At 62.7% G+C, this 56572-nt stretch carries 51 protein-coding genes (2 of these 51 only partly in view); 33 read left to right on the top strand and 18 right to left on the bottom strand.

The features are described 5' to 3' along the window. Window positions 1-771 carry the 3' portion of a mannitol dehydrogenase family protein gene (locus HNQ39_RS11735; RefSeq protein ID WP_184195799.1) on the top strand. It extends 303 nt beyond the left edge of the window, so the window shows 771 of its 1074 coding nt (coding positions 304-1074); its start codon lies off the left edge, out of view; it ends in the stop codon at window positions 769-771. Here HNQ39_RS11735 and HNQ39_RS11740 read toward each other — a convergent pair. Then, window positions 768-1670, bottom strand: coding sequence for a YegS/Rv2252/BmrU family lipid kinase (locus HNQ39_RS11740; protein ID WP_184195802.1), 903 nt, complete (start codon window positions 1668-1670; stop codon window positions 768-770). The genes HNQ39_RS11735 and HNQ39_RS11740 overlap by 4 nt on opposite strands. 82 nt (window positions 1671-1752) lie before the next feature. On the opposite strand from HNQ39_RS11740, the gene HNQ39_RS11745 reads away from it, so the two are divergent. Then, entirely contained in the window at window positions 1753-2733 is a 981-nt protein-coding gene (locus HNQ39_RS11745) for an endonuclease/exonuclease/phosphatase family protein (RefSeq protein WP_184195805.1), read from the top strand. A gap of 7 nt (window positions 2734-2740) precedes the next feature. Here HNQ39_RS11745 and HNQ39_RS11750 read toward each other — a convergent pair whose 3' ends face one another. Beyond that, window positions 2741-4624: a glycoside hydrolase family 43 protein gene (locus tag HNQ39_RS11750; RefSeq protein WP_221289953.1), complete on the bottom strand. Its 1884-nt coding sequence runs from the start codon at window positions 4622-4624 to the stop codon at window positions 2741-2743. Window positions 4625-4734: 110 nt separating this feature from the next. Between HNQ39_RS11750 and HNQ39_RS11755 the strand changes: the two genes are divergently transcribed. Both HNQ39_RS11755 and HNQ39_RS11760 read left to right on the top strand, forming a co-directional pair. Beyond that, entirely contained in the window at window positions 4735-5574 is an 840-nt protein-coding gene (locus HNQ39_RS11755; RefSeq protein ID WP_184195811.1) for an alpha/beta hydrolase, read from the top strand. 41 nt (window positions 5575-5615) lie between these two features. After that, window positions 5616-6539 carry an alpha/beta hydrolase gene (locus tag HNQ39_RS11760; protein WP_184195814.1) on the top strand — a complete coding sequence of 308 codons (924 nt, stop codon included), beginning with the start codon at window positions 5616-5618 and terminating at the stop codon, window positions 6537-6539. 170 nt (window positions 6540-6709) lie between these two features. On the opposite strand, the gene HNQ39_RS11765 is transcribed toward HNQ39_RS11760, so the two are convergent. From HNQ39_RS11765 to HNQ39_RS11785, 5 genes are read right to left on the bottom strand one after another with little or no spacing between them, the layout of a single operon-like run. Beyond that, window positions 6710-7486 (bottom strand): sialate O-acetylesterase, encoded by a 777-nt coding sequence (locus HNQ39_RS11765; RefSeq protein WP_184195817.1) that lies wholly within the window; start codon window positions 7484-7486, stop codon window positions 6710-6712. A gap of 4 nt (window positions 7487-7490) precedes the next feature. Next, complete coding sequence (locus tag HNQ39_RS11770; RefSeq protein ID WP_184195820.1) at window positions 7491-9353, bottom strand: alpha-L-arabinofuranosidase C-terminal domain-containing protein; 1863 nt, start codon at window positions 9351-9353, stop codon at window positions 7491-7493. Between the two features lie 6 nt (window positions 9354-9359). Continuing rightward, a complete protein-coding gene (locus tag HNQ39_RS11775; RefSeq protein WP_184195823.1) occupies window positions 9360-10388 on the bottom strand; it encodes a LacI family DNA-binding transcriptional regulator in 1029 nt (342 codons plus the stop codon). Between the two features lie 10 nt (window positions 10389-10398). Continuing rightward, the gene (locus tag HNQ39_RS29615) at window positions 10399-12447 is read right to left on the bottom strand and encodes an alpha/beta hydrolase-fold protein (protein WP_221289954.1); all 2049 of its coding nucleotides are present in this window, start codon (window positions 12445-12447) and stop codon (window positions 10399-10401) included. A gap of 13 nt (window positions 12448-12460) precedes the next feature. Then, window positions 12461-13546 (bottom strand): endo-1,4-beta-xylanase, encoded by a 1086-nt coding sequence (locus tag HNQ39_RS11785; RefSeq protein ID WP_184195825.1) that lies wholly within the window; start codon window positions 13544-13546, stop codon window positions 12461-12463. Window positions 13547-13670: 124 nt separating this feature from the next. Here HNQ39_RS11785 and HNQ39_RS11790 point away from each other — a divergent pair, with 124 nt between their 5' ends. The 3 genes from HNQ39_RS11790 to HNQ39_RS11800 are packed head-to-tail and all read left to right on the top strand — an operon-like array spanning window position 13671 to window position 17295. Then, window positions 13671-15698 (top strand): PDZ domain-containing protein, encoded by a 2028-nt coding sequence (locus tag HNQ39_RS11790; protein ID WP_184195828.1) that lies wholly within the window; start codon window positions 13671-13673, stop codon window positions 15696-15698. Between the two features lie 4 nt (window positions 15699-15702). Next, window positions 15703-16554 carry a S1 family peptidase gene (locus tag HNQ39_RS11795; RefSeq protein ID WP_184195831.1) on the top strand — a complete coding sequence of 284 codons (852 nt, stop codon included), beginning with the start codon at window positions 15703-15705 and terminating at the stop codon, window positions 16552-16554. A gap of 18 nt (window positions 16555-16572) precedes the next feature. Continuing rightward, window positions 16573-17295, top strand: coding sequence for a hypothetical protein (locus HNQ39_RS11800; RefSeq protein WP_184195833.1), 723 nt, complete (start codon window positions 16573-16575; stop codon window positions 17293-17295). On the opposite strand, the gene HNQ39_RS11805 is transcribed toward HNQ39_RS11800, so the two are convergent. The 5 genes from HNQ39_RS11805 to HNQ39_RS11825 all read right to left on the bottom strand — a co-directional run bounded on the left by HNQ39_RS11805 (window position 17290) and on the right by HNQ39_RS11825 (window position 25606). Further along, window positions 17290-18207, bottom strand: coding sequence for a sugar phosphate isomerase/epimerase family protein (locus HNQ39_RS11805; RefSeq protein ID WP_184195836.1), 918 nt, complete (start codon window positions 18205-18207; stop codon window positions 17290-17292). The genes HNQ39_RS11800 and HNQ39_RS11805 overlap by 6 nt on opposite strands. A gap of 147 nt (window positions 18208-18354) precedes the next feature. Beyond that, window positions 18355-19695, bottom strand: a complete 1341-nt coding sequence (locus HNQ39_RS11810) for a Gfo/Idh/MocA family oxidoreductase (RefSeq protein WP_184195839.1) — start codon at window positions 19693-19695, stop codon at window positions 18355-18357. A 54-nt stretch (window positions 19696-19749) separates the two neighbouring features. After that, a complete protein-coding gene (locus HNQ39_RS11815) occupies window positions 19750-22371 on the bottom strand; it encodes a sensor domain-containing protein (RefSeq protein WP_184195842.1) in 2622 nt (873 codons plus the stop codon). A 59-nt stretch (window positions 22372-22430) separates the two neighbouring features. After that, entirely contained in the window at window positions 22431-23357 is a 927-nt protein-coding gene (locus HNQ39_RS11820; protein WP_184195844.1) for a carbohydrate kinase family protein, read from the bottom strand. A 155-nt stretch (window positions 23358-23512) separates the two neighbouring features. Beyond that, complete coding sequence (locus tag HNQ39_RS11825) at window positions 23513-25606, bottom strand: beta-L-arabinofuranosidase domain-containing protein (protein ID WP_184195847.1); 2094 nt, start codon at window positions 25604-25606, stop codon at window positions 23513-23515. 79 nt (window positions 25607-25685) lie between these two features. Here HNQ39_RS11825 and HNQ39_RS11830 point away from each other — a divergent pair, with 79 nt between their 5' ends. The 4 genes from HNQ39_RS11830 (at window position 25686) to pyrE (ending at window position 32086) form a co-directional block, all read left to right on the top strand. Beyond that, complete coding sequence (locus tag HNQ39_RS11830) at window positions 25686-27698, top strand: SUMF1/EgtB/PvdO family nonheme iron enzyme (protein ID WP_184195850.1); 2013 nt, start codon at window positions 25686-25688, stop codon at window positions 27696-27698. A 247-nt stretch (window positions 27699-27945) separates the two neighbouring features. Continuing rightward, window positions 27946-29652, top strand: coding sequence for a hypothetical protein (locus HNQ39_RS11835; protein WP_184195854.1), 1707 nt, complete (start codon window positions 27946-27948; stop codon window positions 29650-29652). 27 nt (window positions 29653-29679) lie between these two features. Beyond that, window positions 29680-31491 carry an SUMF1/EgtB/PvdO family nonheme iron enzyme gene (locus HNQ39_RS11840; protein ID WP_184195857.1) on the top strand — a complete coding sequence of 604 codons (1812 nt, stop codon included), beginning with the start codon at window positions 29680-29682 and terminating at the stop codon, window positions 31489-31491. A gap of 16 nt (window positions 31492-31507) precedes the next feature. Then, window positions 31508-32086 (top strand): orotate phosphoribosyltransferase, encoded by a 579-nt coding sequence (gene pyrE / locus HNQ39_RS11845; protein WP_184195860.1) that lies wholly within the window; start codon window positions 31508-31510, stop codon window positions 32084-32086. Here pyrE and HNQ39_RS11850 read toward each other — a convergent pair. Continuing rightward, window positions 32069-33061 carry a Gfo/Idh/MocA family protein gene (locus HNQ39_RS11850; RefSeq protein ID WP_184195863.1) on the bottom strand — a complete coding sequence of 331 codons (993 nt, stop codon included), beginning with the start codon at window positions 33059-33061 and terminating at the stop codon, window positions 32069-32071. The genes pyrE and HNQ39_RS11850 overlap by 18 nt on opposite strands. Window positions 33062-33148: 87 nt before the next feature. Between HNQ39_RS11850 and HNQ39_RS11855 the strand changes: the two genes are divergently transcribed. From HNQ39_RS11855 to HNQ39_RS11900, 10 genes are all read left to right on the top strand, one after another. Further along, window positions 33149-33691, top strand: a complete 543-nt coding sequence (locus HNQ39_RS11855) for a YceI family protein (protein ID WP_184195866.1) — start codon at window positions 33149-33151, stop codon at window positions 33689-33691. A 105-nt stretch (window positions 33692-33796) separates the two neighbouring features. Continuing rightward, window positions 33797-34183, top strand: coding sequence for a response regulator (locus HNQ39_RS11860; RefSeq protein ID WP_184195869.1), 387 nt, complete (start codon window positions 33797-33799; stop codon window positions 34181-34183). 79 nt (window positions 34184-34262) lie between these two features. Beyond that, a complete protein-coding gene (gene lepA, locus HNQ39_RS11865; RefSeq protein ID WP_184195872.1) occupies window positions 34263-36074 on the top strand; it encodes a translation elongation factor 4 in 1812 nt (603 codons plus the stop codon). An 86-nt stretch (window positions 36075-36160) separates the two neighbouring features. After that, a complete protein-coding gene (locus HNQ39_RS11870; RefSeq protein ID WP_184195876.1) occupies window positions 36161-36493 on the top strand; it encodes a hypothetical protein in 333 nt (110 codons plus the stop codon). Between the two features lie 17 nt (window positions 36494-36510). Beyond that, entirely contained in the window at window positions 36511-36807 is a 297-nt protein-coding gene (locus tag HNQ39_RS11875; protein WP_184195879.1) for a hypothetical protein, read from the top strand. A gap of 1 nt (window position 36808) precedes the next feature. Then, window positions 36809-37021 (top strand): hypothetical protein, encoded by a 213-nt coding sequence (locus HNQ39_RS11880; RefSeq protein ID WP_184195882.1) that lies wholly within the window; start codon window positions 36809-36811, stop codon window positions 37019-37021. Further along, entirely contained in the window at window positions 37018-37206 is a 189-nt protein-coding gene (locus HNQ39_RS11885; RefSeq protein ID WP_184195885.1) for a hypothetical protein, read from the top strand. Before HNQ39_RS11880 ends, HNQ39_RS11885 begins: the two co-directional genes overlap by 4 nt. Before the next feature lie 29 nt (window positions 37207-37235). After that, window positions 37236-38549 carry a glycoside hydrolase family 30 protein gene (locus HNQ39_RS11890; RefSeq protein WP_184195888.1) on the top strand — a complete coding sequence of 438 codons (1314 nt, stop codon included), beginning with the start codon at window positions 37236-37238 and terminating at the stop codon, window positions 38547-38549. Between the two features lie 38 nt (window positions 38550-38587). Next, complete coding sequence (locus HNQ39_RS11895) at window positions 38588-39184, top strand: Uma2 family endonuclease (protein WP_184195891.1); 597 nt, start codon at window positions 38588-38590, stop codon at window positions 39182-39184. Continuing rightward, complete coding sequence (locus HNQ39_RS11900; RefSeq protein ID WP_184195894.1) at window positions 39177-39725, top strand: hypothetical protein; 549 nt, start codon at window positions 39177-39179, stop codon at window positions 39723-39725. The genes HNQ39_RS11895 and HNQ39_RS11900 overlap by 8 nt, the downstream gene beginning before the upstream one ends. Here HNQ39_RS11900 and HNQ39_RS11905 read toward each other — a convergent pair. Further along, on the bottom strand, window positions 39722-40558 hold the full coding sequence (locus tag HNQ39_RS11905) for a helix-turn-helix transcriptional regulator (RefSeq protein WP_184195897.1): 837 nt from the start codon (window positions 40556-40558) through the stop codon (window positions 39722-39724). The genes HNQ39_RS11900 and HNQ39_RS11905 overlap by 4 nt on opposite strands. A 263-nt stretch (window positions 40559-40821) precedes the next feature. Between HNQ39_RS11905 and HNQ39_RS11910 the strand changes: the two genes are divergently transcribed. The 12 genes from HNQ39_RS11910 (at window position 40822) to HNQ39_RS11965 (ending at window position 54157) form a co-directional block, all read left to right on the top strand. Further along, complete coding sequence (locus HNQ39_RS11910) at window positions 40822-41838, top strand: Gfo/Idh/MocA family protein (RefSeq protein WP_221289955.1); 1017 nt, start codon at window positions 40822-40824, stop codon at window positions 41836-41838. Between the two features lie 115 nt (window positions 41839-41953). After that, the gene (locus tag HNQ39_RS11915; RefSeq protein ID WP_184195903.1) at window positions 41954-42412 is read left to right on the top strand and encodes a DUF4303 domain-containing protein; all 459 of its coding nucleotides are present in this window, start codon (window positions 41954-41956) and stop codon (window positions 42410-42412) included. Window positions 42413-42496: 84 nt separating this feature from the next. Next, window positions 42497-43876: a sulfatase family protein gene (locus tag HNQ39_RS11920; RefSeq protein WP_184195906.1), complete on the top strand. Its 1380-nt coding sequence runs from the start codon at window positions 42497-42499 to the stop codon at window positions 43874-43876. 94 nt (window positions 43877-43970) lie between these two features. Further along, on the top strand, window positions 43971-44981 hold the full coding sequence (locus tag HNQ39_RS11925) for a Gfo/Idh/MocA family protein (protein ID WP_184195909.1): 1011 nt from the start codon (window positions 43971-43973) through the stop codon (window positions 44979-44981). 159 nt (window positions 44982-45140) lie between these two features. Next, the gene (locus HNQ39_RS11930) at window positions 45141-46130 is read left to right on the top strand and encodes a Gfo/Idh/MocA family protein (RefSeq protein WP_184195912.1); all 990 of its coding nucleotides are present in this window, start codon (window positions 45141-45143) and stop codon (window positions 46128-46130) included. A gap of 95 nt (window positions 46131-46225) precedes the next feature. Beyond that, the gene (locus HNQ39_RS11935; RefSeq protein WP_184195915.1) at window positions 46226-47023 is read left to right on the top strand and encodes a sugar phosphate isomerase/epimerase family protein; all 798 of its coding nucleotides are present in this window, start codon (window positions 46226-46228) and stop codon (window positions 47021-47023) included. A gap of 205 nt (window positions 47024-47228) precedes the next feature. Continuing rightward, window positions 47229-48674 carry a sulfatase family protein gene (locus HNQ39_RS11940; RefSeq protein WP_221289957.1) on the top strand — a complete coding sequence of 482 codons (1446 nt, stop codon included), beginning with the start codon at window positions 47229-47231 and terminating at the stop codon, window positions 48672-48674. A gap of 74 nt (window positions 48675-48748) precedes the next feature. Next, entirely contained in the window at window positions 48749-50101 is a 1353-nt protein-coding gene (locus tag HNQ39_RS11945; protein ID WP_184195921.1) for a sulfatase family protein, read from the top strand. A gap of 122 nt (window positions 50102-50223) precedes the next feature. Continuing rightward, window positions 50224-50766: an adenylyl-sulfate kinase gene (gene cysC / locus HNQ39_RS11950; protein ID WP_221289959.1), complete on the top strand. Its 543-nt coding sequence runs from the start codon at window positions 50224-50226 to the stop codon at window positions 50764-50766. Further along, on the top strand, window positions 50763-51653 hold the full coding sequence (cysD, locus tag HNQ39_RS11955) for a sulfate adenylyltransferase subunit CysD (protein ID WP_184195928.1): 891 nt from the start codon (window positions 50763-50765) through the stop codon (window positions 51651-51653). Before cysC ends, cysD begins: the two co-directional genes overlap by 4 nt. A gap of 3 nt (window positions 51654-51656) precedes the next feature. Continuing rightward, the gene (locus HNQ39_RS11960; RefSeq protein ID WP_184195931.1) at window positions 51657-52901 is read left to right on the top strand and encodes a sulfate adenylyltransferase subunit 1; all 1245 of its coding nucleotides are present in this window, start codon (window positions 51657-51659) and stop codon (window positions 52899-52901) included. Continuing rightward, the gene (locus HNQ39_RS11965) at window positions 52898-54157 is read left to right on the top strand and encodes a lactate racemase domain-containing protein (RefSeq protein ID WP_184195934.1); all 1260 of its coding nucleotides are present in this window, start codon (window positions 52898-52900) and stop codon (window positions 54155-54157) included. Before HNQ39_RS11960 ends, HNQ39_RS11965 begins: the two co-directional genes overlap by 4 nt. Before the next feature lie 132 nt (window positions 54158-54289). On the opposite strand, the gene HNQ39_RS11970 is transcribed toward HNQ39_RS11965, so the two are convergent. The 4 genes in view from HNQ39_RS11970 to HNQ39_RS11985 are tightly spaced (at most 32 nt apart) and all read right to left on the bottom strand, a layout consistent with a single transcriptional unit that may run on beyond the window. Then, window positions 54290-55126, bottom strand: a complete 837-nt coding sequence (locus tag HNQ39_RS11970) for an ADP-ribosylglycohydrolase family protein (RefSeq protein ID WP_184195937.1) — start codon at window positions 55124-55126, stop codon at window positions 54290-54292. Between the two features lie 30 nt (window positions 55127-55156). Then, a complete protein-coding gene (locus tag HNQ39_RS11975; protein ID WP_184197737.1) occupies window positions 55157-56074 on the bottom strand; it encodes an aldo/keto reductase in 918 nt (305 codons plus the stop codon). A gap of 32 nt (window positions 56075-56106) precedes the next feature. Beyond that, window positions 56107-56523: a type II toxin-antitoxin system RelE/ParE family toxin gene (locus HNQ39_RS11980; protein WP_184195940.1), complete on the bottom strand. Its 417-nt coding sequence runs from the start codon at window positions 56521-56523 to the stop codon at window positions 56107-56109. Continuing rightward, window positions 56523-56572, bottom strand: the 3' portion of a protein-coding gene (locus tag HNQ39_RS11985; RefSeq protein ID WP_184195942.1) for a hypothetical protein. 199 nt of this gene lie beyond the right edge of the window; the window shows 50 of its 249 coding nt (coding positions 200-249); its start codon lies beyond the right edge, outside the window; it ends in the stop codon at window positions 56523-56525. Before HNQ39_RS11985 ends, HNQ39_RS11980 begins: the two co-directional genes overlap by 1 nt.

The following is a 56572-nucleotide window of genomic DNA, read 5'->3' on the forward strand; positions in this document are numbered from 1 at the left end:
GTCAGCGAGTCCGGGTTTAAGATCACCGAGCCCAAGGAGTTCTCGTTTCCGGGGCGGCTGGCGGCGTGGCTGAAGGCGCGCATGGAGTCGGGTGCGCCCGGCGTGACCATCCTACCGTCGGAGCTGATCGCGGAGAATGGGAAGAAGCTGCGTGCCATGGTCGCCGAGTGCAACCCCGACCCGGTGTTCCTGGCTTGGCTAGACAGTGCGTGTGTCTTCTGCGACACGCTGGTGGACCGCATTTGCACGCAAGATGAGAGCGATCCCCTTGCGGCGATTGTCGAGCCCTACACCTTCTGGGCGATTCAAGGTGAGCCCACGGGGGCACTGGGGGAGCTGGCCGCGGCCAATCCTGGCGGGATCATTGTCGCCGAGAGTATCGAACGCTACCAGCTGCGAAAGGTGCGGATTCTCAACGGCCTGCACACGTCGATGGCGAGCATTGGCCCCAGCAAGTACGGGGTCGAGACCGTGCGCGAGGCGCTGGAGCACCCCGAGCTTGGCCCGTGGCTGGAGTCGCTGCTCTGGGACGAGATCGTCCCGGCGATCTGCCCGCCACTGGAGCGCACCGACGCCGACGAGTTCGCGCGGCTGACCTTGCTGCGCATGAAGAACCCGTTTCTGGTGCACAAGCTCGCCATGATCGCGGTTGGGGCCGCGGTCAAGTGGGAGGCGCGCCTGCTGCCCACCCTGGCCGCCTACGAAGCGCGCTTCGGCAAACAGCCCGAGAAGCTCACCGCCTGCCGCGAGGCGTTTCTGGCATCGGCTTAGTAGCGCACGGGGGTCTTGACCCGCAGGGCGTGGGGGGTAATCGTAAAGGTGGCGGGAGTGCAGCTGCCTAGGTCACCGTCGCGCTGGAGCTGGAGAGGCGTTTCGGCCTCCAGGGTGATGTGCTTGCCCTGGTAGATCCAGACACTATCGCTCTGTGGGTGGCGGCCCAGTGCCATGTCGGCCAGCTGGGGCAGAAACGCGGCGTTGCGCACGGGTGCTGGGAGGTTGGGGGCGGTAAAGAGGATAATATCCAGCAGACCGTCATCGAGGCTCGCATCGGGCAGGAGCTTGAGATCGCCGCCGTACAGCGATGTGTTCCCCACCGCGACCAGGAAGACATCGGTCTCCGGGAGCGTGTTACCGTCGATCGTGACCCGGACACGGTGCGGCGTAAAGGTCGCCAGCGCTCCGACCGCCGCGAGGGCGTAGGCGGTCGCGCCCACCGCACTCTTGAGCCCCTCGTTGACCTGCCCGATAGTCGCGCTATCGACGCCCCCGGAGCACATCAGCAAAAACGACTCGCCGTTGCAGCTGCCGATATCGATCCAGCGCTCGGCGCTTCCCAGCCCGATATCGACCGCAAGGGCGGGGTCACTCAGGGGAATGCCCAGCTCCCGCGCCAGGACATTGACCGTCCCCGTGGGCAGGATTCCCAGCGCGACATCGGTGCCCGCAAGCGCCTGTGCCGCCGCCCGGACGGTTCCGTCGCCGCCCGCCACAAAGAGCGTGCTCACCTCGGGGAGAAGCTCCTCGACCAGCTGCGTGATGTTCTCTCCGGGACGAACCATCACCTCGGTCCAGCGCCCCTGGCGCTCCCCGAGCCGTCGGCGTGCCTGCTCTAGCAGGATATTAGTGCTGGTCCCACCTGAGGTGGGATTGGAGAGAAGAAAGATGCTCACTGCGTTAGGGTACGCTGGTGAGCTGCGCTTGGTTCCGGTGAAGTTTTCGGTGTGATGTGGAATAGACCTCTAGGTCTGTCCAATGTCGAAGAACCCTCCTACCCGTGCCAAGCGGCGAAAGAAAAAGCTGATTGCTCGCCTAGACCGTGTGCTACGGCTGGTGGCGGTCTTTCTCTGCGCAGCGACCTACCTGGGCTATCTGGGAATCTGGTGGTGGGTGCTGGACCTCTTCTCTCACTTTCGTCCCGTGCTGGCGCTGGTGCTCGTCCCCGCTGTGGCACTGCTTCTCTGGCGCAGACACCTTTGGCTGGGGGGAGTGGCGCTCAGTGCACTGGTCCTAAATTTTGGTGCCATCGCCCCGTATCTGATCACGGCCCCTCAGGAGAGGCCTTCGGCCAGTGCCCAGCAATTCAAGATCTTTCATGCCAATGTGCTCGCTCCCAATACCTGCTATGAAGAGCTACTGACACAGATTATCCAAGAAAATCCGGATGTGGTTACACTGACGGAGCTGACCTCTGGCTGGATGACGGGCTTGGGAGCGCTCAAGACGCAGTATCCGTACATGGTCCACAACGAGACACAGGATCGCTTCGGGCTGACGATCTGGAGTCGGTTTCCGATCGTCCGGCAGGAGCCGCAGTACCTGGGGGTACAACAGCGCTGTGCGATCTTGGCGCAGCTCCAGCTCAATAAGCGCTGTGTGAGTATTGTCGCGGCCCACCCGTGGTCTCCCCGCAACGCCGACTGGGCCGCGAGTCGGGACCAGCAGCTAGAGCTCCTGGGCCAGCATATCGCGGCGGAGTCTGGGCCACTGGTGCTGATTGGCGATCTCAATGTGACTCCCTGGAGCCATGGGTTCCAGTACCTCCAGGCGCTCTCCTCGCTCCGCGACTCGCAGCTGGACTACGGCCTCACCCCCACCTGGCCCGCGCACTTGCCGATCCGCATCCCGATCGACCACTGCCTGGTCTCGGAGAAGGTCCATGTCCTCAGTCGGCACACCGGCGAGGACTTCGGCTCGGACCACCTTCCCCTGGTTGTCACAGTCGCGGTAGAGTAGGGGATCGCTAGCCCTCGCAACGGAACCGGGAGCCGTCGGGGCGGCTCCGGTTGCCTCCCGTGCCGTCGGCCAGGGGCTTTCCGCTCTCGGGGGCGAGCCGGAGGTAGCGCTGGGTGCTGAGGGAGAGCAGGGTAAGCTCGCCTTGAGGCGTCTCGATCCACTGAAAGGTCTCGGGCTCCCCCGGCTTCTCCCGCATCAAGACAACCGACTCACCGCTGGCGACCGAGACAAACCCTAGGGCAGACTCCAGCGCGACACGGCCTTGACCACGGTCAAGGACCTTGAACTGTGTCGCTGTGTCCAGGGTCAGGGCCCGCTGGCTTCCCACTTCTCGGAGCGTGATGCGTTTTCCGTAGGGGATGGGCTTGGTCAGCCCATGGCAGAGCGGCTCGTCTACCGTGAAGCGCGTAAAGTCGGCGTGGCCCCCCGCGGCTCCCGATGTGCTGTAGTGGAAGAGGGAGTAGCGGATGCCCTGGAAGGTCTTGAGCTGGAAGACCATCTTGAAGCTCTCGCCCAGGGGCTGGAAGCTCTTGCCGTTGGTGCTGAAGCTAAATCTTGCCTTCTCCGTGAAGAAGTCACACTCCGCCCGTAGCCAGACACGCGTCCCGCGGAGCGGCGCTTGGGTGGTCTTGTTGGTGGTTTTATCAAACTGCTCCAGCGTAAAGCCACTCCCCTCGCAGCGCACCCCGATCCAGGCATAGGGCGAGTTGAGCAGGCCCAGCCCGGCGAGGTCGCCCGGCTTCATGCCCGCCAGTTCTAACTCCACGGTGGGGATGGAGACCGGGCCGACCGCGCGCTGAGTGAGGGTGTTGCGCGCCTGCCAAAAATCGGGGGCGGGGAGGGCGTGCAGGCGCAGGAAGCCCGGGCGCTCGGTGAGGGACCATGTTGTGTTGTCCGGCGCGTGGTTCCACTGCCAGATCGGCTTGAGGGTCTTGCCCGAGAAGTCATCGCTACGCTCATAGGGAGCCGACAGCTTGGAGCTTGCCCCGGTCTTGGGCTTGACCCAGGTGCGCGGCGAGCGCCCGAGGTTGCCTGGGAGCCCAAAGTAGGGCCAGCCGTCCTTCCAGGTCACCGGCGAGAGCCCCGTCAGGCGCCCCAGCGAGTTGAAGTCCATCATCGAGAAGCCCCACCACTCGCCCGCGGGGGTCTCGACAATCCCGCCCTGGTGCATCGCGCCTTTTGCGATTCCGAAGTCCTCGCCCTCAGAAATGACCTTGACTTCGTAGGGCCCCTCGGGACGGTCCGCGCGGGCGCAGGGCATCTTCATCGTCCCCAGGTACCAGGCGCTGGTGATGACGTACTTGCCGTTGATCTTGTAGAAATGCGCCCCCTCGCCCATGCCATCGCTCTGTTTGAAGAGAGTGCGCTCCGTGCCGGGAATGGCATCGGTGAGCTCGCTATTGAGCTGGACCAGGCGCAGGTCCCGGTAGCCGTAGACCACATAGATCTTGCCGTCGTCGTCGAAGAGCACCGACGGGTCATGAAAGCCGGTCTTCATCGCCCAGTGCTTCCAGGGACCGGCGGGGTTGGTGGCGGCATAGACCTGCATCGGCTGGCCCCGGACATTGGTGAAGATATAGAAGGTTCCCTTGTGCCAGCGGAAGCTTGGGGCCCAGATTCCCTGGCCATAGATCGCCTTGCCGTCTTCGAGCCGGTACTCCGGGCCGAAGTCCAGACGCTCGCAGGCGTAGCTCAGAAAGCGCCAGTTCACGAGGTCTTTGGAGTGGAGCACGGGCAGGCCGGGCATCGTGTGCATGGTCGTGCCGGTGAGATAGAAATCGCTGCCCACCCGGATCAGATCGGGGTCGGAGAACTCTTCGTAGAACAGGGGATTGGAGAACGTGCCGTTGCCGTTATCGGCGTGCCAAGTTTGGGTCGGTGGTGTCTTCATGACTTTTTCGGAGAAAAACGCCCTTGCTATTTCGTCGTAGCTGGAGTATACCATAGTGTCTTTAAAAAAGAACCACTCCCAAAGTAGGGGAAATAACAAGGAAATTCGTTATGCCACAAGGAAGACTGGCCACTCCCAAGCCCGGCCCCACCCCGCTCCCGATACTCGCCGCGCTTCCCACCCTGACCGAGACGAGCTTCTACGCCCATGCCAATGTGCCGCACGGGACCCTGGAGCAAGTGCGCTACACCAACCACGCGGGCAAGGAGAAGCGGCTCCATGTCTACCTGCCGCCGGGCTATGCTGCGAACAAGGACACTCGCTACCCCGTGCTCTACCTCAACCACGGCGGCGGGGAGGACGATGCGCGCTGGTCCAGCCCGACAGGCGGCTGCGCCCCCGATATCCTCGACAATCTCATTGCGGCGGGCAAGGCGCGCCCGATGATTATCGTCATGCCCAACACCGGCGGGCTCGCCTCGTTCACGCCCCCGGAGCCCGGGAAAGACGACCTCTGCACACAGGAGTACCTCAAGGACATTCTTCCGCTGGTCGATACGCGCTACCGGACCCAGGCAAGCCGAGAAGGGCGCGCGATCGCGGGCCTCTCGATGGGGGGCTTTGTGGTGACTAATACCGGGCTGGCCCACTTAGAGACCTTCTCCGAGCTCTATATCTTTAGCTCAGGCTACATCGGGGAGAGCCAGAAGCTCGCCGAGGAGCGGTTCGCCGCGATCCTGACCGATCCCAAGATCAACGAGAAGCTACGCGTCCCGCTCTACATGGGCCAGGGCGAGACCGATATCGCGCTCCACAACGGCCAGCACTTTATGTCGCTGCTCTTTAAAAACCACATCCGCGCCTTCTGGGTGCTGAGCACCGGCGGTCACGAGTGGGGCAACTGGCGGCGCTACCTCTGGCAGACCGCCCAGCTCATGTTCCCTAACTGATCTTACGTTTCCCAACTAACACCTATGAAGGAGTTTTCGAAATGACACTAAAAGCACTAGGACTATTTGCAGCTCTCTTGCTGATTCAACCCGCTATGGCACAGAACGACAAAATGATCGCGATTCCCATCCCGGAGCAGCCGGATGCCATCACACTCAGCACGGGGCCGCTTCCCAACGCGCCCACGCCCGAGTCTTGGCACCAGCAGTACGGCAGCATGTTCGCCCGCAATGTCACGGTTGCCACCCTGCGTCCCTTCCTCCCCGCCCCGGGGAAGGCGACGGGCGCTGCGGTGATTGTCGCGCCCGGTGGTGGCTTCCGCACGCTGTCGATGGAGAACGAGGGCTGGCAGGTCGCCCGTGCGCTTGCGGCCCAAGGGGTGGCGGCGTTCGTGCTGAAGTACCGCCTCAACCAAACCCCCGCCGACCTTGAGGAGTTCGCGCGTCCGCCCGCCCCGCGCCCTGGCGGTGCGCCTCCTGCGGGCGCTCCGCCGCCTCGGACGGTCGGTGGCGACATGGCCGCCCGAATCGCGCCCATGCTCGCCGATGCCAACGCGGCCTTTGCGCTGGTGCGTGCCAACGCGGCCAAGTGGCATGTCGATCCCGATCGTATCGGGATGATCGGCTTCTCGGCGGGCGCGGCGCTGACCATGACCACGGGGCTGAATAGCAAGGAGGCCAAGCCGGCGTTTCTGGGCAATATCTACGGTCCCCTCGGAGCTGTAGAAGTCCCTGCCGATGCGCCGCCGCTCTTTGCCGCAATCGCCGCCGATGATCCGCTTTTTGGCTTCAATGTGGGCCTGATCGAGAACTGGCGCAAGGCCAAGCGCCCGGTCGAGTTTCACTACTACGAGCAGGGCGGGCATGGCTTTGGGATGTACCCCAAGGAGACCACGAGCACCGGCTGGTTCGACGCCTTCTCTAGCTGGCTGAAGATGCACGGCTACATGAAGCCTAAACCCTAACCGTCGGACCCGTGAGCCCGAGGAACGAGTCCTCGGGCTTAAGAGGGCTACGGGCACCTTCGTGCCCACTGGATTCGGTTGGCTGCGTTTCGTATTTGTTGGCTGCGAAGGCAGCCGTAGCCCTTTCAAGCCCGGACACTCGTTGTCCGGGCATGTTTACCGTGAGGGCATTAGCCCCCCAGTAGCGAGAGCATTTTTTGCGCGTAGCGCTTGCCAAGCTCGCGGTAGCCTGTGGGCGTGAAGTGCAGGTGGTCCGGGCGGGAGGGGCAGCCCGCCGACGAGATCACATGGGCGGTGGGAATGAGCTTGGGAAGCTCGCCGATAATCGGGTTCATGCTGGCGCAGGCACCGCCCTGGTCTTTGTGGACCAGCTCTCCGGCCAGGAGCGGAACGTCCTCGGGCTTGAGGCTGAGGTCTTTGAGCAGGCTCTCGTAGAGGGCCTTGACATTTTTGGGCCAGTCTTTGTCGCCAGTGTTGGACTCGCCCTGGTGGAGCAGAATGCCCTTGATCACACCGTCTTTTTGGGCCAGCTTTCCCAGCTCGACTAGCCGGAGGTACGGGTTGCCGCCGTAGGCCGCGATAATGCCCTTCATCCAGCCTGGCGCGGTCGTGGCGTACTCGGCGGCGTGGTCTTTGTCGAAGAGCTCCAGCTTGCAGCCCGCCACCGAGACATTGACGATCCCGACCTTGATCTGTGCGGGGAGCTTCTCGACCAGGGTTCGCCCAAAGTAGTCCGACGGCCCAATGCCGGCGTTGGGACGGCAGAGTGGTGGTGTGGCTGTGTACCAGCGACCTTTCTCGCGCTTTTGGCTCGGGAAGTCCACAGCGGCGAGCACCTGGAAGCGCTCGCTGACGGGGCCTTTGTCTTGCTCCTCGATCCCGGGGAAGCCCTCCATGTTGGACTGCCCGAGGGAGAGGAAAACATAGAAGTTCTTGTCTTGTCGCATGGGGTTAGCGTGCCTCCAGGGTCAGCAGGGTGATGGAAAAGGGCGGGAAGGTGTAGGCGAACTCGGGCTTCACGCCGCTGAGTTTTGTGGTCTTCGGGGCCACATGGGTCGGTTTTTCCATGGAGTTGGTCTCGTCGGGCGGGGCGGCGAGGGTGATGACGGTCGCATCGGGCTTGATGGAGCGCACTCCCGGGAGCTGGATCGTGACTGCTTGGGGGGTGTCGCCGGGGTTGACGTACTTAACAAGTATCTTGCCCGTCTTGCTCTGGCGCGTCACCGACGCCAGGAGCGGTGCACCGGCGAGGCTGACCTTGAGGAGCTCGTCGCCGACACTCGTGCTAAAGAGCTTGAGGGCGTAGTAGCTAGGTGCCCCGTAAGCTTTGAGCGCGTCGTAGCCGATCAGGTCAGGGCGCCACTGCCGCCCACCGGGGTTGATATTGACAAAGAGCGGCGCGTAGCACTGCATCGTCACGAAGTCCGCGTGGCGCTCCATCGCGGTCATGAACGCCGCATCGCCGAGGGCTGCCTTCATGCTCGGGGTGGCGGGGAGGTTGCGCGACGGTGGGAGCCACGGGGCGACCTCCTCGTGTGCGGCCCACTCGCCCACAAAGATCTCGGGGCCAGTTCTATCGTAGCGGTCGAAGTGGGTGGGGGAGTCGCGGATAAAGTCGGCGGCCTTGCGGTAGTAGTGCTCATCCAGGGCATCGGGCTTGCGGCTCTTGACCCGCTTGCTGGCAGGCTGCTCATTGCCGACCGTCGAGACCACCTTCAGGTGCGGGTACTTGGCCTTGATGGCATCGTAGAACTGCGCAAAGCGGCCGTCGTAGCTGCCCGAGCGGTCGAAGAAGTCCTCGTTGCCGACCTCGACATACTGTAGCTTGAAGGGCTTCGGGTGGCCGTCTTTGGCGCGCTGCGCCCCCCACTTTGTCGAGACAGAGCCCGTGACATACTCAATCTCATCGAGCGCGTCTTGGATGTAGGGCTCCAGCTCGGGGCCGGGCTTGATAAACTCGCCTCGCAGGGAGTAGCCCGCGTAGACCCCCAGCACCGGCTCGGCACCCATGTCCTCGCACCAGAGCAGGAACTCCAAGAGCCCCATGCCGTCGGTGGAGCGGTAGCCCCAGGGACACGGGTGGCCGGGGCGCGTCTCGATTGGCCCGATCGTCTTCTTCCAGTCGAAGCGCTCCGCGATCGTGTTTCCCTCCAGGTAGTTGCCCCCAGGGAAGCGCAAAAACGCGGGCTTGAGGTCCACGAGGAGCTGCATCAGGTCCTTACGGAAGCCATTGGGGCGGTTGTTCCAGGTGGGAGGAAAGAGCGAGACCAGGCTCAGCCAGAGCGTGCCGGGTTTCTCCGCCGTGATCGCAAAGACCGCATCGGTGGTAGGCGTGGCCTTTCCCGTCTTGAGAGTCGCCGTGCGCTTCGTCCAGCCCTCCCCCACGGCGGGGAGCCGGGTCTGGGCATAGACCGTCTTGCCATCGCGGCTCTGGAGCGTGAGGGTGAGCCCTCCGACATCGCCGCGGGCGAAGAGCGTGGCTGTGTAGGTAGTGTTCGGGGTGATCGGGAAGCCCCAGTAGCCGTCGTTGGCCGCTCCCGCACCGGGCGTGGCGCACTCGATCTTCAGCGACTTGGGTAGGGCATCGTTGACCGGCCTCTCGGTTGCAAGTGTCAGATTCGCGCCTCCGACAGCGGTCCAGTGCGCGGGCTTCTGCGGGTCATTGAGGAAGGCACGGTTGCGGACCAGCTCGGCGTAGAGACCACCGTCGTAGCTGTAGTTGATCTCCTCGGTCATCAGGCCGTAGTGGAGGGGGCTGACCTTGCCGGTCGCCTTGGTCGCGTCTATTGTGAGTGTCAGGTTTTGTTTTTTCATAGCGTTTTAGGGGGTTTTTCTCTGGCAGGTCATTCCCTCTCGTAGTCGCATGGTGATGGCGCGGGTGGGCAGGGGAGCCTGTGGGGCTTTGATCTTCTCCAGCAGGAGCTCGACCGCTCCGCGCCCGACCTGCTCCATCTCGTTGCTAATCGTGTGGAACGGTAAAAAGTAGCGGTCATCGTTGCGGGAGTGGAAGAGCAGGATCGAGAGCTCGCCGGGGATGCTCAGCCCGAGCTGGTGGGCCGCGTGAACGACCGCCATCGCCTCGGCCAGCTCATAGGCGACGATGGCGCTGGGGCGCTCGGGGCTCTGGAGCAGGGCTTTCGCCGCTGCGATACGCTCGTCGCCGGGCTCGTGGTGCCAGAGCTTGGGCAGCAGGTGGGTATGGGGCACCCGTCCGGCCTCGGCCATCGTCTGCTCGTAGCCCCGCCTACGGTCGTACTTGCTGTAGTGGGTGTTGAGGGGCTCGTCTGAGTCGACATAGCCGATTCTCTCGTGCCCCAGCGTCAGCAAGAACTCCGTGGCGAGCCGCCCTCCTTGGGAGTCATCGGGGTGGATCGCATCGAACTCCTGCTTGACATTGAGCCAGATCGCCGGGATGCGGAGCCGCAGGATCGTCTCCAGATAGCCCGGCGACGAGGCCACATGGCGGTTGAGCAGCACTCCGTCCACGGAGAGATCATGGAGGGTGTGGGGCAGGTAGGTCTCGTCCTCGATCACCGGGTCCGGTACCTGCGAGAGCACGAGGTGCAGGTCCTGGTCGGCCACGGCGCGGGTGAGCCCAAAGAGAAGCTCCGGGGGAAGGTACTGCCCCCAGAGCGACTGGATCAGAGCGATACTGCCAAAGCGCCCCGCCCGAATGGCCCGCGCCGACGCATTGGCCCGGTAGCCAAGCGCTTGCGCCGCCTCGCGCACCCGCTGCTGGGTCTTGGGGCTGATGCGCTGCGTATCGCCGCGCCCATTGAGCACATGGGTCACGGTTGCCCGTGAGAGTCCCAAGTGCTCAGCCAGAGTCGCGATGGTCGGGTGGGCCATAACCTAAAGTTTACTTCTCCTGAAAGACCCGCTGCAAGAAGTAGTAGAGGTTGTTCTTCCAGTGCGTGGGGTCGTGGGCGTGGCTGTCCACATTCCAGAGGTGCGGGACCTCCTTCTCTTTCAGGTAGCCGTGGACACCCTGGCTGATTCCGATCAGGCCGTCTTTGTTGCCGCACGAGAGATAGAGCAGCTTGAGCTTGGCCTTTGCCGCACTGGCATCGGGGACGAGCTGTGCAGGGGGCTTGGTGTTGGGCGCCGACGAGAACCCGCCGACCCAGGCGAAGGTGTCTAGGTGTCCCAGTCCAAAGTTGAGCGACTGCCCGCCGCCCATCGAGAGTCCGGCCACGGCGCGGCTCTCCCGCTCGCTCTTGACCGAGTAGCGCTTCTCGATTGCGGGAATCAGGTCGTCCAAGAGGTCGCGCTCAAAGACTGCAAAGGCCGGCGCGGTGGCCATGGCGTTGGGGCCAGGACGGTCGTCTTTCTGGGCGCGGCCGTTGGGCAGGACGATAATCATCGGCTGCGCCTTGCCGTCGGCCAGCAGGTTGTCCATCAAGAGGTTCGGCGACGCGAAGCGCAGCCACTCGGTCTCATCGCCGCCGATCCCGTGCAGCAGATAGAGAACGGGGTACTTCTTGCCGGGATCGTAGCCCGGCGGGGTGTAGACATTGACCTTGCGCTTCACCCCCACGGTCTTGGAGTCGTACTCGATCAGCTCCAGCTTGCCGTGGGGGACATCGCGCTTGGCGTTGACCTCCGCGGGCGGGTCCGGGAAGGCCTGGATATCGTCGGGGTTGAGCTTGATAGGTCCTCCAAAGCCGCCGGGGCGACGTGGTGGTTGATTGGCCGGAGCCTGCGCCGACTCGCGGAAGAGGAGGGGGGCAAACTCATGGAGGCAGCGGCGCCACGTGAGCCACTCGTGCGAGGTCCCCGGTGACTCGTAGTAGCCGTGCTTGATCCCCGCCTTCTCCAGCGCATCGTGGTAGCCCTTGACACTGGCGTACATATTGGCCGGCTCCGCAGTTCCGATCCCCAGCCAGACCAGCTTCATCTTCTTATTAAACGCCTCGGGGTCGGCCATCGCGCCGTTGTGGGCGGTCTTGAGGTCGATCGGGCCACCAAATCCCCCGCCGCCGCCGCTGAAGCCCCCCAGCGAGGCGAAGAGCTCTGTGTGGGCCAGGCCGATCTGGAAGGTCTGCATCCCGCCCATCGAGAGCCCCGCCATCGCCCGACTCTCGCGGTTGGTAAGGGTGCGGTAGGTTGAGTCGATCATCGGGATGAGGTCCTTGGTGAAGACCTCATCGAGCGCGGAGAACATTCGGGAGAAGTTGGGTGGTCCCTGCGGTGCCTGCGGCTCTCCTGCCTTGCGGGCGTAGCCCTGCTCCATCACCACCAGCATGGGCTTGGACTTCTTCTCCGCGATCAGGTTGTCCATGATGTTGGCCATCTTGCCCTGGATCGGCCAGCCGCGCTCGTCCTCGCCGCCGCCGTGCTGGAGGTAGAGCACCGGGTAGCGGGTCTCGCGACTGGTGTCATAGTCCGGGGGGGTGTAGACAAAGATGCGCCGCCACTCGTTGGTGGTCTTGGAGAAGTAGACCCGCTCACGCACCTCGCCATGGGGGACATCCTTGGGCAGGTAGTAGTCCACGCCCTTCTCCGGCACCTCGATCCCGCTGGTCTGCTTGCCCGTGCCGTAGAACGTCTCGCTGCCCGGATCGTTGACCTGGACACCGTCGATCACGAGCCAGTAGTAGTGAAAGCCGGGCACCAGCGGCGCGTTGGTCTTAGCGGTCCAGTAGCCGTTGGCGTCCTTGGTCGCGGCGAGCCGGTTGCCCCCCCCGAGGTTGAACTCGACTTTCTGGGCATCGGGGGCGCGCACCTGAAACAGCACGTTCAGGTCGGGGAGCACGCGCGGGTACTGCGCCCCACGGATATTCGAGGCCGCCGGCACCGAGTCTGCGGGCGGCGGCGTGACAGCCTGCGGGGGAGCCTGTGGCGGCTGTGCCAGTGCGCTCAGTGCGGCAAACGAGAGCGCGGCGGTGAGTAGGGATTTAGTCCTCATTGAGCTGGTCCTTTCAGCGTTTCTTGGTGGCGTTCTGCACGGCGAAGAAGGCGGGCTTGGTCTTGCCCTGGCGGTCGAAGAGAAGCGGGTAGTCGGTGCGCCCCCGGATCGGGAAGTTATCGAGCCATGAGGAGCCGTCGTGGGTTCCCCAGAAGGTCACCCGCCCGATGGTTTTTTGGTGGCGCAAGAACATCTCAAAGGCCAGCCGGTAGCGCTCGGCGTGGGCCTGGGCGACCGCGTCGGGGAGCTCCTTGGTGTAGGGGTTCATCACGGCCTGCTGCTCGGGCGTCATCTGCTGCCTAAAGCTGATATCGGCACCCTGGTACTTGGTGGGGAGCACCCCCAGGTCGAGCTCGGTGATCATCACTTTCAGGCCCAGCGCTGCGTACTCTTTGATCGCCTCTTCGACCTCGGTGAAGTTGGGGTTGTCCATGCGCCAGTGGCACTGAATCCCAACCGCGTGGATCGGGACTTTCTGCGCGAGGAGCCCCTTGACAAGCTCCACGGCCTTAGGGCGCTTGTAGTTCAGCTCGATATTGTAGTCGTTGTAGATCAGGGTCGCCTTCGGGTCGGCCTCGTGGGCGGCGCGAAACGCCTCCGCGATAAAGTCATCGCCGACTGCCTTGAGCCAGGGCGAGGGGCGCAGTGTCCCGGGGCCGTCGTTGATCGCCTCGTTGACCACGTCCCACTGCGCGATCTTGCCCTTGTAGTGCCCGACCACCGTGCCGATATGGGTGCGCATCCGCTTGAGTGCCAGCTCCCGATCCAGCGGCTTTCCCTCTTTGCCCTCGAACATCCAGCGTCCGGTCTGTGCGTGCCAGAGGAGGGTGTGCCCGATCGCGGTGGCCCCGCAGCTCTTGCACAGCTCGACCAGCTTATCGCCCTCCGCGAAGCGAAACTCCCCCTCGCGTGGCTGGACTGCCTCGGGCTTGAGGCTATTCTCGGGTGTGATGGCGCTAAAGTGGGTCGTGGCCAGCTCGGTATCCTGGCGCGACTTCCCCTGAAGCGCCGCAACCCCCAGGATCGTCCCCACCAAGAACTTCCCCTTGTACGCCTCTTTGAGTGGCTTGACTCTCTCTGTCTTCTCTGCCTGTTGCATCCTTCGAAACCCCTTTGCTATTTCGTCGTAGCGCGAGTATACCATAGGGTCTTTAAAAAAGAACAACACTGAGAGAAAACCCAGGGCTATGAGACGGTGAGTCCGCTAGGGTAAGATAGAGTGCATGGCACTTCCTGTACTCTTTTTCGCCCCTGCCCTGCCTGCGCTTGTCGCGGCTCCCGCCCGTGTCGAGGATACCAATGCTGTTTTGATCCGACAGGTTGCGGAGCGAGTGCGCCCGGCAATTGTCCGTATCCACGTGGTCGCGGTGGAGGTCGACGAAGGCAAAGAGGTCAAGCAGGAGTCGTTTGGCTCGGGAGCGATCCTCACGGCCGACGGCTATGTCGTGACAAACCACCATGTGGCGGCGCGCGCCAAGTGGCTGACCGTCACCCTGGCCGATAAAGAGGAAGTGGACGCCACCCTTGTCGGCACCGATCCCCTCGCCGATATCGCCGTGATCAAGCTCGCGCCCCGGACGACGCCCTACCCCACTCTCCGCTGGGGGGACTCGTCGAAGCTGCGGGTCGGGGACCCCGTGCTGGCCGTGGGGAGCCCGCTGGCCTTCTCCCAGTCGTTTACGTCGGGGATCGTCAGCAACACCGAGCTCATCCTCTCCGAGGCGAGCACGGGGGGCGGGCGGATGGCGCTCGACGGTGAAGATGTTGGCTCCTTTGTGCGCTGGATCGCCCACGATGCCCGGATTCTGCACGGCAACTCCGGCGGCCCGTTGGTCAACCTCGCGGGGGAGATCATCGGGGTCAATGAGATCGAGGTCGGGCTCTCCGGGGCGATCCCGAGCCTGGTTGCCCAGAGCGTGGTGGAGCAGCTCATCAAGACTGGGCAGGTCACCCGCGCCAGTATCGGGGCCGCGCTCCAGCCGCGCCTCAAGAGCAGCAATGCCACCACGGGCGCGCTGGTCGGGAGCCTCCACCCGGGGAGCCCTGCGGCCAAGGCGGGCCTCAAGCCGGGGGATCTCTTGCTCAAGATCGGGGAGACCGCACTGGATATCAAGGTGCCTGAGGATGTCCCGCTCACCAACCAGCTGATCGCAGCGCTGCCTCTGGGCGCGCCCTTGCCCGTGACCTTCCTGCGCGATGGCCAGGAGCAGAAAGCCCAGCTCACCCCGACCGTTCGCCAGCCCGCGACAGCGGAGTCTGTGGTGATTCGGGACTGGGGGCTGACCGCGGTTCCGATCCTGCCCGATGACCTCCCGAACCTCCAGCTTACCAGCACGGAAGGGGTCTATATCGAGGATGTCCAGGCGGGGAGCGCCGCCGCCGAGGCCAAGCCGCCGCTCGCGGCGGGCGATGTGATTCTCTCCGTGGCGGGCAAGCCGGTCAAGAGCCTCACAGAGCTCCAGCGCCTGACCGAGGCGCTTCCCAAGAGCGCTTCTGGAACTCCCTTGCTGGTTCAGGTGCGACGTGAGGGGGCGCAGGTGCTCTCGCTGGTCACGGTGGGGCGGGCGACCGAGGAAGATACGAGCGCGGCGGTGCCCCGCTCCTGGCTCCCGGTCGGGCTCCAGCCGCTTCCGCGGGCGCTGGCCGAGGCGCTCAAGCTCCCTGCGGGGACCAAGGGCGTGCGGATCACGCAGCTCTACCCCGGCAATGCGGAGGTCGCCCAGAAGCTAAAAGTGGGGGATATCGTCACCAAGATCGACGGCCTCCCCACCGAGGCGGAGGAGCCGGAGGGGATGGACCAGGTGCAGTCGCTGATCCGCCAGTACAAGGTGGGGACACTCGCCAAGCTGAGCGTGCTGCGGGACGGCAAGCCGCTGAGTGTGAGCGTGACCATGACCCGTGCGCCGCGCCAGGAGCGGGAGGAGGCACGCCACGCCGACCCGCGCTTCGGGGTGAGCCTGCGCTCCGTGACCTTCCAGGATAGGCTACGTCAGCCGGGGATCGCCGAGGGCGCGGTCGTGCTCGAAGTCACTCCGGGAAGCTGGGCCGCCCTCGCCCGCCTGCGCCAGGGGGATGTGATCTTAAGAGTGGCGGGCGCTCCGGTGAAGGACCTCGCCACCGCCCGCGCCGCCTTCGATACCGCCGCCGCGGCCAAGGCGCGCTTCCTCCCGCTCTTTGTCCAGCGAGGGGCGGATACCGTGTTTGTGGAAGTTCAGACCGACTGGTCGCTGCCAGCGGGTCGTAAGGAGTAGTTCTATGCCGATTCTTTTTCCTCTTGCTACTGCGGTTCCTCCCGCACTGGTCTGTCCTGCCGTGGATACACTCGGGGAGGCGATCCGGGGGGTGGTGCAGAAAAACCGGGCGAGCATGGTGACCGTCAGCCTGGTGCTGAAGTACAACATGGGCGGCCAGAGCCAGGACAGTGAGCTGGAGACCGAGGGCGTTGTCCTCACCAGCGAGGGCCTGGTGGCGGTTATCAACGCCGCGATCGATCCCGCCGCCATGATGGGGGGAGACACCGATAGCGCTAAGTTCTCGGTGAAGGTGGTGAGTGCCCGCCTTCTGCTGGAAGACGGCCAGGAGATTCCCGCTAAAGTGGTGCTCCGCGACCCCGATAAGGGAATCGCCTTCCTGCGCCCCATCGCTCCCGTGGGCAAGCCGCTGGCCTTTGTGGACCTGAAAAAGCCCCCGGTGGCTCAGATCGGGGACTCGCTTTTGGTGCTGGGACGCCTGGGAAAAGGGGCCAACCGCGCTCCTCGTGTGGTCACCCCGCGCATTATCGGCGTGATTGAGAAGCCCCGGACGCTCTATGTGGCAGAGACCTTCAATGGCCTCCTAGCCCTGGGCGATGTGGTCTTTAACGAGAAGGGCGAGGCCCTGGGAATTGTCACGCTACGCGGCAAGATGGAGACCACGACCCGCACGACCATGGACATGTCTCGGGGGATGATGCCGGTCGTGGTTCCCGGCGACGACATCTGGGAAGCCGCGTCGCAGGCACCGTCGGTGAAGGACGCCAAGGACGATACCCCGGTAGGGAAGACACCCGCCAAGCCAACCACACCACCCAAGAAGCCCACGACACCACCCAAGAAATCCGGAAAGTAAGCCGGGGGGGCTGGGGGAATGCAGCAGCAGAAGACAAAGCACCTCCCACAGATGCTACAAGGCCCGGAGCAGGTGCTGGCTGACCTCTCCGTGGTGGCGAGCCGGGAGGCGCGATTGCTGCGCTTCCTGCGTCCGGTTGCAAGGGTGTTGCTCCTTGGCCTGGTTGCTTTTATCCATCTAGGGAGCATCGGGAGCGACTACCAGAACCACGGCTGGCCCATCGTGGCGCTGAAGCTCTTTGTCATGCTCGTCCAGATGTTCATCCTCCCGCACTTGATGGGGCCGTTCACTACCGGGCGGCTCCAGTGGTGCCTACGGGACGCCATGCCGTATGTACGCAAGGCGGGGCGAGAGAGCTTGGAGCCGATCTTGCTCTTGATGGCGGCGTGTGTCGATCCCGCCGAGAGGTTTGCACACCGTAGCCATAAGCAGCGCTGGCAGCTGGAGCGCGAGTTTGGGACGCTGGCACGCGAGCACGTGACCCAGTGGCTCGCGCGGATGCCGGTGGGGGAGGTGGAGCACCTGAGCCCGGAGGCGCAAAAGGCACTCGTGGCGCTCACCGAGCGGGCCCTCCGTGCCTCACGGCGCCCCCAGCAAAAAGACCCGACCCATGCCCGTTTTGCCACCGCCGCGCTCCTGACCCTGGCGACTCTACGCCAAGGGCGATTTTCCGCCTATACCACCCACCCCGATCCACAAGTGGCGGCGGCGGTCCAGGAGCACTCCAGCGCGCTGCTATAGCGCGTCTGCGACTACCCGCTTGAGCTTCTCCAGGCCGGTCTTCGCCACGGAGAGCGGGTCTTCTCGGTAGTAGGCCTCGTTGAAGAGCTCCAGGGAGAGGTAGCCGCGGAAGCCCGCGAAGTCTAGGTTGCGTAGGATGCGACGTAGCGGCGCGACCCCATCGCCGGGGTAGACACGGTCGGCATCGGTGATCTGGGCAGGGGCGATATCCGGGTAGTCGTTGACATGGAAGACTGGCAGGCGGTTGCCCGAGAGCAGGGTCAGGCCATCGACCGGCGAGCCGCCTTTGTAGAGATGGTAGACATCGCTGAGGATACAGGCCTGAGGGTGCCCGGACTCCAGCGCGATCAGGGCCGCCTCCCCGAGCCGGTTGAGGTTGGCGGAGAACCCCCAGACCTCGACCATCGGCACGACTCCGGTCTTCTCTCCCAGCTCGCAGAGCACCCGGTAGCGCTCGGCGGCGGCGAGCAGGTCGATCTTGGGGCTCCCGGCGGTGTGCACCCCAAACGGCGGTGCCGCCACGCGCCGCCCCCCGAGGCGTGCCAGGAGCTCCATGTCGTGGCGCGCTTGGGCCAGCCCCGCCTCGCGCGCCGTGTTGTCGTCGTTGATCCAGTCGAAGAACCCGATTGCGGACTCAACTGTCAGGCCGATATCCAGCAGCTCGCTCCGTAGCTCGGCGAGGTTGCCTCCCTCCTCCACAAAGCGCTCCAGCTCGTCCATCCAGGGCTCGATCGCATCGTAGCCCGCGGCGGCGGCGAGGCGACAGAGCTCAGGCAGGGGGAGCTTGTGCTTGCGGACCGTGCTGGTGTTGAAGCAGAAGCGAAACGGGTACGAGGGCGACTCCAGCAGCTCCGGGAAAGGAGCGAGCGCGCCCTCGGTGAGCGTGGGTTTGTCTTCGAGTAGGGTGGGCATGATTTTAATACTTCGCATTGCCCCCCCGATCAGAACGGGGGGGCTGGAGAGCCTTCGGCTGGAAAGGCCGTGCCGGCCATGGGCGCGAAGCGCCCTTTGTGTCCGAGGCACGAGGACAGCAAGACGCTCCCGTTCATGGGAGCGAGACTAGAGAGTCCAGCCGCCGCGGTAGCGGTAGGAGCGCAGGGCGTTGGCCTCTTTCATCTTCTCGCCGCCGACAAACTCCTCTTTCTTGGGGTTCCAGAGCAGCTCGCCGCCGCCGAGGCGGATACAGATATTCCCAAGGTGGCAGACACTCACGCTGCGGTGGCCAATCTCCACATCGCAGATCGGGCGCTGGCGGCTGCGGATACAGTCGACAAAGTTCTGGTGGTGGTTGTTGGAGACATAGAGCCGCTTGGCGTTGGCGGGCAGGGGCTCGGTGATGAGCTTCTCGTCGCTGGCCCCGATCCGGCCCCGGCTGACAAAGATCCAGCTCCCGTTCTCGCCGTAGAAGTGCACCCCGTTCTCGCCCTGGCTGCTCGCGATCAGCTCCACGCCATCGGCGTAGGTATAGGTTACCTCGAAGTTCACCGCGGTAGTGTAGGAGCAGAGGGTCGGGTCCTCTTTCGGAACCGTGGCCTTGGCGCTGACCTTCACCGGCCCATCGCCGTCGCGGCCGAGGCCCCACTGGGAGATATCCAGGTGGTGGGCACCCCAGTCGGTCATCATGCCGCCGCTGTACTCAAACCAGTAGCGGAAGTTGCCGTGCACGCGGTCCTTGACATAGGGGCGCTCCGGGGCGGGGCCTTGCCACATGTCGTAGAGCAGGTCCTCGGGGACGGGCTGTACCTCGAAGGGGCCTTGCTCGCGGCCACCGGGCAGGTGCGCGACCACTTTCTTGAGCTTGCCTAGGCGCCCGTTGCGGACCAGCTCACAGGCGAGGCGGAAGCGGGCATCGGAGCGCTGCTGGCTTCCCGTCTGGAACACCGTGTTCTGCTTGCGGGCGATCTTGACCAGCTCCTTGCCCTCGGCCAGCTTCAGGGTCATCGGCTTCTCGCAGTAGACATCCTTGCCCGCCTTCATGGCCATGCTGGCGACAATTGCGTGCCAGTGATCCGGGGTGCCAATGACGACCGCATCAATGTCTTGGCGGTCCAGCAGGTAGCGGAAATCGACATACTTGGCGATCCCCTTGGCAGCGCCGCCGAAGACATTGGCCGCTTCCTCCAGGTGGGTCAGGTCCACGTCGCAGACCGCCACAACCTCCACCCCGGCCTTGCTGCCGATCCCGCGCATATCGCCTAGGCCCTGGCGGAAGCCACCCTTGCTACCGCCCGCCCCGATCAGGCCCATGCGAATCTTATCGTTGGGACCGATGGTCCGGCGGGGAGTGGGGATGGTCTGCTCTTGAAACTCGGCGCTCTCGGCCCAGGCAGGCAGTCCCGTCATAAAAAATCCCGTGGTTGCTCCAGCAAGCAGCCCACGTCGCGTCATTGATTGGCTCACGTCTGAGAATCCTCCGTCCCAAGGTTCGGCGCGGAGGGAGGCCATTCCTTCCCGCTAGGCGGCGCGTGCGAGGACGGGGGGCGAGGTGCGGAGAAAGCGTGCCTCGATCTCCTGAGCGGGGCAGGGCCGTGCGAAGAGGTAGCCTTGGCCAATCTGGACACCCAGAGCATGGACAATTCTTTGCTGTGCCTCGGTCTCGATTCCCTCGGCGATTACCTCCAGCTGGAGTGCGCGTGCCAGTCCGACAACCGCCCGGATGATCTCCTGGTTGTCGTGGGCGAGCCTATCCAGGTGCCGGACAAACGAGCGGTCGACCTTGAGCTCTTGGACCGGGAGCTGGGTCAGGTAGGCCATCGACGAGTACCCGGTGCCGAAGTCATCGATTGCGAGCCGGAACCCCTGTGTGCTGAGGCGATCCAGGAGCGGGAGCTGGCCCCCCGAGCTGGTCATCGTCACGCTCTCGGTGATCTCGAGGGTGATGTCCTCGGCGGCGATCCCAAAGCGCTTGAGAGTCGCGGCCAAGTCCTCCGTCAGGCTCTGGCTCTTGAGCTCCACGCCGGAGAGGTTGACAGACAGGCGCAGTCCTGGGAGGGTTCGCTGCCAGCGTGCCAGCTGGGCACAGGCCACCGTGAAGAGCTTGCGCCCCAGCGGCGCGATCAGGCCGGACTGCTCCGCGATGGGGATAAAGCGTGTGGGGGAGATCGAGCCCAGGGTCGGGTGGGTCCAGCGTGCGAGCCCTTCGAGGCTCAGGAGCGTGCCTGTTTCGAGATCAATGAGAGGCTGGTACCAGAGGGTGAGCTGGTCCGTCTCCAGGGCGAGCCGCAGTGCGCTCTCGAGCTCAAAGCGCTCGTGCGCACTCTGCTGGAGAGTCTGGGTGTAGAACGCACTGCGGGCACGTCCTTGCTCTTTCGCCTCGTAGAGCGCCAGGTCCGCGTTGCGTAGGTACTCCGTGTGGGTGAGGCCGCTCCCCCGGACGATCCCTATACTGGCGGTGATTGCAAAGGTGTTCTGCCCGACCGCGAGGGGGGCTGCCAGTGCCTCGGCGATCTGGTCCGCCTGCGCCTGGAGTGCCTCGAAGGGGGGCATCCCGGGGAGGACAATCGTAAACTCATCGCCGCCCAGCCGAGCCACGAGACCGTCGTGGACACAGCGCTCCAGTCGGCGTGCCACCTCGATCAGTACCGCGTCCCCCACCGGATGCCCGACATTGTCGTTGATGTGCTTGAAGTTGTCCAGGTCCAGGATCATCAGGCTCGCCCCCTGCTCCGACTGCCGCCACTGCTCCAGTGTCTCTTGGAAGGCAAGGCGATTGGGAAGCCCGGTGAGCATGTCGTGGTGGGCTTGGTAGTGCAGGCGCTCCTGGTCTTGCTTCTCCTGGGTGATGTCGATGGTAAAGCCGCTCATCCGCCAGCGGTTGGCGCTCTCCACCGTGAGCTCCATCTGGTCGCGCATCCAGCGGAGCTCGCCGCTGGCGAGGCGGATACGGTACTCCGAGAGGCAGCGCTTCTCGCCATTTTGGATCGTGCGCACCATGTCGTTGATTGTCCGCATCTGATCCTCGGGGAGCCGGGCGAGAAAGAGCTGGCGTCCGGTGAGGCTAGGGCTAGCCCAGGCAATGGGAATCCAGCGGCGCACCGCCTCTTCTTCCAGGACGGTGTAGTTGATAAACTCGTAGAACTCTCCCGTCTCGGTCATCCCCTGGTACGCGGCGAGCTTCTGCTGGAAGGGATCGTCGTGGGGGATCGGCTTGCGCTCGATAATCACCGAGCCCAGCAGGCACCGGATGCTCCCGACGAGCTGGCGGATATTGGCCTCGTAGCTCTTGAGGGCCGTGATCTCGTGGCAGACCCCGCTCAGCTGCCAGACACCGTCGCGCTGGGGCTCGATATGGACATTCTCCGTGAACCAGCTCACCGTGCCATCGCGGAGGGTGACCTGAAACTGCTGGGAGAAGTGCTTCAGGCCCTGCTCCAGTGCGGCCTGCATATTAGCGGTGCAGCGCTGCTGGTCGTCTTCGGAGCGGGCGAGAAAGAAGTCCCGGGCGTAGGTCGTGGGCTCGCCGGGGAGGGGGAACTGCTGGCGGCTGACGGTCTCTTCCTGGAACGCCTTATGCCAGACAAGGCTACTGTCGGGCTGGCGATAGGCATGTCCCTCCCAGAGCAAGACCCCGCCTTCCTGGATAAGACGGACAAGCTGCGTGGAGGTGCTCCGTAGCGAGGTGATATCCGTGCAGATTCCTGTGAGGCGCCAGTGACCGGCGGCGAGGGGCTGGATATGGACCTCCTCATGGAGCCAGCGGAGCTCCCCTGTCGCTAGCCGGACACGGAACTCCGTATCGTAGTGGGACTGCTGGGCGTGCAGGGCCTGGTGCGCGGTGGCGTCCCGCCTCTGGCTGTCCTCACGGAGGAGGGCACGCTGGAAGGCATTGGCGAGGGTCTCGCTGTCGTTGCGGGCAAGAGGGAGCCAGCTTGGGAGCCCCTCGGCATTCAGAAAATCCCCCCGCCAGTGGAGCCCGGTTCCGCGCTCCGGGTGAAAGACGCGGGCATCGGGATAGAGCTGCTCTAGGGGGCACTCGACAACGAGTGACTGCCAAAAGAGGCAACGTGCGCGCTCCAGCAGGTCCTGTAGGGGAGCATCCTGCGTGAGGGGGACAGTAGGTGACGACAAAAGAGCCATAGAATCTCTGTCAATATAGGGTTATTGACAGGTTTTTATTATTGGCACGCGCTTTGTTTTTATGAACGGTTCTTTTCGTAGGTGCTCTTGTGCTGGATTCCCGTGGTAGCGCCTAGTGCCTGGACACACGCCGCTCCGACGCGATTGGCGAGTGTTGCTGCTACAAGCGGCGTGTCTCCCTGCGCAAGCCCGACCAGAAAGCCGCCGCACCAGGCATCGCCGGCACCGAGGGTATCGACAACCGTGGTATCGGGCTCGGCGGGAACAAGAATGGGGGCTTTTCCTGACTCGGCCACCCAGCAGCCCTCGCCGCCGACCTTGACCACGAGGTTCAGCCGGGGATTGACCGCGCGGCAGGCTGCGAGCTGCGCCTCCAGGGAGCGCTCGCCACAGAGCTGCGTGAGCTCGTCCACCGACGGCACAAACCAGTCTAGGTGGGGGAGGGCGGGGGCGAGCCCGGCCCAGCCGGCGGAGCGTGGGTTCATGACTGTGTCGAGTGTCGTGGTGACGCCGCGCCGCTGCGCCTCGGCGAGGAGCCTGCCGACAGGCGCGCCTTCCAGGGCCGTCATGAGCTGGAGCCCGGCGACATGGAGAAACCGCGTGCCCTCTAGCGCGTCCCAGCTCATGTCTCTCTCTGTAAAGGTCGCATTGGCCCCGGCGGCGTGGAGAAACGAGCGCTCCGCATCGGAGTGGACCGTCACGAGCGAGGTCGAGGTCGGGGCATGGGGATCGCGTGCGACCGCGCGGGTACCGACTCCCAGCCGCTCCAGCGCCCCCGTCAGAAACGCCCCGAAGTTATCATCGCCCACCTTGCCCACGAGCTGAACTGGGAGCCCGAGCTTGGCGATCACCGCGGCGGAGTTAGCGGCATTGCCTCCGATATGCAGCTCGACCCGCTCGATCAGCTCCAGGGTGCCCCGCTCCGGGAGCGCATCCACCGGCTTGGCAACCACATCCGCGACTATTACCCCAAGACACGCGATCATTTTCTTTTCCTTTGGATCCCCCCGGTTGGAGCGGGGGGACTGGAGAGCGTCGCAGGCTCCGCTGCAAAGGCCGTTCCGGCCATACAAATTCCCATGGGCGGCACGCCCTTCGCCGCGCGAAGCGCTCTCCAGTCCCGCCCCTCCAACGGGCGGGACTACCCGATACTCAGCTCGCCGCAGGAGCTAAAGGCTTGGTCGGGGTTGTCGCCGCACGCGGGCTTGCCGACAACGCGGACGCCCACAAAGGTCGTGGGAGCCGGGAGGGTGAGCGTGAAGGGCTGGCCCTCGCGCAGGCCTTGGGAGTTGGTGGCGGTGGTCGCCGGGTAGCCTGCCAGCTCCCCGAGTCTTTCCCAGGGGCCGTCTTTGCTACGCTGGACCTCGATCCAGGGCTTCCTCTCCGATGCATCAAACCAGCCGCCGTCGTGGTAGCTACGCCCGTGGCAGTAGGTGAGCTTGGTGGCGGTCTGTGGCTTGGGATAGCTCAGACTAAACCAGTCCAAGGGCTGCTTGGAGCCATCGAAGGTCACCACAATGCTCTTGGGGTCGCCGTCGCAGATCGAGCCATCGGCGTTGCCTAGGCGGCTCCGGTCTTCCTCGGGCCCCCCGGCTCCCACAGGCAGGGGAGACCAGATCTGGTACTTCTCGCCCTTGGCTCCCGCCTCGGCGAAGAGAAGCTCCTTGCCGTTCTGGGTGGCGAGTACAAAGGGCCCTAGAGTCTTGGCCTTGCGGCCTGTGTTGGTGAAGCTGCCTTCGATGGTCTTGGTTGAGAACGTGAGGGGCAGGGTCCAGTCAAGGCTACCCCGGAAGCGGTTTGGATCGGGCTTCTTGGGCGAGGCAGTGAGCTCCATCCAGTCGCCGTGGACTTGAAAGACCCCATCGTTCGTGCGACTTTTCGGAGCCTTGCGTAGCTCGCTGAGCTTGTCGTTCCAGGGGGCGAGGCGCTGGCGGATGTTGAAGCGGACAGGGCGCTCTGACGCGTACTGCGTGGTGAGCTTGCCGGAGCTGGGCAGGGAGCTTTTCTGGGTTACTTTAACCTTCACGCCCTCGATGGTGACGGTCGCCTCGAAGCTGTCTTGCGACGTGACCACGATGGTCTTGCCATTATCGGCGAGGAAGCAGACACTCTGGGGGGCGAGGGCCATGCCGCGCGGCCCGGAGCTAACACAGCAGTTGATGCCGGGGCCGTAGGGCTTGGTGCCTTCCAGGGCGGTGTAGTAGCACCACTGTGCGCCATCGGGGCGCTGGGCGGCGGCGAGGTGGTTGTACTGCGAGCGCTCGATCTGGTCGGCGTACTTGCCATCCCCGGTGAGCCGCAGGAGCTGCCAGTTGAGCTGGAGCCAGGTCACGGTGACGCAGGTCTCCCCGATACTGCTCCTCGGTGTGTTGGGCAGCGCGTGGTCGTCGTGGAAGTGCTCGCCGTAGCTCATTGTCCCGGTGAGATAGAGCTGGTTGGCGACTATATCGTCCCAGGCGCGCAGGGCCGGGACCAAATAGCGCTTCTCGCCCGTCTCCCGGTAGAGCTCGCACAGCCCGACCAGGTTGGAGAGCATCTCGTAGGCCTTGCCGTTGGCGGTTTTATTGACCTTGCCGGTTGCGGTGAGGGTCGAGAGAATCTTAGGGCCGCGTGGCTCCTCCCAGGCCACATCGACCATGTAGCGGCAGAACTCCAGGTACTTCTTCTTCTTGCTAGCGCGGGCGAGCAGCACCATTGGCTCTAGGATACTCGTGGCGGCCATGCCCATGTGGGTTCCGGCGCTGATAATACTCTTCTGCCCTGGCCCTGTGCCAAAGGTCGCGCAGAGCAGGTCGCCCATGCGCTCGCAGCAGGCCAGCGCGGCGGCGTCCTTGGTGTAGTGCCACCACGTCAGCAGGCCCAGCAGGCAGTACTTATGGCTCCAGACATCCCAGTCTGCGCCGGGGAAGAGCCCGAAGCGCTTCTCCTTGACATAGGTTCCCAGGTAGCCGTCGGGCTCCTGGCAGGCGATCAGCTCCGCCACGGCTCCCGCCAGCTTTGCCTTGAGCGCACTGTCGCCGGTGTTTTGCCAGGCGAGCGTGGAGGCGTGCAGCCACTTGCCGATATGCTCCCCGATCCAGGGGTGGCTACCGGGGCGCTGCTTGTAGCCCGCCAGGAGGGGAGTGAGGTCCACATTGCGAAGCCGTGTTGCTTCATTGACCGCGACGCGCTTACCGAGCCAGCCTGTGAGCTTCACCTGCGACGGCTCCAGGGGGACAAAAATGTCTTGAATCATCTCGCTGTTATTTTAACGTAACCTTGCTGGCGAAACCTGCGTTCCTTGATATAATTCTCACACTTAGGAGGCCCTAGCAATGAGGCGTTTACTGTGGTGGACATTGTTACTCTCTCTGGTGGCAGCGATCTTGCCGTCTGCAAAGGTGCAGGCTCAGGCAGGAGGGCTCCAAAACTTTAACAACCCCTACCTGCTCAATAGTGCGCAGCGCCGGGCACTACCCAACCGGCAGCCGGGAAAGCAGCCGGGCAGTGGGACCAAGGCGGTCCTCAATGGGGTGGCGAAGAACTACCGTAAAGAGGAGTCTACAGACCTGACTCCGGCGCCGCAGCGGGAGCGAACGACCCTCTCGGACTGGGAGCTGGTGCAGCTGTGGATGCAAGACGATGCCCCGTTCCCGGACCACTGGAAGACCCACCGAGGGACCGCCGCGGAGTCGCTGGTGCTGGTGGAGGTGCAGGGCGAGGGAGGGAGCCGGACACGGTACTCGGGGCTGGTGGTGCGCTGCGATGGCTTCCTGATGGTTCCCCAGCCGGTCTGGGATGCGGTCAGAGAGAAGCGGCCGGTGCAGGTGCTGGTCACCCAGGCCGAGGGCGAGGACGAGACCGGGCCCTTTCTCGTGCGCCATCGCAACCCGCACAAGTCCCGCCAGAAAGACTTTCACTTTGTGAAGCTCAACGACCACCACCTGCGCTGCCTGCCCGTGCTGGCATCGTGGAACCTAGCTAAGGGAACCGCGCTCCAGGTGGTCTGGGGCGTGCTGGGAGCGGGGGGGAAGCTGGAGGCGAGGAGTGTCCCGGCGGTCTGTAGCAGTGTGCCCACGGAGGTCCGCGGAACCCTGGGGACTCTCACCTACGAAGGGGGCGCGCCACCCACCGATATTCCCAGTGGCGCAGTGGTGGTGGACCGAGAGTCCGGGGCGGCCCTGGGGATGATCACCGAGGGGCGGCGGCCCACGGAGTTCTCAACCACGCGGCTCTTTGGCGATCTCTGCGCCGAGGTCGCGCTGGCCCCGGATCGGGACGCCGCACAGGGGAAAGACCCGCAAGACGCCGGGATGGTGAAGGTGCCCGGTGGTCCCGTGGTCTATGATGCCAAGGACTTTGTCAATACCTACCAGACCGCAATCGCCTGCACCCCGGATTTCTACTGCGATAAGTACCTCGTGACTATCGGGGAGTGGCAGGAGTTTCTCTCGGTGCGCAAGGACCGGCCGCTGCCGGAGGGCTGGGATGCGCGCAACCGGCGCTTTCCTCCCACCCTCTATCCCAAGCTCCCGGTGACCGGCCCTACCGCCGGCGAGATGAAGGACTACGCCGCCCTCCACCACAAGCGCCTCATCACGACAGTCGAGTGGATGCTTGCGGCCAAGACCACTAGCCTGGACTGGCTGGAGCGTCTTGAGGCCGAGGCCGAGGGGATACGAGCCGCGATCCTCACGGCACAAGGGCAGCTACAGAGCTCCGCGATGCTACGTGTCCAGCGCGATCTGGCAAAACGGGAGCAGACCGCCGCCTCTCCGGGTGTGGCGGGACAGGCACTGCGCAACGGGGCCGACTTCCAGGGCTCGATCCTCGACCTGACCCAGGCCTTCGCCAAGACCCTGGAGCGGATTCGGCAGACCAACCAGAAGTTTATCGCGCGCCTCCCCGGCCAGCCCCACGAGCCGGGCTCGATCGGGGAGGATAAGAGCGACCTGGGGATCTTTGACATGACCATGAATGTCCCGGAGGCCTGCCTGGGCTGGGCGAACAACTACGCGATCGCGCCCAAGCTCCTTCCTGCGGGCCAAGACCCCTTCACAAGTGAGGTCTACTTCGCGGGAAACCTGCTCACCGACACGGGCTCCGCGATCGGAGGGGTCTGGGGGACGGTCGCGGGGGCGGGCCTGGACAACCCGATTATCTGGGCAGCGGTCTGGAAGACCCAGTTTGGGGGGAAAGACCACGACCAACCGACCAAGCCGGGGGCACCGGATTTTGAGCTCGCAAGCCTGGGGCCACGGTTCGACGCTCAAAAGAATAAAGCCATCGGCGACTATGTTTTAGATATTGCCTCAAAGTGTAACCTTGGGTTCCGCTGCGCCCGCTAGCGCAGCACTGACTTCGGTTTTCGATCTTGGGAGGGGTGCGATGACACGTTTCAGGGCTTTGCTTGGGGGATTAATCGCTCTCTGGGGGAGCTGTCTGCCTACTGGGGCACAGGTGTATAACGCTGGAGCTAAACCGGTAAAAGGGAGCACGTACCTTGAGAGAAGACCAGTAGAGCCTGATATCGAGACGATCGCGCCCTACAGTGGCTGGAAGAAACACCGGGGGACGCCCGAGGAGTGCCTCGCGGTGGTGCAGCTGGAGGAGGGGGGAGCCTACAGCGCGTTTGTGGTGCGCTGTGACGGGTTCTTAGTTGTCCCCGAGGCCGCGTGGCAGGCCTTTATGGACAAGAAGAAGGGGGATACTCTGGTGACACAGGCCGAGGGGGAGACCAGCACGGGGCCCTTTGCGATCTCTGCGGCACTACGACGCAAGAGCTCGCGCTGTAGCTACCGGCTCCTCAAGGTCAACGACCACCACCTACGGAGCCTGCCGGTCCTCGCCCCCGAGGCTCTCCAGACCGGAGCGCCGCTACGGGTTCTCTGGGCAACTCCGGCTCCTAACGGAAGAGGACTACAGGTGGAGCAGTGTACGGCCCGCTACGGAGAGCTGGTGGATCCGCGCCGCGGCGAGCTGGCGACTCTCATCTACGAGGGGGGCGTGCCGCAGCGCATCCCCAGTGGGGCCGTGGTGATCGATGCGGTATCGCAGGCGGCGGTGGGAATGATCACAGAGGGCACTCAGCCCACTCGGTTTGCGACCTGGCGCTACTGGGGAGACATGATAAACCAGGTCGGGCTGGCACCGGATCGCGAGGCGGCGCTCAATAAAGTCCCCACGCAAGACTCCCGGATGGTGAAGGTCACTGGTGGTCCCGTGCGTCTAAAGGAGCAGCAGTGCGAGGACTTTATCAAGAGCTTTGGCACGGACGTAGCCTGCACGGCTGATTTTTACTGTGATATCAACCCCGTGACGAACTTGGAGTGGTTTGGTTGGAGCAAGACCCGCTCCACCCCGACCGAGCCGCTCGCAACCGAGGCAAACCTTACCCATAAACCTATTGACCACCCCCAGTTTCCCGTTGGAGGAGCTAGCCTGGTAGATATGATGGACTACTTGTCCGATCATAGTAAACGTTTCCTGACAGAAGTTGAATTTATGCGAGCTTCACGGACAAAGGAAATGAAATGGTTGATTGATATGGATTATGAAATAATTGATGCTTACGACTCATTATTGGAATTTGAAGATCAGTATATAAGTCTTAAAAATGATAATTTTCGTGAAGAGAATTTTATCCCTGATATACTAAGGGCTGTACTGGCACATGTCGAAACTAAGTGGAGCCAGGGTCGAAGCACGGCTGCATTTAAACAAGTACCTGTTCCAGATAGTACTCATCCTGTGAATCTTTATGAAAAAGACAAGAGTGATTTTGGTGTAAGAAATGTCCACCTTAATGCGCCTGAGATATGTCTTGGATGGAATCGTAATATTGTCTTATGTGAAAAGATAAGGCCCTCAATGGCTGATTCTTTCCTGTCGCGGATTAATTACGTCGGGGAATTTAATTCGAAAAGGATGGTGTATGATCCTAAATACAGTTCATTAATTATTGAGAACGACCTTTTTGATGTTTTAAAGGCGGGGGCTCCGTATAAGAATTGTTTGGGTTCTTATTTGCAAATTATGATTGAAGGTAAAGATTATGATTTTCGAAAAAATAAGAATAGGCTTAATGATTATGGAATGACAAAATTTGGTGAGTTTGTGTATCCATTCGATTTTGGTGGTGCCGTAGCAAGTCCTTTATCTCGTGAAAAAGTTCGACTGGGAAATGGAGGCGCTAGTATTTTTGATAATGCGATTCGTGAGACGGTAGGCGTGGACTATCATTGGAAAATAGTCGTGGACTACAAGAAAGTGACGACATTTTCATTTCGGGGAGCTCGTTAAATCGTGGTACTGGCATGAGGTGTGCTGATGAGAAGTGGAGCTTTTGATCGTCTTCGTGCGGGCCTAGGCCTGTTGGTTGCCTTGAGTGGCGCTTTGTTGATCTTGGGGGATGCCAAGGCCGGTGCACAGGCGCTCCGGCCCAAGCGCCACGATCGTCTGCCGCTTGGGCCGTATGTGGACACGGCCGAGCCCTACAGCAAGTGGAAGACGCACCGGGGGAGGGCGGAGGACGCGCTGGTGGTGGTTCGCCAGGAAAATGGTCCTCGTGTCAGTGCTTTTGTCGTGCGCTGCGATGGGTTTCTGGTCGTGCCGGAGGCGACTTGGAGTGCCCAGCTCGCCCACGAGCCGCTCAGCGTGGTCGTCACCCAGGCCGAGAACGAGACAAGCGTCGGCCCCTTTCCCATTGTTGCCGCGATGCGCCGCGAGACCCGGCGTGCGGACTACCGGCTCCTCAAGGTCAACGACCATCATCTGCGGAGTGTCCCGCTGCTCAGTAGCACCCAGCTGGAAAAAGACACACCGCTGGTGGTGATGTGGGCGACTCTGGCTGCGGATGGGAAGACTCTGGAGGTCCAGAAGTGCCGTGCCCGCTGTCGTGAGCTACCCGCAGGGGCCGACTCCTACCAGGCGCAGCTGGAGTACACCGCGGGTGCTCCCCCGGTGGGGCTGCTCTCCGGTGCGCTGGTGGTGGACGAAGCCTCGGGGGCGGCGGTGGGGATGATCACGGAGGCGAGCAAGCCAACCCAGTTCTCCACCTGGCGCTACTGGCACGACATGGTCAACGAGGTCGGGCTGGCCCCAGATCGCGAGGCGGCGCAAAACCGTCCTCCCAGCACCGGGTCCGCGATGGTCAAGGTTCCGGGTGGCCCCGTGCGCCTCTCGGGGCAGCACTTTAGTCGTTTTATGACCTCGTTTGGCACCGACATTGTCTGCACCGCGGATTTCTACTGCGACGTGAACCCCGTTACGAATGGGGAGTGGTTTCCCTGGGCAGCCAATCAGAAATATCCGCCTGCTCTGCCCCAGACCATGCAAAACCTGAATAACCGGCCCTACCACTACCCGGATTATCCTGTTGCAGGGGTTCGTGTCGAAGATGCAGGGCGCTACGTCGCCTCACAGAACAAGCGCATGCTGACCGAGATTGAGTTTTTGCGGGCGGCTTATACAAAAGACATGACCTGGCTGGTGGCGCAGGACCAGAGCACCATTCAGACATACGCACCGCTGGAGCTGGAGATGACACCACTAAAACGGATTCGGCTCGCGGATCAGCTCTTTTTGGAGTCTAGCCAGCGCGCCATTCATCTTGCCTTGCCAGGCGAGAGAGTCCCTGGTGCGCCCGCTGAGGTGGGTGAGGCAGAACCGCAGCGTCCGGGCGAGGCTAAGTTCATGCCAGGACAGTCCCACTCGATCTTTGCGCTCCCGGAAGATATCAGTGATTTTGGTGTGCGCCATGTCCATGTGAATGCCCCCGAGTTTTGTCAGGGGTTGGGGAACACGATGGGGGTTGCCTTGAAGACACGCCCTTCGATAGACCCTTTCCTTTCTGGGCTTGCCTTTGAGGAAAAAGCGATCTCAGGTCAGCAGGGAGCGCGTTTGATCTCCTTTATTGGAGCGGGAGAGCAGCCCCTCATGACGTTTCTTGCTTGGCGGCTCGCGTTTAATCAGATCCCTGGTGCAGACACACCTAACTGGACTCTAGAGCAAGTGGCTGCTCGCCATCAAGCCAGCATGCAGGAGCTGATGAAGCCGAACCTGTCACGAACGGGGACCGCTCTTGTCGGGGCTGGCCGAGGCGTTACGGTCTCCGCCGCGGGGTTCCGTGGGGCACGCTAGCGGTATACTTGAGGGCATGACCGATCACGATGTCCTTGAGATCTTTACCGAGAGTGGCGCGCTGCTCAAGGGGCACTTTGTCCTGACCAGTGGCCGCCACTCCGACACGTACTTTGAGAAGTTCCATGTCCTGCGCTACCCGCCGCATGTCGAGACCCTCTGCAAGGTGCTCGCTGCGCGCTGCGCGGCCACCAAGCCCGATGTGGTCCTCGGGCCGACCACGCTGGGGATCCTGCTGGCCTACGAGGTAGCAAAACAGCTCGGGGTTCCCGCAGCCTACGGCGAGAAAGGCGAGGGTGGCAAGCGCATGCTCCGTCGCCCGGAGCACCTGGTGGCCGGCCAGCGCGTCTTGGTGGTCGATGACGTGCTCACGACCGGTGGCTCGATCCGCGAGTGCATGGAGCTGGTCGAGAGTGTTGGCGCGACTCTCTGTGGGGTCGGGGTGGTAGTAGACCGGAGCGCGGGCAAGCTCGACTTTGGTGCCCCCCTGGCCGCGACCCTCTCGATGGATGTGGTCAGCTACCCCGAGGGCGAGGTTCCGGACTGGCTCGCTGCGATTCCCATCACACGCCCCGGCTCAACCGGGAAGAAGTAGGCCAAGCTCTTCTTGCACCTGCACGGGGCGCTGCAGTGCGACCGAGCGGCGCAGGGCGGCCTCGAACTGGAGCTCCTCCAGGCCTGCCCGACCGGGGATGGGCGGGGGAGCTCCTTGGCGAATCGACTCTAGATAGGCCGCCAGAGACTTTTCAAACGAGAGCCGATACTGGTCCCAGCGCGAGTGGTTGCCGATCAGCCCGTGGGTCTCTTTGTAGCGCGTGGCATGGTCCCAGATCTCTAGGGGACCGTCGAGGTCCGAGAAGTGCAGGCTCCCGCGCTCAAAGGCAAAGTGCAGCTCGTAGAGGGAGTGGTCGAACTTTGTGCCGCTGGTGCCCAGAACCGTGCCGGTCGCACCGTTCTCCAGGCGAAATGCTCCACTGAGATCGAGTGCGCCTTGATGCTCCGTGGTGCCTGCTAGCGCAGCGACCTCCGCGGCGCGCCCGCCGAAGAGCTGCAGCAGGTCGATACAGTGGCTCCAGCAGGCGTAGTTCACCAGCAGGCTCGCCTGGGTGAGCTTGCCAAAGTCGCGCTCCGCCAGGATTGCTTGTGCCCGCTGGGTCTGCGCAAAGAAGCGGTAGTTAAATACCATCGCGGTCTCACTCCCGATCGCTTCGGCGCGCTGGAGGAGCGAGCGTGCCTGGAGAAAGTCGTCCTCCGAGACATGCGCTTGTCCGTTTTTCGCGACAAGGGGCTTCTCAAAGAACAGGCGCTTGGGCCTGCCCGCCAGGAGCGCCTCGGTTGCGTCGGCGCGCTGGGTCTCGTGGGTGAGGACGAGCACGGCATCGGGCTGGTCGGCGAGGAGGGCCTCCACCGACGGAAACACGGTGCCGCCAAAGTCTCGGGCGCAGTCCTCGGCGCGCTCTGGGGTTCGGGAGAAGTAGCGGAGCGTTGTATCGGGCTGCTTGGCTAGGTAGGGAAGGTAGTTGTTGCGGGCGACCTTGCCCGTGCCGACAACGGCGATCTTGAGCGTCATGGCGAGACTCTACCATAAAAACTATTGATAACAATTGGAACTATTCTGATCTCAGGTTGTATCAGAGAGCGGAGGTAGTTTTTTCCAATGCCATTTTTTCAGCTAGATCCCACGGGAACATGGACCGTGGACGTTGCCCATAGTGAGATCGGGTTTGCCGTGCGCCACCTCGGTGCAGGCAAGACCCGCGGGAAGTTCACCGACTTCACTGGAGTCGTGACCGCTGACCCCAAGAACCTTGCGAAATCGTCGGTGAGCTTCACGGTGCAGGCCAAGAGTATCGACACCGCCAACGAGGCCCGCGACAAGCACCTGCGTAGCGGCGATTTCTTCGATGTCGAGAAGTTCCCCACGCTCAGCTTTACCAGCACCAAGATCGAGAAGGCGGGCGCGGGCTACAAGGCCACGGGCAAGCTCACGATCCACGGGGTCACCAAGGTCATCAGCTTCCCGTTTACTGTCTCGAATCCCGTCAAGGGCATGCAGAAAGAGACCCGCGCGGGAGTCGAGGCACGCTTTACCATCAACCGCAAGGACTACGGTCTGGTGTGGAACGCGCTGGTCGAGGGCACGCAGGTAGTTGGGGAGCAGGTCGAGATTAGCCTCGATCTGGAAGGCGTCAAGAAGTAGCCACAAAAAATCGCCCGTGCTTACCTCCCCCCGCGCCTGAGAGCGCGACCCCCTCCGGCAAGCGAAGGGGGAGAGAGCACGGGCTTTTTGTCTTATAATTTTCTTGTGAAAACCATCCTCATTGCCGAAGACGAACCGCATGTCCGTGGTTTAATTCGCGTCCACCTAGATCGGGCAGGCTATCGAGTCGAGATGGCAGAGAATGGGCAACAAGCCTGGGAGCGGCTTCAGCGAGGCGGGATTGATCTCCTCATCACCGATGGTGTCATGCCTCAACTCAATGGCTTGGAGCTGATCGAAAAAGTTCAGACCGACCCTGTTCTGTATTCACTTCCCATTTGTTTAATCTCACTCCCTCTTTACAATCATCTTCCCCATGCTGAGCAAATCACGGAAGCCTTAGTGCGGTTTCGCGTTGCTGCAATAGTTCCCAAACCGTTCAATCCTATGGAACTGTTACACGCAGTGAATCGCATCTTTGAAACATCGTAGCCCGGCACGGGCTTTGCGGCGGAACGCCACTGCAGACGCCTCATTCCATGGGGCGGCACACGCGGTACAATAGAGGGCTATGGCAGTTCCTCAGGATCGCATTCGTAACTTTTGTATTATCGCCCACGTGGACCACGGAAAGTCCACGCTCGCTGACCGTCTGCTGGAGTTCACCGGCACGGTGGATAAACGCGACATGCAGGCGCAGCTCCTCGACCAGATGGATATCGAGCGGGAGCGGGGCATCACGATTAAGATGGCCGCGGTCCGCATGGCCTACACCGCCAAAGATGGGCTTGAGTACGAGCTGAACCTGATCGACACGCCCGGTCACGTGGACTTCACCTACGAGGTCTCGCGCTCGCTCAATGCCTGTGAAGGAGCGCTCTTAGTTGTGGATGCCGCGCAGGGAGTGGAGGCGCAGACCCTCGCCAACGCCAACCTCGCGATGAACGCCAACCTAGAGATCATCCCGGTCATCAACAAGATCGACCTGCCCGCCGCCGACCCGGACCGGGTTGCGGAGGAGATCGAGAGTGTCCTCGCGATCGATGCCACCGAGGCGATTCCCTGTAGCGCCAAAGAGGGGATTGGGATCGAGGAGATCCTGGAGGCCGTGGTGCAGAAGGTCCCGCCGCCCGCAGGTGATCCGACCAAGCCCCTGCGCGCACTGGTCTTCGATAGCCACTACGATGGCTACCTTGGGGTGGTGGCCTATGTTCGCATTGTGGATGGGACTCTGAAGGCCGGCGACAAGGTGCACTTTATCGCCACGGGCAAGGAGTTCCCGGTGAGCGAGGTGGGGACCTTTGCGCCGCGCATGCGCCCCGCCGAGCTGCTCCGCGCGGGGGGCACGGGCTACTTCCACGCCGCGATCAAGTCCGTCACCGATGCCCGTGTCGGCGATACCATCACGGTCGCCGGGCGCGAGGGCAAGGCGGTCGAGGCGCTTCCGGGCTACCGGCCTGCCAAGCCGATGGTCTTCTGTGGCCTCTACCCGCACGACTCCAGCGACTTCCCCAACCTGCGCGAGGCGCTCTCCAAGATGCAGCTCAACGATGCCGCGCTCAGCTTCGAGGCGGAGAGCAGCGCCGCGATGGGCTTTGGCTTCCGCTGCGGCTTCTTGGGGCTGCTGCACATGGAGATTGTCCAGGAGCGCCTAGAGCGAGAGTTCAACCTCGCGCTGCTGGCCACCGCTCCGAGCGTCATCTACCATGTCTACAAGACCGATGGCACGATGGAGGTGATCGACAATCCCGCCAACTGGCCCACCACCACGACCATCGAGCGCACCGAGGAGCCCTATGTCGATGCGACTATTATCGTCCCCACGGACTATGTCGGTGCGGTGATGGAGATGGGCCGGGAGCGCCGGGGGATCCAAGACCGCATGGAGTACCCCGCGCCGGGTCGTGTGATGCTCTACTACAAGCTCCCGCTCGCCGAGATCATCATGGACTTCTTCGACCAGCTCAAGAGCCGTACCAAGGGCTACGCCAGCTTCGACTACGAGCTCTCGGACTACAGCCCCAGCCCGCTGGTGAAAGTGGATGTCCAGGTAAACGCCGATCCGGTCGATGCGCTGAGCTTCATTGTCCACCGCGACAAGGCCTTCCCGCGTGGCAAGATGCTGGTGGAGAAGCTCAAGGAGATCCTGCCGCGCCAGATGTTTGAGATCAAGCTCCAGGCCGCGATCGGGGGCAAGATCATCGCCGCCGAGCGTGTCTCGGCGCTACGCAAAAACGTCATTGCCAAGTGCTACGGTGGTGATATCTCCCGAAAGCGCAAGCTGCTGGAGAAGCAAAAAGAGGGCAAGAAGCGCATGAAGCAGTTCGGCAATGTCGAGATTCCGCAAGAGGCGTTTATGTCCGTGCTCAAGCTGGGGAACTGATCCCTCTGATTGTCCCCCCGGTTGGAGCGGGGGGACTGTAGAGCCTGCGGCTACGAAGGGCGTGCCGCCCATGAGGAGGAGTTGCTGTGCTCAAGAAGGTGGTTTTGTTTATTGCTGCTGTGAGCGTGATCCTTATCGTGGTTGCGGTCGTGGCGTTTCCTCCCATGCACTGGAAAAAAGTCGAAGGCGATAGCCAGAAGCAAACGACGAGGACATATGATCGTCAGTGGGAACTTCTGCCCCTTTCGGAGTGGGGTGTGGTCCCGATGTTCGTCAAAGGGTGCGGTCCCAATGGGGGGGAGACTGTTCAATACTGGCGTTTTGGATTCTTTGCACTCTCCGAAGCCCAGGGGACTTGGATTGTGACGGCGCAAGAGCGCGAGTGGATGAAACAGCGCATGGAGGGAAAGAAACGATGATGTTCAAAAAAATAGCGTTGTCCCTTGCAGCTGTGAGCGTGATTCTGAGCGTGGTTGCGGCTGTGGCGTTTCCTCCCACACGCTGGGAAAGAACTGAGGGCACTATCGTCCGTAGCTACGAGCGCCACTGGAAGTGGTTGCCCCTTGCAGAATGGGGCTTTCGTCCCGAAGGCATGGTCGCGTGTGGCCCCACGGGGAGCACTTCTCGTCAGCAGTGGCGGTTTGGCTTCTTTGCGCTCTCGGAAGAAAATACTTACTGGAAGCGGCAAGGGGAAGCGGAAAATCTAAAGCAGCGAGCTGTGGCGGGCCAATAACATGGCCCGCCTTTTTGTTTTTTGCTTGATTGTCGGTGGGTTTCTGGTGTGGCTGGGCATGCGTCGCCTCAAGACGGCGCGACAGCAGGGGGTCTTGTTGATCCTATTGGGGGTGTGCTTTAATGCGTGGTGGCTAGCGTTTCTGGTGCTCGATGGCCTGCACACCGGCGCGGAGCTACGGGCACGGGCGGGGACGAAAGGACAGGTGAGATGAGTCTGATTGCATTGCTGACCCTTCTGGTGGGGCTCTGGCTGGTCGTGCTGGCGTTCCGCCGGCTTCGGCACGCTCCGGCGCAGGCGATGGGGCTGTTTCTGGGGGCGCTCCTGCTCAATTCCTGGTGGCTGCTGCTGCTTGGCATGTCGATCTACAAGTCCTACGTGCTCAAGCAAGACACCTAGGGCGGTTTCTGATTCGGCTACAATAGGGCATGGATGCTTTTCTGACGACGCCGGATAAGAAGAACTTGCTGACCAAGCTGCCGTCGCTGCGCTGGGACGGTGGCGTTACGGGGCTCCCCGAGCTTGTGGTGGAGAGCGAGCGCAGGCTCCAGCCGTTTCTGGGAGTCGGGGCCGCGCTCACGGACTCGTCGGCGTGGCTGCTGATGCAGGCGATGGATGCCAAGATACGGCAAGCCACTCTCAAGGCGCTCTTCGACAGTAAGACCGGCAATGGCTTTGCGGTGCTGCGCGTCTGCGTGGGGGCGTCGGACTTCAACCACGACGGCAGCTATACCTACTGCGACACGCCCGACCCGACCTTGGCGGCGTTCACGATCGAGCGGGAGAAGCGCTTTCTGGTTCCCTTGCTCAAAGAGATCAAGAAAATCCAGCCCAAGCTCACCCTGATCGCCTCGCCCTGGACCGCCCCGGCGTGGATGAAGACCGGCAAGAGCCTCAACGGCGGCTGGCTGGAGTGGGCGCACTACGGCACCTACGCACAGTACCTGGTCAAGTACCTCAAGGCCATGGCTGCTGAGGGGATCGCCTTCGACTACCTCACGCCCCAGAACGAGCCGCGCCACGAGAGCACCAGCTACCCGTCGCTACGCATGGAACCCGCCGACCAGGCCCGCTTTATCGGGGAGCACCTCGGGCCAGCGCTGAAGCAAGCCAGCCTCCCCACGAAGATTCTCTGCTGGGACCATAACTGGGATGGGATCGACTTTCCCTTGGCCGTCCTCGCCGACGACAAAGCACGTGCCTTCACCACGGGAGTCGCGTTCCACGGCTACGGCGGCGAGGTCAGCGCGCAGGCTAAAATCCAGGCTGCCTACCCCGAGAAAGAGATTCACTTCACCGAGAGCTCCGGCGGCGACTGGGCCAAGGACTTCGGGGGCAATATCCGCTGGGACCTGACCAACCTGCTCCTCGGCTCGGTGCGCTACGGGGCGCGCTCGGTGCTGAAATGGAACCTAGTGCTCGATGAACACCACGGCCCGCAAAACGGCGGCTGCAAAGACTGCCGGGGGATCGTCACCCTGGACCGCAAGACCGGCCAGATCACGAAAAATGAGGAGTTCTATGCCTTCGGGCACCTCGGACGCTTCGTCCCGCCGGGCTCGCACCATCTCGCCTCCACGCCCCTCCCCGAGCTCCCCGCCGCCGCCTTCATCCGCCCCGACGGCCAGCATGTCCTCGCCTGCTGCGCCGAGAAAGAGACCCGCTTCACCCTACGCCACCAGAGCCGCGCCACCACGGTGAAGGTTCCTGCGGGCGCAGCACTCACACTTATTTGGAAGTAGCTTTCCGGTTGGTAGAATATTGCAGGAGTGAGCAAGTTATGGCAGTCGCGCTTCAACTACCGAGTACCGATACCCCTGACCTCCGGCAGACCTATACCGCAGAGGAGCTTTTTGCGTTTCCCAGCGACTGGCACTACGAGCTGATCCGGGGGAAGCTCAGGAGCTTGAACATGCCCGCTGGTGCCCTACACGGCAATCTCACTGCAATCTTCTCCGCACGCGTCCAGGTCTTTGTCGAGGACAATCAGCTTGGGAGGTGCTTCGCTGCCGAGACGGGGTTTCTGATCGCGCAGAACCCGGATACCGTGCTCGCCCCGGATTTTGCTTTTGTCTCCCACGCCCGGCTCCCCGACGAGCTTCCTGGTGGCTATGTCCGCGCCGTTCCTAATCTGGTGCTGGAGACCCGCTCGCCCAACGACCGGGCGCGGGAGGTTTCCGTCAAGGTGCGCGAGTGGCTAGAGGCAGGCGTGGAGGTCGTGCTGGAGCTGAATCCTGCCAAGCAAGTCCTCACCGTCTATCGCCCCAACACCGACCCCGAAATTCTCACCCGCGAGAGCATTTTTGACGGCGGCGAAATGCTACCCGGCTTCACGTTTCCTATCGCTCGGCTTTTTAAGAATATGACTGATGCCTGAAAACGATGCACAGGAAATCGAATGGGGTAACCCAGACGACGAGTGGGAAATTGGCGAACTTCCCGATCACTGGACACTGGATGATGCCTTCTATGATAAGACACCAGAGAATCGCATTCGCAAAAACTGTCTAGTTAGCCTCTTCTGTCTATCCACTTCATCAGTCCTTGGGATAGGAAATCTTCAGACCCAGTTGGATGTGAGCCGTATTTGGCTAGAGAGCCTGAAGACATTTACGGTACTCCTCAATCGCCTCCCGGAAGATATTGCCTTGATGCCTTTTGAGGGAGATTTTTGGCATACCGCCCATTGCTTACAAGGGCTACAGCCCAACAGATCTCTGCCTTCTGTGTACGTCTTTTATATGCCTCACCAGTATAAATATGGTTGGCTAATAGATGGAGCAGGCAATGACTTTCGGCGATGTTGGTTCAATCCACGCACCCGAGAGTGGCACGATACTGAGCCAGAGTGGGGACCCGTTTCTAACGATTGGATCGAAGTTCTGGAACGCATAGAACCAACCATGGAGAACTCCTAGCGGGTGTAGGCCAGACCGGCGCTGGTGGCGTTGGCTTGCCCGAGACGAATGCGGTAGGCGCTGGGGCTACAGCCGAAGTGGGCGCGGAAGCGGCGGGCGAAGTAGCTCAGGTCGCTCCAGCCGACACGCTCGCCGATCTCTTGGATGGAGAGGTTGGTCTGGAGGAGCAGTGTGGCGGCGCGCTCGGCGCGCAGCTTGGCGAGCCAGGCCATGGGCGGCAGGCCCGTGTCGGTGCGGAAGCGGCGGACGAAGTAAGTGGGCTCCAGGCAGGCGAGCGCGGCGAGCTCAGTGAGGGTCCAGGGGCGCGCAAGGGTGTCTTCAAGGTGCGATTTGATTAGCGCGGTGCTGGGATGCGGGAGGTGAGCGACGGTCTCGGGGGGGACTTGCTCGGCGAGGCGGGCGAGGAAGACCAGCAGGTAGCCGAGGCGCTCCAGGCCGCTCTGGGAGCGCTCGATACTCTCCAAGGTGCGTACGCAGAAGTCAAGATCGTCTGGCTGGAGCACCGTGCTGGCCGCGCGTGTGAGTAGCGGCTCGTCGAGGACACCGCGCAGGAGCTCGGCACCGAAGCAGCAGTTGATGTAGTCGAGGTCCTCACAATCCAGATAGGCGTGCCAGGTGCCGGGACGTAGGAAGAGGACATGGCCTGGCAGAAGTGCGGTATCTCCCTGAGCTGTGTGGTGGGTCCCCGTGCCGCCCAGGATCAGCACCGCTTCGAGGAAGTCGTGGTCGTGCGGCGCGAGTGTCCCCGTGAAGAGATGCCGGTGGACATAGATCGTCAGCGGCCCGGTGCCGAAAATCTGGCGACCAAAGATGCGTCGTGGAGCAGAAGTCAAGATTGTCCTATATTTTCGACAGCAACGGCCTAACGTCCTCCCGTGGATTTCGGGTACAACTCTGGAAACAAGTTCCCGCATGGAAGAGCGTGGACGGAGATCGTCCCGCTATGGAGCCTTCGGCCGCCTCCTCATGCCTCGTCGGTAAATTTCCGAGCGAAGCGAGGCGGCACGCACGTGCCCCATAGCCCGACGTTTACCGTCGAGGACTGCCGGATGCAATGGCGCGTAGGACAACGATGGAAAAAATAAGACTCGGTGTATTGAGTTTTGCGCATGGGCACATCCATGCCTACTGCAACAAGATCAAGACCTTCGACGATGCCGTCTTGGTGGCGTGCTGGGACGACAACGAGGCGCGGGGGCGTGAGGCCGCAGAGCGCTACGGGATGGAGTTTGTCGAGAGCTACGAGGCGCTGGTCAATCGCACCGATATCGACGCCGTGATCATCACCAGCGAGACCAACAAGCACGCGGACTTGACGGTTGCGGCGGCGGCGGCGGGCAAGCACATTCTCTGCCAGAAGCCTATGGCGACCACGCTGGCGGACTGCGACCGGATGATCGAGGCGGTCGAGAGGTCGGGCGTGCACTTTCAGATGGCCTTCCAGATGCGCTGCGACCCGCTGAACCAGCAGATCAAGAAGTGGCTCGATGAGGGCGCGGTGGGGCGTATCGGCTCCCTGCGGCGGCGGCACTGCATCAATTTTTTGTTCAATCCGACCATCGCCACCGGCCCGAGCGCCTGGCACATCGACCCGGTCGCCAATGTCGGGATGTTCTTCGACGATGCCGTCCACGCCGCCGACTTCCTCTACTGGCTGCTCGGAAAGCCTGTGAGTGTCATGGCCGAGATCGACAATATCCTCACCTCCGTCGCCCCCGACGACACCGGGATCGCGCTCTACCGCTGGGAGTCCGGGACGATGGGCGTGCTCTTCAATAGCTCCGTGACCCTGGCGAGCGAGAACACCTGCGAGATCTACGGCGATGAGGGCGTGATTATCCAGAACTACGACGATGGCGTCTCTGTGGGCCACGCGCCGGAGAACGCGGTCGCGCTGAAGCTCTTCCGCAAGAGCACGGGCAAGTGGGAGACATTCGACTGCCCCCTGCCCCCCAACCACGGCGAGCGCCTCGCCGCGATCCCGCGCCCCTTTCTCGACAACCTCAAGGCAGGCAATCCCCCCAGCATCACAGTCCGCGATGGCAAAATCAGCGCCGAGATGTGCCTCGCCGCCTACGAAAGCGCCCGTGAGGGGCGGCGGGTGGCGCTATGATGCGGCCGTTTTTGCCGGGGCCGATTTGTCCGGGGCCGGAAAGGCCCCGTCTAGGCCGCCTTCGGCGAAGCGGGCCGAGCCCGCGCAGAGAATGTCTGTTCGTAGGAGCCAAATAATGTTGAATTGTGAAGTTCTGGTGGCTTTTATCGAGGAAAAAATCAACGCGTTTGCGGCTGCACACCCAGAGGAAACTTTTTGTGCATTTGCAATAGATGGCCAGCTTCTCTGCCTCAATACGGAATTTTTCTTTGAGGAAAAACTGCACTACTACACTGAGACGGCATCTGATGAGTTTCGTCCTTTTTATGAAGCAGACGGCTTTCGTGAGCAACTTTGGAAAAATCCGGGTGACTGGAAGTACCAAGGCTTTGCTCATCTCACGGAAGAAGCAGGTCTCGATAAAGTTGCTTACTATGAGTACCTAGATATGTCACCTGAAGAACAACGAGCCAGTGAATACACTTTTGCGATGCAACAAGTTCTAGACGAATTGAATCAGCGAGGTGCCTTTAAGAATCTGAACTGCGCCCCCTCTTTTACGGCATTCCTCGTGAATCGAGCTGAGAATGAGTAAACAATACCAATTCGCGGGCTCGGCCCGCTTCGCCGAAGGCGGCATAGGCGGGGACTTTCAGGCCCCGACGAAAGGACGTAACGCATGAAAAAACATCCCAATATTGTCTTGCTTGCGGTGGACTCGCTGCGGGCCGACCACATGAGCTGCTACGGCTACCACCGAAACACGACCCCGCACCTGGATCGCTTCGCTTCCCAGGGAACACTGTTTGAGCACAATATCAGCGCCCATATCCCGACCACCAGCGCCTACGGCTCGATGCTGACGGGGCAGGATGTCTTCACGACGCAAGTGGTCGCGCTACGCCACAAAGGTCCGCTGCGTGAGGAAGTCCCGACCCTGGCCGAGCTGCTTAAAGAGGCGGGCTACACCACGACCTGTGTCGGGTTTAGCGGCAACCCGAGCGCCCGTGGCTTCGACAAGTACCTCAACTTCGCCGGTTGGGGAAGTTGGAACGAGGGCCGTAGCCCCAAGGCCGAGAACCTCAACCAGGTCGCTATCCCGGAGCTGGACGAGCTGGTAAAAGGCGACGCGCCGTTCTTTCTCTTCCTGCGCCACATGGACCCGCACGCGCCGTACCTGCCGCCCGCGCCCTACGAGCGGATGTTCTACCACGGCAACGAGTCCGACCCGAACAACCGCTCGATGGACCCGGTGATGAGCTTCAAGCCCTTCTGCGACTTCTTCGCCAGCTGGATGCCGCCGGGAATCTCCGACAAGGACTACGTCATCGCGCAGTACGACGGCGCAATCGCCTACATGGACGCTTGCATCCAGACGATCTTCACGGCGCTGGAAGCCCACGGTATCTACGACGAGACCCTAATCATTCTCAACGGCGACCACGGCGAGACGCTCTACGACCACGAGTGCTGGTTCGATCACCACGGAATCTACGACACGACCCTCCATGTGCCGCTGATCATCCGCTATCCGGGCAAGGTTCCGGCGGGCAAGCGGGTTGCGGGCTACACGCAGCACAAGGACCTGGTGCCCACCGTTCTGGAGCTGGCGGGGATCGAGACCGAGCGCAGCTTCGATGGCAACAGTGTCCTCCCGCTGATCTCCGGTGACGAAGTTTCCCACGAGAGCGAGATCTACATCACAGAGTGCACCTGGATGCGCAAGCACGGCTGGCGCACCCCGGAGTGGAAGCTGATTGTCGCGCTGGAGCCGGACTTCCACTTCAAGCCGGAGATCGAGCTCTACAACCTGATCCAGGACCCCGACGAGAACAACAACCTGGCGGAGAGCGAGCCCGAGGTGGTGGCGCATCTCAAGGCGCGCATGGATGCCTGGATCGTCAAGCGCGAGGCGGAGACGGGCCTGACCAACCCGATCCACACCCAGGGCGACTGGCATGGGCATACGGGAGTCGGCCCGTTCACATCGAGCCAGCAAGCCTACGACACGATGCATATCGGCGATCCAGGGCAGGCGGCGAAGCTGCAGGGGAAATAAGTCGGCCCCCTAACCCCCGCCCGGCGGGGGGACAATAAGGAAAAATCCTCTTATCCCCCCCGCCGGGCGGGGGATGGGGGGTAGGAAATAAATCATGAGCTTAAGAGTGGCCGTAGTTGGCCTTGGTGGAATTGGCAATACCCACGCGGGTGTCTATATGAAGCGGGAAGACTGCGAGCTAGTCGCGGTCTGTGACATTATTCAGGAGCGCACCGATAAGGCGGCTGAGAAGTACGGCTGCCCGGGGTTCTACTCCATCGCGGACATGCTGGCGAGTGGGATTCAGATCGATGCGGTGAGTGTCTGCTCGGCGGGGAAAGAGAACGGTGGCGATCACTACACCCCGACCATGGAGATCCTGGCGGCGGGGATTCCCGTGCTGGGCGAGAAGCCGATCTCCAACGAGATCGACAAGGCCGAGGAGATGGTCGCGCTGGCCAAGGAGAAGAACCTGCGCTATGGCATCAACCTCAACCACCGGTTCACGCCTGCGGCGCTCCGCGCCAAGGAGTGGATCAACGAAGGGAGGCTGGGTGAGGTCAATATCATCAACATGACGATGTGGATCAACAACCCCAATGAGACATCGCCCTGGTTCCATATCCGCGCCTTGCACCCGCACTCCCTCGATGTGATGCGCTTCTTTGGCGGCGATGTGGAAAAAGTGCAGGCGTTCTTCAAGCGTGGCCCCAAGGCCGACGGCCCCGATGGCCGCCGTGTCTGCTGGTCCAATGTGCAGGCGAACCTGCTCTTTAAGAACGGGACGATCGGGCACCTGACGGGCAGCTACGATGCGGGCGGAAGCTATGGCCTCGAAACCCTAGAAGTGGTCGGCTCTGAGGGACGCTTTGTGCTGGTCGATGCCTGCGAGCATCTCACTTTCTACCCACGCCGCTCCCGCCAGACCGAGACCTACGACTACCTGGGCGGGATGATGGGCTTCAACGAGACCTTCCCCAGCCGAATCGGGAAGTGGGTGGAGCAGAATATCGCCGGGGATGCGCCAGAGGAGATCGACGCCTCAGGAGCCGACGCGCTCCACGTGCAGAAGATCATCGAGGCCATTATCGAGTCCTGGGAGACCGGGACGGTGGTGACGATTTAACCTCTCCTCCCCAACCCTCCCGGGTACCCTCTGGGTGCGGGCGCTCCTTCCGGGTGCCCTCTGGGCGTGGGAAAGGAGGGAGTTTCTGGGTGGATTTTCCCCTTTCCCAGTGAGGTACGAACGCCCGGGAGAGGGGGTAGGGGAGAGGTTGGAGACTGTATGCAACGAGTCTGTGTGGTCGGCATGGGGGTGATTGGAAACCGCCATGCTGATATGTACAAGCTGAGCCCGCTCGCGGAGCTGGTTGGGGTCTGTGACAAAGATCGGGCGCGGGCGGATGCCGGCGCGGCGCGCCTCGGTGTGCCTGCGTTCTATGATGTAGACGCGATGCTGGCCGCGCTCCAGCCCGATATCGTGAGTGTCGCAACGGGCGGCTACGAGTACGGTAGCGACCACTACGCGCCGACCATGCAGGCGCTGGCGGCAGGCTGTCATGTGCTGGGCGAGAAACCCATCTCCAACACGATCTCCGAGGCGGAGGAGATGGTGGCCCTCGCCAAAGAGAAGAAGCTCTGCTACGGCATCAACCTGAACCATCGCTTCACCCCGGCGGCGCGGATCGCGAAGAAGTGGCAGAACGAGGGGCGGCTGGGGCACCTGCTCTTTATCAACATGAGCATGTGGATCCTAAACCCGACCGAGAGCTCGCCCTACTTTCAGATCAAGGCACTACACCCCCACACGGTCGACGTCATGCGGCACTTCTGCGGCGATGTGGAGAAAGTACAGTGCTTTGCGACCGTCGCGCCGGGCCGAAAGATCTGGACTACGGCGCACTTCTCGATGCAGTTCAAGAACGGCGTCGTGGGGGGGCTCACCGGCTCCTACGATATCGAACGCGGCCACCCGATGGAGCGCTGCGAGGTCGCAGGAACCGGTGGGCGGCTGGTGATCGACGACATGTACCGCGAGGCCACACTCTTTCCGGCGGGCAACCCGGAGAAGCTGGTCTACACCAACCCGCTCTTTGGGGGCTTTGAGAGCTTCACGGACACGTTCAAGGACCGCATCCACACGTTTGTCCGCGAGGTCGAGGAGGGGGTCGCTCCCGAGGCGATCGACGGCTCCGGGGCGGATGGCCTCGCGGCGCAGAGAGTCTTACAGGCGGCGATTGAGTCGCTCAACACAGGGACAGTGGTGACGGTGTAACCTCACCCCCTAACCCCCGCCCGGCGGGGGGACAATTTGGAAAGAGATTCCTCTTATTCCCCCCGCTGGGCGGGGGCTAGGGGGGAGGAGTGATTATGAAACTTGGCGCGAATTCGGTTTTATTTGGCGGCTTCTCGATGCGCGAGGCGTTCGAGCAGATCGCGCGGGCGGGCTACGATGGGATCGAGCTCTCCGCAATCGATGGCATGAGCGAGCACTTGGTGCTGGATCGCTGGCAGGAAGTGGCAGGCGAGATCAAGGCGCTCTCGACGGAGTTTGGGCTGGAGCTGCTGGCGATGGAGCAGCCGTCGCAAGACGCCGTGAAGATGGAGAAGGCGTTTCAGGCCGCCGTGGAGATCGGGATTCCGATTGTCAACTGTGGCCCCGGCGGCAAGACCAGCGACGATGAGAGCCTGCAAAAATCTATCGACTCGCTGGGAGCGCTGGCGACGATGGCCGAAAAATACGGCGTGACGCTCTGCGTAAAAGCCCACGTCGGGGCGGCGATCTGGAACACGCCCACGACCCTCCAGCTCATGGAGGCGATCACGTCGCCCGCGTTTGGTATTGATATGGACCCGTCGCATATCCACCGTGGGCAAGAGAACCCGGTTGAGGCGATCGGTGCGGTGATTTCCCGCGTCAAGCACGTCCATATCCGCGACTGCAAGGGCCGCCAGCAGAACCCTGGCAAGCCCGAGCAGCAGGCCAATGGCCGCGGCGATATCGACCTGCTGGGCTACATCCGAGTCCTCCACGAGAGCGGCTATACGGGGCCGGTCGATCTAGAGGTGATCGGGGCGAAGGAGTACTCGCTCGTGCAGTGCGCCATTATCGCTGCGGAGGCACGGGGGCATATGCAGGCCTGTCTGCAAGCGTGTGGGGCGCGGTAGCGGGGCACTCCCCCCGCATACCCCACAAGTGGGGCCCCTGCGACCCCCTCTCCCTCTTTTCCTCCTTCGTCGGGAGGAGAGGGGGTGCCGAGGGAGAACCCACCCCCTCTAACTCCCCCTCCCTTCGTCCCCGCGAAGCGGGAAACAGAGCGAAGGGAGGGGGCCGGGGGGAGGGATGCTGGGAGGGATGTCTGGATACAAACTCATGAACATTGTCTTTATCGCACTCGACACTCAGCGCGCCGACCACCTCGGCTGCTACGGCTACGAAAAAAACACATCGCCGATTATCGATGCCCTTGCTGCCCAGGGCGTGGTCTTTGAGCGCTGCTACGCGCCCAATATCCCGACCCACCCGTCGTTTACGACCATGCTCACGGGCAAGGAGGCCATCACCCACAATATTGTCAATATTGGAGGGCGCGTCCCGATTGAGGAAGGCGTGCGCCTCCTGCCCGAGATTCTCAAAGAGCACGGCTGGAACACCGCAGCGATCGACACGATGGGGCGGCACTTTAATCGCGGCTTCGATACCTACATCTCGCCCCAGTGGGATCGCTCCGACCCGCTCACCCTGCGTCGCGCTGAGCATATCACCGATGCGGCGCTACCGGTTCTCGCCGAGCTGAAGGCCGATAAAGAGAAGCCCTTCTTTCTCTTTCTGCACTACTGGGACCCGCACACACCCTATCTTCCACCTGCGGACTTTCGGACGATGTTCTACCCCGAGGGCGCCGATCCGTATGATGTGAACAACCACTCCATGGACAAGGCCTGGAACGACGAGATGTTCCAGTGGTACTTCCATGACTGGATGCCGGGGGTCACGGATAGCAGCTATGTCAACGCGCTCTACGATGCGGAGACGGCCTACATGGACTGGCAGCTACGGCGGCTCTTTGCGGCCATCGAGCCCATCAAGGACGACACCCTGATCGTGATTACCGCCGACCATGGGGAGATTCTCGACGAGCAGCTGGGCTTCTACGACCACCACGGGCTCTACGAGGGCAATGTCCATATCCCGCTGATCCTGATCTGGCCCGGCAAGCTCCCTGCCGGCAAGCGTGTCCCGGGCTTTGTGCAGAACCTGGACTACCTGCCGACCTTCTTCGAGCTGGCTGGAATCCCGGATACCGAGAAGCTCGAAGGCAAGAGCCTGCTGCCCTGCATCTTCGGGGAGCGCGACGGCAACTACGACGAGCTATTCCTCTCGGAGGCGACTTGGGAGGTGAAGCGTGCGTACCGCAACAACAAGTGGAAGTTTATCCACTCGTTCGAGCCCGACCCGCACGGCCGCCCCCTGCAAGAGCTCTTCGACCTAGAGGCCGACCCCACCGAGCAAGTCAACCTCGCCGAGACGCACCCGGAGATTGTGGCGGAGCTGAAGGGACGCCTGGATGCCTGGGTCGCCAAGCGCCTTGCGGAGACCGGCCGCACGGAGGACCCCGTTCCGGTGCAAGGGCGCTGTGGGAGCAAGATCGGCACCCCCATCGAGGGCGAGACCCCCGGCGCGGGGGCGACACCGCTGCACCTGCGTAAGGCAAAAGAGGCCGCCAATATCCCCAAACCGGAGGAGCTCAACTCCGCCACCGACCAGAAGTCGGGTAAGCCGCTCCACGGGTATGTGGAGAAGCCCGCTGCCCCCTAACCCCCGCAAGCGGGGGGACAATAAGGAAGGAATCCTCTTATTCCCCCCGCCGGGCGGGGGCTAGGGGGGAAGCTATGAACATCGTTCTCTTAGCCATAGACACCCTGCGGCCCGACCACCTCGGGTGCTACGGCTATGGTAAAAACACGTCGCCGCAGATCGATGCGCTGGCGGCCGAGTCGGTCGTCTTTGAGCAGGCGATTGCGGCGGGCATCCCGACCATGCCGTCGTTTACCACCATGCTCACCGGGCTCCATCCCCTGCGGCACGGGATTGTCGCGCATATCGGGGAGAAGCAGCGGGTGGCGGCACGTGTCCAGACCCTGCCGCAGCTCGCGCAAAAGGCGGGCTGGACCACTATCGGGATCGACAACTTGGTGATTCAAGGCGGCGGCAAGGGGACGTGGTTCGCGCGGGGCTTTGACCACTACTCCGGCTTTCTCTACGCCCCCTTCACCAACCAGAGCGAGCAGCTGATCGACCGGGCGATCCAGTTTATTGATGAGCAAGACAAGCAAGTGCCGTTCTTTCTCTACTGCCACCTCTGGGACCCACACACGCCCTACGGCCCGCCCGCGCCCTACAACACGATGCACTACACCCCTGGCAGTGCGGAGTACACGATGGACGAGGTCTACGCCCACGCGCCGGAGTACTACAAGGCTTTCTTAGGCGAGATGCCCTGCGCGCAACCCGACGACTACGCGGGCTACGTGGCGCTCTACGACGGCGAGATCTCCTATGTCGATGTGCAAGTCGGGCGGCTTATCGCGCATCTCAAGAACTCTGGAATCTGGGAAGACACCGTCTTTATCTTCATGAGCGACCATGGCGAGGCCTTCGGCGAGGGCGAGATTCACTTCGACCACCACGGCCTCTACGATGCCGTCACGCATGTCGCGCTGATGGCCAAGGTTCCCGGCATCGCGCCCGGTCGCACCGATGCCCTGGTCTCCACCGAGGACATCTTGCCCAGCCTCGCGGCGCTCTGTGGCTGGGAGCTGCCGACGGGCTACGAGCTCACGGGGCAGAGCTTCGCGCCCACCCTGCGTGGCGAGGAGTTTGCCGGCCGCGAGCGCGTTTTCTGCATAGAGTCGTCGCGGCAGGCTTCGATTGCCATTCGCACGCTCAAGTGGAAGCTCATCCAGCCGATTGTCGACGACGCGCACGGAAAGCCCCTGCCGCACCTCCACGGCACGCCCCGCGACCCTGCGCCTCTGCTCTTCGACCTGGAGCACGACCCCGGCGAGAGACACAATCTCGCCGAGACGCACCCCGAGGTGCGTGAGGCACTTCTCGCAGAGCTGCTGGACTGGCACGCCCAAGAAATCGCCCAACGCAACGGGCACGATCCCATCAAGGAGAATGGTCTGAGCTTGAGCTACGAGGTCTTTATGAAGCGATTGCTGGCGAGGCATAAGAAATGAAACTACCTCTCCCCAACCCCTCACCTAAAGGCAAGGGGCTAAGACCCACCCCTGAATCCCCTCCCTTGCCTTTAGCACCCAGAGGGTACCCGGGAGGGGGGGCTGAGCTGTGCGAAGCCGGGGTGGGAGAGGTGGTCGGGCGGAGCTTCGTGGTCTGGCTAACCGGTCTTAGTGGTGCGGGGAAGACCACAGTTGCGCGGGGGCTGGCCGAGGCGCTACGGGTGCGCGGCATCAGCAAGCTCGAGGTGCTCGATGGTGATGCGGTGCGCGAGAACCTCTCCAAGGGGCTGGGGTTTTCCAAAGAGGACCGCGACACTAATGTCGCGCGAATCGCGTTTGTGGCGCAGCTGCTGGCACGCAACGATGTCAACGTGATCGTGGCGGCGATCTCGCCCTACGCCGAGGCGCGGGCGGCGGCGCGGGAGCGGATTGGCGAGGGCTTTGTCGAGGTGCACGTGGACTGTGGCCTGCCCGAGCTGGTACGCCGCGATGTGAAGGGGCTCTACGCCAAGGCGCTCGCTGGAGAGCTGGCGCACTTCACCGGGGTCTCCGATCCCTACGAGGCACCAGAGAACCCCGATGTTCGGGTGAGTAGCGAGGGGCAGAGTGTGGAGGAGAGTGTGGGGGCGATAGTCGCGTTTCTGGAGGCGAGGGGGAGGCTGTGACGCACTTAGATGAGCTAGAGTCTGAGAGTGTCTATGTGCTACGGGAGGTGGCGGCGCAGTTCGAGAATGTCGCGCTGCTCTTCTCCGGCGGCAAGGACTCGATCGTGCTGAGCTACCTGGCCCGCAAGGCCTTCTGGCCCGCGCGGATTCCGTTTGTGCTTCTGCATATCGACACGGGCCATAACTTCGAGGAGACCCTCACCTACCGCGATGCCTGGGCGGAGAAGTTGGGGGCACGCTTGCTGGTGCGCTCTGTCCAAGACTCCATCGACCAGGGGCGCGTGACCGAGGAGTCCGGGGTGCATGCGAGCCGCAATGTCCTGCAGACTGTCACGCTGGTCGATGCAATCATGGAGCTGGGCCTCGATGCCTGCCTGGGTGGGGCACGGCGCGATGAAGAAAAGGCGCGGGCCAAGGAGCGCTTCTTCTCCCACCGGGATGCCTTCTCGCAGTGGGACCCGAAGAACCAGCGCCCGGAGCTCTGGCAGCTCTTCAACGGCCACAAAGCGCCTGGCGAGCACTTCCGGGTCTTTCCGCTCTCGAACTGGACTGAGCTGGACATCTGGCGCTACATCCAGCGCGAGAAGATCCCCATGCCGTCGCTCTACTTTACGCACACCCGGCCGGTCTTTGAGCGCAATGGGATGGTGCTGGCTGCTAGTGAGATCCTGCCACGCCTGCCCGAGGAGACCGTCACCGAGCGCCGTGTCCGCTTCCGCACGATTGGGGACATGACCTGCACTGGGGCCGTGGACTCGCCCGCCGCCACCATTGAGGAGATTGTCGCCGAGGTCGCCGCCGCCCGCACCACCGAGCGTGGCACCCGCGCCGATGACAAGCGCTCCGAGGCGGCGATGGAAGACCGCAAGCGCACGGGGTACTTCTAGCCCATGAACCTACTACGATTCACCACCGCGGGGAGTGTCGATGATGGGAAGTCCACCCTGATCGGCCGCCTGCTCTACGACTCCAAGGCGATCTTCGACGACCAGCTCGATGCCCTGCACCGGGCGTCTTTGCGGCGCGGCGAGGAGCAGGTGAACCTGGCGCTCCTCACCGATGGCCTGCGCGCCGAGCGGGAGCAGGGGATCACGATCGATGTGGCCTACCGCTACTTCGCCACCCCGCACCGTAGCTTCATTATCGCCGACACGCCGGGCCACGTCCAGTACACGCGCAACATGGTCACGGGGGCGTCTACGGCCCAAGTTGCGGTAATCTTGGTGGATGCGCGTCAAGGCGTGGTCGAGCAGACACGGCGGCATGCCTACCTCGCAGCGCTTCTGGGGCTCTCGCACCTGGTCTTTGCGATCAATAAGATGGACCTAGTCGGCTACGAGCAAGCGGCGTTTGAGCGAGTGAAATCGGCGCTGGAAGAAGTGACAACGCACCTAGCCCCAACCGCAAAAGTGCACTACTTGCCCCTGGCCGCGCTCCACGGCGACAACGTGGTCGAGCGCTCCGAGAGACTCCCCTGGTACGAGGGGCCCTCACTCTTAGAGCTTCTGGAGACCCTGGACGCTCCCGAGCAAGCTGGCCCCGCGCGCTTCCCGGTGCAGTATGTGATCCGCCCCCAGAGCCCGGACTTCCCCGACTACCGGGGCTACGCCGGCCGCGTGGTCGGGGCGCCTTTGCACGTGGGGGAGCGTGTCGTGGCGCTTCCCAGCGGCCTAGAGACCGAGATTACGGGAATCGAGACCATGGACGGCCCCCTCGAAGTCGCGGAGCCGGGGCGCAGTGTCACGGTGCTGGTCAAGGACGACCTCGATCTGAGCCGGGGGGACCTGCTCGCGCCGGTCGCCGCGCCACCGACGACAGCGCAGGAGCTGACCGTTACTCTGTGCTGGCTCTCGACCACGCCGCTCCGGCTCAACGCCCGCTACCGGGTGCGCCACACGAGCCGGGAAGTGCTGGGGATGGTGACCGGGATCGACTTTGTGGTGGATATCGAGACCCTGGAGCAGGCTCCCGCCGACGGACCGCTGACCGCCAATGCCATCGCCCAGGTCCGCCTGCGGCTGGCAGCACCGCTCTTTGTGGATGCCTACACCGCCAACCGGACCATGGGGAGCCTGATCTTGATCGATGAATCGAGCCATGTCTCCGTGGGAGCCGGTATGATAGAGGCATCATGACCGAGACCGCCTTTGGCCAAGGCTTCACCGACCGCGCCCTCACCGAGCCCGAGGTCGCGCAGATTGTCGCGCAGACCCTGGCCCCCCTGGAGCTCGCCGGCAAGCGCCTGCTCCTCATTGTCCCCGATGCCACCCGCACCGCCCCGGTCGGCTGGCTCTTCCGTGAGATCTACGCCCAGACCCACGCCGCTGGAGCGCACCTGGATATCATGATCGCCCTGGGCACCCACCGCCCGATGACCGAGGACGAGATCTGCCAGCGCTTGGAGATCACGCGGGAGCAGCGCACGGCGCAGTACGGCTCGGTGGCGTTCTTGAACCACGCCTGGGACGATCCCAATGCGCTGGCGTCGTTGGGAACCATCCCCAGCGCCGAGATCGCCGCGCTCTCCGATGGCCTCTTTGCGATGGACGTCCCGGTGCGCATCAACAAGATTATCTACGACTACGACCGCCTGCTGATCCTCGGTCCGGTCTTTCCGCATGAGGTGGTGGGGTTCTCGGGCGGCAATAAGTACCTCTTTCCCGGTATCTCCGGCCCTGAGGTGCTCAACTTCTTCCACTGGCTCGGGGCGGTGATTAGCAACCCGCTGATTATCGGCCATAAGTGGACCCCGGTGCGCAAGGTGGTGGACCGTGCCGCCGCCATGGTGCCCACTCCGCGCACGGCGTTCTGTATGGTGGTCGAGAAGACTGCGCTGGCCGGGCTCTACGCCGGCTCCCCCGAAGCCGCCTGGGACGCCGCCTCTGATCTGAGCGACAAGCTCCATATCACCTACATGCCCCGCGCCTTTCACACGGTTCTCTCTTGCGCCCCGCCTATGTACGATGAGCTCTGGGTGGGCGGCAAGTGCATGTACAAGCTGGAGCCCGTGGTCGCCGATGGGGGAGAGCTGATTATCTACGCCCCCCATATCCACGAGATCTCCGTCACGCATGGCGAGCATATCGAGCGCCTCGGCTACCATGTCCGCGACTACTTCCTGGCGCACTGGGACAAATTTAAGGACGAGCCCTGGGGGACGATGGCCCACTGTGTCCACGTGAAGGGAGTCGGTACCTACGAGAACGGCGTCGAGACCCCCCGTGTCCGTGTCACCCTCGCCACGGGAATCCCCGAGGAGGTCTGCAAAAAAATTAACCTCGGCTACCGCGACTGGCGCACGATCAACATCGACGACTACAAAGACCGCGAGGATGAGGGGATTCTCTATGTCCCCAAGGCCGGCGAGATGCTCTACCGGGTCAGAGCGTAGCCGCCCCGGTTGGAGCGGGGCGTCAACGAGCGTCGCAGACTCCGCTGGGAAGGCCTTCGGCCATAAAATGGCCCATGGGCGAAGCCCTTTCCAGCCGAAGGCTCGTTGACGCCTCGCTCCAACCGAGGCGATCTAAACCGTCGTGAGGTAGTCCCGGCCGTAGGGGCCGTTCTCCAGCCCTTGAATCAGAACACGCGGCAGGTCTTGCTTGTACTCGGGGAAGCACGCGGAGCAGCCCAGGGCAATCGCGGCGACGGAGTCCGTATCGCCGGTGAAGGCGACCGCGGTGCGGAGCAGCTCGGACTGGGTGCGGCAGGCGAGGAGCGCGGTGAGTGCCGCGCGGGCGGTGGAGAGGCCATGGAGGGGAACCTCGCCGTGCCAGGGCTCTGACCAGGGGGTGCCGGGGACGTGTTTTTCGAGGAACGCCGCAAGCTCGCTGAGCTTGCCGAGTCGCTTGAGCCCAAAGTGCGCCATGAGCCCAACAGCCTGCGACGAGGCAATTCCCCCTGGCGTGTTGTGGGTGATCGCCGCCTGAGTCTTGGCGTAGGCCTTCACCTTGGTGATGCTTGGCAAGAGCCCCAGCGGCACCGAGCGCATCGCCGCCCCATTGCGGTCGCTGGTGGGGTTGAGCTTCTCCAGCAGCTCACTGCCGTTCTTGCAGGACTTCAAGATGCCTTCAAAGCCACGCGCATAGCCGGGGCGTGGGTCGCGGTGGTAGACAAAAACAAACCGGTCAGCGAGGTAGCGCGGCGTGAACGGCTCCCCTAGCCGCACCGCCTCCCAGATCGCCAGCGTCATCTGGGTATCGTCGGTGTAGTGCCCCGGCGTGAACCCGGCCCGCTTGCGGTAGTGCCTGCCATCGTTCTCGCGCGCCACGACCTCGGGGGACTCAAACTCAAAGCCCGCACCGTAGGCATCTCCGACAGCAATCGAGAGAAGGAGGCGCGGGCTGGTCTTGGTAGTGCTCATAATATTGTTATTATGACACGTATGAGGCGTTTAGGGAAGGGTATTTCCTGCCGCCCGGTAGATCTCGTACCACTGCGGCCGGGTCAGCGCGACCTCAGAGGCCAGCGCGACTTGCTTCACCCGCTCCGGGCTGGTTGTCCCCACGATCGGCTGGATCTTCGCCGGGTGGCGCAGGATCCATGCGATCGCCAGGGTCGTGGGAGTGACCCCGAACTCGCCTGCCATCGCCTCCAACACCTCATTGAGCTTGGGAAACTTGGGATTGCCCAAGAAGGTCCCCTCAAAGAACCCGTGCTGGAACGGCGACCAGGCCTGCACCGTGATCTTCTTGAGGCGGCAGTAGTTGAGAATCCCGCCGTCGCGGTCGTTGGAGCGCTCGATCTCCATATTGACATTGAGCCCATGATCGACCATGCCCGTGTTGGTGATCGAGAACTGGAGCTGGTTGGCTTCGAGCTTCATCGGCAGGCTCGCCTGGAGGAGCTCGATCTGGCTGGGGTTGTGGTTGCTCACCCCGAAGTGGAGGACCTTACCGCTCTGCTTGAGGGTCTCAAATGCCTCCGCCACTTCCTCGGGCTCGACCAGCGCATCGGGGCGGTGGAGGAGCAGGATATCCAGGTAGTCCGTGTCGAGGCGGGTGAGAATCTTATCGACCGAGGTGAGGATATGCTCCTTAGAGAAGTCAAAAAAGCCGCTACGGATGCCGCACTTGCTCTGGAGGAGCAGCTCGCTGCGCTGGAGCCCAAGGCGCTTCACCGACGCCGTAAAGACCTCCTCGCTCTTGCCGCCGCCGTAGATGTCCGCGTGGTCGTAGAAGTTGATCCCCGCCTCCCAGGAGGTTTTTAGGAGCGTGTCCACCGCATCGGGGGCCATCCCCGCGATTCGCATACAGCCCAAAGAGATCTCGGAAGCACTGAGGCCACTGGTTCCGATCTGAAGTCGTTTCATCGTCATGGAGCCAGTATACCGGAGGACGATGGTTACCCCGTTTCTTGTGGGGAACTATCGTCAGTCTCTTGAGCGAGCTCCTGTGCCTGAAGTGTCTTTGCCCCCACATAGCGCAGGACGCGCACCTGGCCCATGTCAGGGGCTTGTTGCGTGGGATCGTAGACGGAAAACACGATCGTACAAGCAACCCACTCTGGGTTCTTACGATCTGGTCCACGGTAGAGCCGCATACGCACCTCGACCCGTCGGCGCTCTGACTCGGCAATGTTCATCATGAAAGAGCGGGGGCCAGGGAACTCAGTGATGCCATCCGTTGCTCTGAGGAGCCCCTCCCACCAGCGCCGGGCGTAGTCTGCTCCTCGAAGCCGTCCTATCGTGAGAAACAGTGCATCACGCTCTTCATGGGCAAGATCGGTGAGAAACAAGTCCCAAGGTACAGGTTCAGGCATCACACCAGCCCTGCGGCTTTGAGGAGCTCTTCGGCGTGTGCCAGTGATT

Source organism: Armatimonas rosea, assembly GCF_014202505.1.
Lineage (GTDB): Bacteria > Armatimonadota > Armatimonadia > Armatimonadales > Armatimonadaceae > Armatimonas > Armatimonas rosea.

What these genes read in the sequence shown, in the direction of transcription:
- HNQ39_RS11930 (WP_184195912.1), top strand. Translation starts at nt 45,141, where the DNA reads ATGCAACGAGTCTGTGTGGTCGGCATGGGGGTGATTGGAAACCGCCAT.
- HNQ39_RS11800 (WP_184195833.1), top strand. Translation starts at nt 16,573, where the DNA reads ATGCAGCAGCAGAAGACAAAGCACCTCCCACAGATGCTACAAGGCCCG.
- HNQ39_RS11940 (WP_221289957.1), top strand. Translation starts at nt 47,229, where the DNA reads ATGAACATTGTCTTTATCGCACTCGACACTCAGCGCGCCGACCACCTC.
- lepA (WP_184195872.1), top strand. Translation starts at nt 34,263, where the DNA reads ATGGCAGTTCCTCAGGATCGCATTCGTAACTTTTGTATTATCGCCCAC.
- HNQ39_RS11935 (WP_184195915.1), top strand. Translation starts at nt 46,226, where the DNA reads ATGAAACTTGGCGCGAATTCGGTTTTATTTGGCGGCTTCTCGATGCGC.
- HNQ39_RS11805 (WP_184195836.1), bottom strand. Translation starts at nt 18,207, where the DNA reads ATGCCCACCCTACTCGAAGACAAACCCACGCTCACCGAGGGCGCGCTC.
- HNQ39_RS11830 (WP_184195850.1), top strand. Translation starts at nt 25,686, where the DNA reads ATGAGGCGTTTACTGTGGTGGACATTGTTACTCTCTCTGGTGGCAGCG.
- HNQ39_RS11760 (WP_184195814.1), top strand. Translation starts at nt 5,616, where the DNA reads ATGACACTAAAAGCACTAGGACTATTTGCAGCTCTCTTGCTGATTCAA.
- HNQ39_RS11820 (WP_184195844.1), bottom strand. Translation starts at nt 23,357, where the DNA reads ATGATCGCGTGTCTTGGGGTAATAGTCGCGGATGTGGTTGCCAAGCCG.
- HNQ39_RS11960 (WP_184195931.1), top strand. Translation starts at nt 51,657, where the DNA reads ATGAACCTACTACGATTCACCACCGCGGGGAGTGTCGATGATGGGAAG.
- HNQ39_RS11840 (WP_184195857.1), top strand. Translation starts at nt 29,680, where the DNA reads ATGAGAAGTGGAGCTTTTGATCGTCTTCGTGCGGGCCTAGGCCTGTTG.
- HNQ39_RS11825 (WP_184195847.1), bottom strand. Translation starts at nt 25,606, where the DNA reads ATGATTCAAGACATTTTTGTCCCCCTGGAGCCGTCGCAGGTGAAGCTC.
- HNQ39_RS11885 (WP_184195885.1), top strand. Translation starts at nt 37,018, where the DNA reads ATGAGTCTGATTGCATTGCTGACCCTTCTGGTGGGGCTCTGGCTGGTC.
- HNQ39_RS29615 (WP_221289954.1), bottom strand. Translation starts at nt 12,447, where the DNA reads ATGAGGACTAAATCCCTACTCACCGCCGCGCTCTCGTTTGCCGCACTG.
- HNQ39_RS11945 (WP_184195921.1), top strand. Translation starts at nt 48,749, where the DNA reads ATGAACATCGTTCTCTTAGCCATAGACACCCTGCGGCCCGACCACCTC.
- HNQ39_RS11765 (WP_184195817.1), bottom strand. Translation starts at nt 7,486, where the DNA reads ATGCGACAAGACAAGAACTTCTATGTTTTCCTCTCCCTCGGGCAGTCC.
- HNQ39_RS11925 (WP_184195909.1), top strand. Translation starts at nt 43,971, where the DNA reads ATGAGCTTAAGAGTGGCCGTAGTTGGCCTTGGTGGAATTGGCAATACC.
- HNQ39_RS11750 (WP_221289953.1), bottom strand. Translation starts at nt 4,624, where the DNA reads ATGAAGACACCACCGACCCAAACTTGGCACGCCGATAACGGCAACGGC.
- HNQ39_RS11775 (WP_184195823.1), bottom strand. Translation starts at nt 10,388, where the DNA reads ATGGCCCACCCGACCATCGCGACTCTGGCTGAGCACTTGGGACTCTCA.
- HNQ39_RS11915 (WP_184195903.1), top strand. Translation starts at nt 41,954, where the DNA reads ATGTTGAATTGTGAAGTTCTGGTGGCTTTTATCGAGGAAAAAATCAAC.
- HNQ39_RS11770 (WP_184195820.1), bottom strand. Translation starts at nt 9,353, where the DNA reads ATGAAAAAACAAAACCTGACACTCACAATAGACGCGACCAAGGCGACC.
- HNQ39_RS11785 (WP_184195825.1), bottom strand. Translation starts at nt 13,546, where the DNA reads ATGCAACAGGCAGAGAAGACAGAGAGAGTCAAGCCACTCAAAGAGGCG.
- HNQ39_RS11920 (WP_184195906.1), top strand. Translation starts at nt 42,497, where the DNA reads ATGAAAAAACATCCCAATATTGTCTTGCTTGCGGTGGACTCGCTGCGG.
- HNQ39_RS11745 (WP_184195805.1), top strand. Translation starts at nt 1,753, where the DNA reads ATGTCGAAGAACCCTCCTACCCGTGCCAAGCGGCGAAAGAAAAAGCTG.
- HNQ39_RS11975 (WP_184197737.1), bottom strand. Translation starts at nt 56,074, where the DNA reads ATGAAACGACTTCAGATCGGAACCAGTGGCCTCAGTGCTTCCGAGATC.
- pyrE (WP_184195860.1), top strand. Translation starts at nt 31,508, where the DNA reads ATGACCGATCACGATGTCCTTGAGATCTTTACCGAGAGTGGCGCGCTG.
- HNQ39_RS11790 (WP_184195828.1), top strand. Translation starts at nt 13,671, where the DNA reads ATGGCACTTCCTGTACTCTTTTTCGCCCCTGCCCTGCCTGCGCTTGTC.
- HNQ39_RS11795 (WP_184195831.1), top strand. Translation starts at nt 15,703, where the DNA reads ATGCCGATTCTTTTTCCTCTTGCTACTGCGGTTCCTCCCGCACTGGTC.
- HNQ39_RS11890 (WP_184195888.1), top strand. Translation starts at nt 37,236, where the DNA reads ATGGATGCTTTTCTGACGACGCCGGATAAGAAGAACTTGCTGACCAAG.
- HNQ39_RS11970 (WP_184195937.1), bottom strand. Translation starts at nt 55,126, where the DNA reads ATGAGCACTACCAAGACCAGCCCGCGCCTCCTTCTCTCGATTGCTGTC.
- HNQ39_RS11755 (WP_184195811.1), top strand. Translation starts at nt 4,735, where the DNA reads ATGCCACAAGGAAGACTGGCCACTCCCAAGCCCGGCCCCACCCCGCTC.
- HNQ39_RS11980 (WP_184195940.1), bottom strand. Translation starts at nt 56,523, where the DNA reads ATGCCTGAACCTGTACCTTGGGACTTGTTTCTCACCGATCTTGCCCAT.
- HNQ39_RS11880 (WP_184195882.1), top strand. Translation starts at nt 36,809, where the DNA reads ATGGCCCGCCTTTTTGTTTTTTGCTTGATTGTCGGTGGGTTTCTGGTG.
- HNQ39_RS11850 (WP_184195863.1), bottom strand. Translation starts at nt 33,061, where the DNA reads ATGACGCTCAAGATCGCCGTTGTCGGCACGGGCAAGGTCGCCCGCAAC.
- HNQ39_RS11855 (WP_184195866.1), top strand. Translation starts at nt 33,149, where the DNA reads ATGCCATTTTTTCAGCTAGATCCCACGGGAACATGGACCGTGGACGTT.
- HNQ39_RS11815 (WP_184195842.1), bottom strand. Translation starts at nt 22,371, where the DNA reads ATGGCTCTTTTGTCGTCACCTACTGTCCCCCTCACGCAGGATGCTCCC.
- HNQ39_RS11965 (WP_184195934.1), top strand. Translation starts at nt 52,898, where the DNA reads ATGACCGAGACCGCCTTTGGCCAAGGCTTCACCGACCGCGCCCTCACC.
- HNQ39_RS11895 (WP_184195891.1), top strand. Translation starts at nt 38,588, where the DNA reads ATGGCAGTCGCGCTTCAACTACCGAGTACCGATACCCCTGACCTCCGG.
- HNQ39_RS11900 (WP_184195894.1), top strand. Translation starts at nt 39,177, where the DNA reads ATGCCTGAAAACGATGCACAGGAAATCGAATGGGGTAACCCAGACGAC.